At 65.6% G+C, this 57,038-nt stretch carries 50 protein-coding genes (2 of these 50 only partly in view); 19 read left to right on the top strand and 31 right to left on the bottom strand.

The window, feature by feature from the left end:
• The 10 genes from ACF8ME_RS02640 to ACF8ME_RS02685 form a co-directional block, all read right to left on the bottom strand.
• Positions 1–216, bottom strand: partial view of an amino acid ABC transporter ATP-binding protein gene (locus ACF8ME_RS02640; protein WP_275405950.1) — the 5' portion only. 573 nt of this gene lie to the left of the window's left edge; the window shows 216 of its 789 coding nt (coding positions 1–216); the start codon lies at positions 214–216; its stop codon lies off the left edge, out of view.
• On the bottom strand, positions 197–850 hold the full coding sequence (locus ACF8ME_RS02645; RefSeq protein ID WP_012207336.1) for an amino acid ABC transporter permease: 654 nt from the start codon (positions 848–850) through the stop codon (positions 197–199). The genes ACF8ME_RS02640 and ACF8ME_RS02645 overlap by 20 nt, the downstream gene beginning before the upstream one ends.
• A 131-nt stretch (positions 851–981) precedes the next feature.
• The gene (locus ACF8ME_RS02650) at positions 982–1,788 is read right to left on the bottom strand and encodes an amino acid ABC transporter substrate-binding protein (protein ID WP_016445573.1); all 807 of its coding nucleotides are present in this window, start codon (positions 1,786–1,788) and stop codon (positions 982–984) included.
• Between the two features lie 208 nt (positions 1,789–1,996).
• Positions 1,997–3,370, bottom strand: a complete 1,374-nt coding sequence (pelG, locus tag ACF8ME_RS02655; protein WP_392415112.1) for an exopolysaccharide Pel transporter PelG — start codon at positions 3,368–3,370, stop codon at positions 1,997–1,999.
• The gene (gene pelF / locus ACF8ME_RS02660) at positions 3,370–4,926 is read right to left on the bottom strand and encodes a GT4 family glycosyltransferase PelF (protein ID WP_392415114.1); all 1,557 of its coding nucleotides are present in this window, start codon (positions 4,924–4,926) and stop codon (positions 3,370–3,372) included. Before pelF ends, pelG begins: the two co-directional genes overlap by 1 nt.
• Positions 4,923–5,945 carry a hypothetical protein gene (locus ACF8ME_RS02665; protein ID WP_392415116.1) on the bottom strand — a complete coding sequence of 341 codons (1,023 nt, stop codon included), beginning with the start codon at positions 5,943–5,945 and terminating at the stop codon, positions 4,923–4,925. The genes pelF and ACF8ME_RS02665 overlap by 4 nt, the downstream gene beginning before the upstream one ends.
• Positions 5,938–7,317 (bottom strand): PelD GGDEF domain-containing protein, encoded by a 1,380-nt coding sequence (locus tag ACF8ME_RS02670; RefSeq protein ID WP_392415118.1) that lies wholly within the window; start codon positions 7,315–7,317, stop codon positions 5,938–5,940. The genes ACF8ME_RS02665 and ACF8ME_RS02670 overlap by 8 nt, the downstream gene beginning before the upstream one ends.
• 23 nt (positions 7,318–7,340) lie before the next feature.
• Positions 7,341–7,892, bottom strand: coding sequence for a transporter (locus tag ACF8ME_RS02675; protein WP_043822266.1), 552 nt, complete (start codon positions 7,890–7,892; stop codon positions 7,341–7,343).
• 25 nt (positions 7,893–7,917) lie between these two features.
• A complete protein-coding gene (locus tag ACF8ME_RS02680) occupies positions 7,918–11,757 on the bottom strand; it encodes a tetratricopeptide repeat protein (protein ID WP_392415120.1) in 3,840 nt (1,279 codons plus the stop codon).
• Positions 11,723–14,542, bottom strand: a complete 2,820-nt coding sequence (locus ACF8ME_RS02685) for a bifunctional glycoside hydrolase 114/ polysaccharide deacetylase family protein (protein WP_392415122.1) — start codon at positions 14,540–14,542, stop codon at positions 11,723–11,725. The genes ACF8ME_RS02680 and ACF8ME_RS02685 overlap by 35 nt, the downstream gene beginning before the upstream one ends.
• Positions 14,543–14,777: 235 nt before the next feature.
• On the opposite strand from ACF8ME_RS02685, the gene galE reads away from it, so the two are divergent.
• From galE to tatC, 10 genes are all read left to right on the top strand, one after another.
• Complete coding sequence (galE, locus tag ACF8ME_RS02690; protein WP_392415124.1) at positions 14,778–15,788, top strand: UDP-glucose 4-epimerase GalE; 1,011 nt, start codon at positions 14,778–14,780, stop codon at positions 15,786–15,788.
• 76 nt (positions 15,789–15,864) lie between these two features.
• Positions 15,865–16,665, top strand: coding sequence for an imidazole glycerol phosphate synthase subunit HisF (hisF, locus tag ACF8ME_RS02695; RefSeq protein ID WP_013800786.1), 801 nt, complete (start codon positions 15,865–15,867; stop codon positions 16,663–16,665).
• A 244-nt stretch (positions 16,666–16,909) separates the two neighbouring features.
• Positions 16,910–17,308: a phosphoribosyl-AMP cyclohydrolase gene (gene hisI / locus ACF8ME_RS02700; protein ID WP_174538852.1), complete on the top strand. Its 399-nt coding sequence runs from the start codon at positions 16,910–16,912 to the stop codon at positions 17,306–17,308.
• On the top strand, positions 17,305–17,718 hold the full coding sequence (locus ACF8ME_RS02705) for a phosphoribosyl-ATP diphosphatase (RefSeq protein WP_016445563.1): 414 nt from the start codon (positions 17,305–17,307) through the stop codon (positions 17,716–17,718). Before hisI ends, ACF8ME_RS02705 begins: the two co-directional genes overlap by 4 nt.
• A complete protein-coding gene (locus ACF8ME_RS02710) occupies positions 17,715–18,107 on the top strand; it encodes a membrane protein (protein WP_013800783.1) in 393 nt (130 codons plus the stop codon). The genes ACF8ME_RS02705 and ACF8ME_RS02710 overlap by 4 nt, the downstream gene beginning before the upstream one ends.
• 19 nt (positions 18,108–18,126) lie before the next feature.
• Positions 18,127–19,158, top strand: a complete 1,032-nt coding sequence (locus ACF8ME_RS02715) for a patatin-like phospholipase family protein (protein WP_392415126.1) — start codon at positions 18,127–18,129, stop codon at positions 19,156–19,158.
• Positions 19,159–19,200: 42 nt separating this feature from the next.
• Complete coding sequence (locus ACF8ME_RS02720) at positions 19,201–19,563, top strand: histidine triad nucleotide-binding protein (protein ID WP_016445561.1); 363 nt, start codon at positions 19,201–19,203, stop codon at positions 19,561–19,563.
• A gap of 155 nt (positions 19,564–19,718) precedes the next feature.
• Positions 19,719–19,958: a Sec-independent protein translocase subunit TatA gene (gene tatA, locus ACF8ME_RS02725; protein ID WP_016445560.1), complete on the top strand. Its 240-nt coding sequence runs from the start codon at positions 19,719–19,721 to the stop codon at positions 19,956–19,958.
• 21 nt (positions 19,959–19,979) lie between these two features.
• Complete coding sequence (gene tatB, locus ACF8ME_RS02730) at positions 19,980–20,477, top strand: Sec-independent protein translocase protein TatB (protein ID WP_392415128.1); 498 nt, start codon at positions 19,980–19,982, stop codon at positions 20,475–20,477.
• A gap of 150 nt (positions 20,478–20,627) precedes the next feature.
• Positions 20,628–21,452, top strand: a complete 825-nt coding sequence (gene tatC / locus ACF8ME_RS02735) for a twin-arginine translocase subunit TatC (protein WP_016445558.1) — start codon at positions 20,628–20,630, stop codon at positions 21,450–21,452.
• A 210-nt stretch (positions 21,453–21,662) separates the two neighbouring features.
• On the opposite strand, the gene ACF8ME_RS02740 is transcribed toward tatC, so the two are convergent.
• The 4 genes from ACF8ME_RS02740 to ACF8ME_RS02755 form a co-directional block, all read right to left on the bottom strand.
• A complete protein-coding gene (locus tag ACF8ME_RS02740; RefSeq protein WP_392415130.1) occupies positions 21,663–23,138 on the bottom strand; it encodes a glutamate synthase subunit beta in 1,476 nt (491 codons plus the stop codon).
• Positions 23,139–23,291: 153 nt separating this feature from the next.
• On the bottom strand, positions 23,292–28,022 hold the full coding sequence (locus tag ACF8ME_RS02745; RefSeq protein ID WP_061287363.1) for a glutamate synthase-related protein: 4,731 nt from the start codon (positions 28,020–28,022) through the stop codon (positions 23,292–23,294).
• A gap of 188 nt (positions 28,023–28,210) precedes the next feature.
• On the bottom strand, positions 28,211–28,921 hold the full coding sequence (locus tag ACF8ME_RS02750) for a transposase (RefSeq protein ID WP_016445555.1): 711 nt from the start codon (positions 28,919–28,921) through the stop codon (positions 28,211–28,213).
• A 90-nt stretch (positions 28,922–29,011) separates the two neighbouring features.
• On the bottom strand, positions 29,012–29,851 hold the full coding sequence (locus tag ACF8ME_RS02755) for an IclR family transcriptional regulator C-terminal domain-containing protein (RefSeq protein ID WP_046239363.1): 840 nt from the start codon (positions 29,849–29,851) through the stop codon (positions 29,012–29,014).
• 86 nt (positions 29,852–29,937) lie between these two features.
• Here ACF8ME_RS02755 and ACF8ME_RS02760 point away from each other — a divergent pair, with 86 nt between their 5' ends.
• The 5 genes from ACF8ME_RS02760 (at position 29,938) to ACF8ME_RS02780 (ending at position 34,529) form a co-directional block, all read left to right on the top strand.
• The gene (locus tag ACF8ME_RS02760; RefSeq protein WP_012207359.1) at positions 29,938–30,639 is read left to right on the top strand and encodes a 3-oxoacid CoA-transferase subunit A; all 702 of its coding nucleotides are present in this window, start codon (positions 29,938–29,940) and stop codon (positions 30,637–30,639) included.
• 26 nt (positions 30,640–30,665) lie between these two features.
• Positions 30,666–31,325 (top strand): 3-oxoacid CoA-transferase subunit B, encoded by a 660-nt coding sequence (locus ACF8ME_RS02765; RefSeq protein WP_026062883.1) that lies wholly within the window; start codon positions 30,666–30,668, stop codon positions 31,323–31,325.
• Between the two features lie 72 nt (positions 31,326–31,397).
• Positions 31,398–32,609, top strand: a complete 1,212-nt coding sequence (gene pcaF / locus ACF8ME_RS02770; RefSeq protein WP_392415133.1) for a 3-oxoadipyl-CoA thiolase — start codon at positions 31,398–31,400, stop codon at positions 32,607–32,609.
• 7 nt (positions 32,610–32,616) lie between these two features.
• A complete protein-coding gene (locus tag ACF8ME_RS02775) occupies positions 32,617–33,357 on the top strand; it encodes an SDR family NAD(P)-dependent oxidoreductase (protein WP_016450985.1) in 741 nt (246 codons plus the stop codon).
• A gap of 164 nt (positions 33,358–33,521) precedes the next feature.
• Positions 33,522–34,529 carry a tripartite tricarboxylate transporter substrate binding protein gene (locus tag ACF8ME_RS02780; RefSeq protein WP_017407531.1) on the top strand — a complete coding sequence of 336 codons (1,008 nt, stop codon included), beginning with the start codon at positions 33,522–33,524 and terminating at the stop codon, positions 34,527–34,529.
• Between the two features lie 189 nt (positions 34,530–34,718).
• Here the strand turns inward: ACF8ME_RS02780 and ACF8ME_RS02785 are convergent, their stop codons facing one another.
• From ACF8ME_RS02785 to ACF8ME_RS02795, 3 genes are all read right to left on the bottom strand, one after another.
• Positions 34,719–35,513: a hypothetical protein gene (locus ACF8ME_RS02785; RefSeq protein ID WP_212644831.1), complete on the bottom strand. Its 795-nt coding sequence runs from the start codon at positions 35,511–35,513 to the stop codon at positions 34,719–34,721.
• A 95-nt stretch (positions 35,514–35,608) separates the two neighbouring features.
• Positions 35,609–37,126 carry an alkaline phosphatase gene (locus ACF8ME_RS02790; RefSeq protein WP_047326519.1) on the bottom strand — a complete coding sequence of 506 codons (1,518 nt, stop codon included), beginning with the start codon at positions 37,124–37,126 and terminating at the stop codon, positions 35,609–35,611.
• Positions 37,127–37,317: 191 nt separating this feature from the next.
• Positions 37,318–38,733 carry an alkaline phosphatase gene (locus tag ACF8ME_RS02795; RefSeq protein WP_312840270.1) on the bottom strand — a complete coding sequence of 472 codons (1,416 nt, stop codon included), beginning with the start codon at positions 38,731–38,733 and terminating at the stop codon, positions 37,318–37,320.
• A 194-nt stretch (positions 38,734–38,927) separates the two neighbouring features.
• Here ACF8ME_RS02795 and ACF8ME_RS02800 point away from each other — a divergent pair, with 194 nt between their 5' ends.
• On the top strand, positions 38,928–40,025 hold the full coding sequence (locus ACF8ME_RS02800; protein WP_047326518.1) for an MBL fold metallo-hydrolase: 1,098 nt from the start codon (positions 38,928–38,930) through the stop codon (positions 40,023–40,025).
• Between the two features lie 19 nt (positions 40,026–40,044).
• Here ACF8ME_RS02800 and ACF8ME_RS02805 read toward each other — a convergent pair whose 3' ends face one another.
• The 11 genes from ACF8ME_RS02805 to ACF8ME_RS02855 all read right to left on the bottom strand — a co-directional run bounded on the left by ACF8ME_RS02805 (position 40,045) and on the right by ACF8ME_RS02855 (position 51,297).
• Entirely contained in the window at positions 40,045–40,926 is an 882-nt protein-coding gene (locus ACF8ME_RS02805) for a class I SAM-dependent methyltransferase (protein WP_392415137.1), read from the bottom strand.
• Entirely contained in the window at positions 40,923–41,543 is a 621-nt protein-coding gene (locus ACF8ME_RS02810) for a DUF1415 domain-containing protein (RefSeq protein WP_016445546.1), read from the bottom strand. Before ACF8ME_RS02810 ends, ACF8ME_RS02805 begins: the two co-directional genes overlap by 4 nt.
• 138 nt (positions 41,544–41,681) lie before the next feature.
• Positions 41,682–42,860, bottom strand: a complete 1,179-nt coding sequence (locus ACF8ME_RS02815; protein WP_392415138.1) for a deoxyguanosinetriphosphate triphosphohydrolase — start codon at positions 42,858–42,860, stop codon at positions 41,682–41,684.
• 64 nt (positions 42,861–42,924) lie between these two features.
• Entirely contained in the window at positions 42,925–44,043 is a 1,119-nt protein-coding gene (gene aroB / locus ACF8ME_RS02820; RefSeq protein ID WP_047473592.1) for a 3-dehydroquinate synthase, read from the bottom strand.
• Between the two features lie 129 nt (positions 44,044–44,172).
• Entirely contained in the window at positions 44,173–44,742 is a 570-nt protein-coding gene (locus tag ACF8ME_RS02825; protein ID WP_392415140.1) for a shikimate kinase, read from the bottom strand.
• On the bottom strand, positions 44,691–46,220 hold the full coding sequence (locus tag ACF8ME_RS02830; protein WP_392415142.1) for a hypothetical protein: 1,530 nt from the start codon (positions 46,218–46,220) through the stop codon (positions 44,691–44,693). The genes ACF8ME_RS02825 and ACF8ME_RS02830 overlap by 52 nt, the downstream gene beginning before the upstream one ends.
• Before the next feature lie 23 nt (positions 46,221–46,243).
• On the bottom strand, positions 46,244–48,391 hold the full coding sequence (gene pilQ, locus ACF8ME_RS02835) for a type IV pilus secretin PilQ (protein WP_392415144.1): 2,148 nt from the start codon (positions 48,389–48,391) through the stop codon (positions 46,244–46,246).
• Entirely contained in the window at positions 48,388–48,936 is a 549-nt protein-coding gene (locus tag ACF8ME_RS02840; protein ID WP_026062714.1) for a pilus assembly protein PilP, read from the bottom strand. Before ACF8ME_RS02840 ends, pilQ begins: the two co-directional genes overlap by 4 nt.
• Entirely contained in the window at positions 48,933–49,610 is a 678-nt protein-coding gene (locus tag ACF8ME_RS02845; RefSeq protein ID WP_017406659.1) for a type 4a pilus biogenesis protein PilO, read from the bottom strand. Before ACF8ME_RS02845 ends, ACF8ME_RS02840 begins: the two co-directional genes overlap by 4 nt.
• Entirely contained in the window at positions 49,610–50,221 is a 612-nt protein-coding gene (locus ACF8ME_RS02850; RefSeq protein WP_043789993.1) for a PilN domain-containing protein, read from the bottom strand. Before ACF8ME_RS02850 ends, ACF8ME_RS02845 begins: the two co-directional genes overlap by 1 nt.
• On the bottom strand, positions 50,218–51,297 hold the full coding sequence (locus ACF8ME_RS02855) for a pilus assembly protein PilM (RefSeq protein WP_047473589.1): 1,080 nt from the start codon (positions 51,295–51,297) through the stop codon (positions 50,218–50,220). The genes ACF8ME_RS02850 and ACF8ME_RS02855 overlap by 4 nt, the downstream gene beginning before the upstream one ends.
• A gap of 371 nt (positions 51,298–51,668) precedes the next feature.
• Between ACF8ME_RS02855 and ACF8ME_RS02860 the strand changes: the two genes are divergently transcribed.
• Positions 51,669–53,993 carry a penicillin-binding protein 1A gene (locus ACF8ME_RS02860; protein WP_017406662.1) on the top strand — a complete coding sequence of 775 codons (2,325 nt, stop codon included), beginning with the start codon at positions 51,669–51,671 and terminating at the stop codon, positions 53,991–53,993.
• A gap of 70 nt (positions 53,994–54,063) precedes the next feature.
• Here the strand turns inward: ACF8ME_RS02860 and cyaY are convergent, their stop codons facing one another.
• On the bottom strand, positions 54,064–54,402 hold the full coding sequence (cyaY, locus tag ACF8ME_RS02865) for an iron donor protein CyaY (RefSeq protein WP_016445535.1): 339 nt from the start codon (positions 54,400–54,402) through the stop codon (positions 54,064–54,066).
• 12 nt (positions 54,403–54,414) lie between these two features.
• Between cyaY and ACF8ME_RS02870 the strand changes: the two genes are divergently transcribed.
• Together ACF8ME_RS02870 and ACF8ME_RS02875 are read left to right on the top strand one after the other, a co-directional pair.
• A complete protein-coding gene (locus ACF8ME_RS02870) occupies positions 54,415–54,696 on the top strand; it encodes a lipoprotein (protein WP_082254145.1) in 282 nt (93 codons plus the stop codon).
• A 91-nt stretch (positions 54,697–54,787) separates the two neighbouring features.
• On the top strand, positions 54,788–55,615 hold the full coding sequence (locus ACF8ME_RS02875) for an MBL fold metallo-hydrolase (protein ID WP_012207382.1): 828 nt from the start codon (positions 54,788–54,790) through the stop codon (positions 55,613–55,615).
• Here the strand turns inward: ACF8ME_RS02875 and ACF8ME_RS02880 are convergent.
• Together ACF8ME_RS02880 and msrP are read right to left on the bottom strand one after the other, a co-directional pair.
• Entirely contained in the window at positions 55,612–56,232 is a 621-nt protein-coding gene (locus ACF8ME_RS02880; protein ID WP_026062808.1) for a sulfite oxidase heme-binding subunit YedZ, read from the bottom strand. The genes ACF8ME_RS02875 and ACF8ME_RS02880 overlap by 4 nt on opposite strands.
• Positions 56,233–56,245: 13 nt before the next feature.
• Positions 56,246–57,038: the 3' portion of a protein-methionine-sulfoxide reductase catalytic subunit MsrP gene (msrP, locus tag ACF8ME_RS02885; protein WP_016445533.1), read on the bottom strand. 188 nt of this gene lie beyond the right edge of the window; only the last 793 of its 981 coding nucleotides appear in the window; the start codon falls outside the window, past its right edge; the stop codon is at positions 56,246–56,248.

Consider the following 57,038-nt stretch of genomic DNA (forward strand, 5'->3'; position numbering starts at 1 on the left):
GACGGCGACACGGCCGCTGTCAATGGTTTCCAGGTGGTTGAGGCAGCGCAAAAAGGTGCTCTTGCCCGATCCCGAGGGACCGATGATGGCCACCACCTCGCCACGCGCCAGCTCCAGCGAAACGCCGCGCAGCACCGGCACGCCGCCAAAGCCCTTGCAGATGTTCTGCGCCGAGATCATGGTCTCGGGCGCGTTATCACGCGTCGTATTTGGCATGGCGTTTTTCTAGGTATTGGAAGATCCAGGTCAACACGAGAGTCATGACCAGATAGAAGCCTGCGGCCACCACGAAGGGCGTGATGGTGAAATCGCGCTGCACGATGCCGCGCGCCGCGCGCAGCAGATCGTTCAGGGCCAGCACGTAGATCAGCGAGGTGTCCTTGACCAGGGTGATGGTCTCGTTGCTCACGGGCGGGATGATGCGCGCCCACATCTGCGGCAGGATGATGCGGCGCATGGTCTGGCCGTAGCTCATGCCCAGCACCTTGGCGCCCTCGTACTGGCCGCGGTCCACGGACTGGATGCCCGCGCGGAAGATTTCGGCGAAGTAGGCGGCGTAGTTCAGCGCGAAGGCGACCACGGCGGCCGGGAAATCGGGCAGGCGCACGCCGATCACGGGCACGAAGGGCAGCGCGAAGTAGATGAACAGCATCTGCAGCATCAGCGGCGTGCCGCGCATCAGCCAGATGTAGCCGCCGACCAGCCGGCTCAGGGCGGGAAAGCGGGAGATGCGCATCAGCGCCAGCGACAGTCCCAGGGGAATGGACAGCGCCAGGGTGATGACGAAGAGCTTGAGGGTGACCAGGGCGCCGGCGGACAGCGGCCCCATGAGCGAGATTACATATTCCATCGAATGGCCTCAGTGCGGTGCGCGGCCCCGCCGGCATCGGCAGGATCCGGGCAGCCACGGGCGCGTGCGTCCCAGAACGCAAAAGACCGGCAATGCCAGGCTGGCCTTGCCGGTCGCATGGTGTGCCGGATTTACTTGATGATGTCCTTGCCGAACCACTTGGAGGCGATTTCGGCGGCCTTGCCGTCCTTCTTCATCTCGGCCAGCGCGGCTTCGAGCTTGCCCAGAACTTCGGTGTCCTCCTTGCGCAGGCCCACGCCGTAGTCCTCGGTGCCGAAGTTGTCCTCGAGCACCAGGTACTCGCCAGCCTTCTTGGCCACGTGGAAGCGCCCCACGACCTCGTCGACCACGACGGCGTCCAGGCGGCCGGCCGACAGGTCCATCAGCGCGGTGATGTTGTCGCCGAAGGTCTTCAGGTCCTTGAAGCTGGCGGCCACGGCGGCGTCCTTCTTGATGGCGTCCACGGCCGAGCTGCCATCCTGTGCACCCACGACCTTGCCGGCCAGGCCAGCCTTGTCCTTGATGTCGGAGTCGGCGCGCACGATGATGATCTGGTGGTTCTCCATGTAGGGCGCGGTGAAGGCGATGTTCTTCTTGCGCTCTTCGGTGATGGTCAGGCCGTTCCACAGCGCGTCGACGCGCTTGCCGACCAGCTCGGCCTCCTTGGCGCTCCAGTCGATGGGCTTGAAGTCCACCTCCACGTTCATGCGCTTGGCGGCTTCACGCGCCATGTCGATGTCGAAGCCGACGATCTCGTTCTTGTCGTCACGAAAGCCCATGGGCGGGAAGTTGTCGTCCAGGCCGATCACCAACTTGGTCATGGCTGCCGGCACGGGGGCGGCAACCGGCGCGGCGGCGGTCGATGCGGACTCGTTCTTGCCGCAGGCTGCCAGCAGTGCAGACAGGGCCACCATGGCCAAGAGGGTGCGTTTTTTCATGGCTTAAAGCTTTGGAGTGGAAAAAGCGAAAGGCGGCGGCCACTGCACGCAAGGTGCGCAATCGTTGTAATGAATGGTTCCTTGGCGGAACCTTTGTCTCGGTTGGGTGCCGGCGCCGAATCCCGTATTGTCGCGCAGACCGGCGCCCCCCGCCAACACGCTGGATCAAGACCGTGCAAATCGGCAAATGGCGAGAGATGCCTGCCGGTCACTGCAGCATGAAGGTCTTGTATTCGAGCCGGTTGAGCTCGCGCGAGAGCAGGTACAGCCCCACGCACAGCGTCACCAGCATGGCCAGGCAAAAGCCGTAGCCATAGAACGCGGCGCCCAGCGCCAGCGAGATGCCCGTGAAGGCGATGTTCAGCACCACCAGCAGCAGGCACAGCATGAAGACGATGCGCCGCTCGTCCAGATAGAAGAACACGTTGAGCACGGCCATCACGCCCACCTGCAGCCCGGCGCCGACCACCTGCACATGCAGCAGCGGCAGGTACAGCTGGGAGATGCCCAGCAACTGCAGGATGGCCGGTCCGGCCACCAGGGTGACGAGAACGGCCAGCGTCTGCACCTTGGCGATCTCGCCCAGGCCCGCCTGGATGGCGTAGACCATTTCATTGCGCATGGACTCGATGTACTCGAGCGATCCGCCGCCGCGCACGGCATCGAAGAACTTGTCGTAGTACTCGACGAAGTCGGTCTCGATGCGCACCAGAAAGACCGCCATGCCCGGGATGATGGACAGGTAGGACAGGAACACCGGCAGGTCGTAGATCAGCGAGGCCCTGAGCCCGCCGATGATCTGCTGCGAGGTCGGCGGGTAGTACCAGAACATGAACTTGTCGATCCAGATGCCCAGGTTGTAGAGCACGCCGATGGCGATCAGCGCCGGAAAGATCAGCGAGCGCTGCGTGAAGTCGAAGGCGATCCAGCGCTTTTGCAGCGGAAAGCTGCGCAGCACGATCAGCCACATGCCGGCCAGCAGCAGCACGTGGCCGATCACGAAGCTGGCCAGCAGCCCTTCCAGCCCCCAGTACCGCAGCGGCAGCGCCAGCAGCACGATGAGCAGGTAGGTGGCGCCGAACAGCCCGGCAATGGCCCGGTAGTGCTTGAGGCCCGACAGCAGCACGGTCATGACCCAGACCACGCACATCAGCGTGAAGCCGGCCAGCATCAGCACGCGGTACAGCAGGCCCTGGCCCGGCAGCACCACGAAAAGCGCCAGCGTGCCCAGCGCGCTGGCAGTGGCCACGACCACCAGCAGCAGGCCATGCAGGTTGGGCAGGATGCTCTCGTCCTTCTTGAGGAACAGCTGGTCCGAGACAAAGCGCGTGAATGCCAGCTGCGCCGCCCCGGTCAGGATCAGGCTGCTGGCCACCAGGTAGGTGACCGAGGTCTGGAACTGCGTGACCAGCAGCGGCGGCGCCACCACGCTGACGCTGAACACCCCCACCAGCAGGATGCCGATGATGGAGAACACCCACGGCCCCGAGCCGATGACGCCCGCATAGGCGTAGGCCTGGAGCACGCTGGTCAGCGTGTTCTTGCGCAGCAGGTGGCGCAGTTCGAATCCAATGCCGGCCATCAGTGTTTTTCCTCGGACTGTTGCAGCGCCCTGTCATAGACCTGCCTGTAGCGCTCGAACAGCAGCCGGTCGGAGTAGTAGCGCTCCACGCGCGCAATCCCGGCCGCGCTGGCGGCCTGCCATTGCCCGGGCGATGCCAGCAGTTCCAGGCAGGCATCGGCCAGTGCCTCGGGGTTGGCAATGCCGACCACGCGCCCGCACGAGCCCAGGGCCTGGTCCTCGGGCCCCAGCCCGTCGATGAGCTGGCGGCACGAGCCCACGTCGGTGCTGACCACGGGCACGCCGGCGGCCTGTGCTTCGAGAATCACCAGGGGCAGCGCCTCGCTGATGGACGACAGCACGACCACGCCCACCTTGGGCAGCAACTCCTCCACCTTCTGCATGCCCAGAAAGCGTACGTTGGCCTGCAGGCCCAGGCTGTCCACGAGGTTCTGGCATTCATCGGCATAGGCCGGGTCTTCGGCCGTGGGGCCGGCCACCCAGGCCTGGGCCTGGGGCATCCGGTTGACCACGCGGCGCATGGCGCGGATGAAGGTCTTGATGTCCTTGATGGGCACCACGCGGCCGATCAGGCACAGCACGGGCGGCGTCTCGGCCGGCCGCTGGGTGCGCAGCGGCGCAAAGCGCTCTATGCGGATGCCGTTGGGAATGCTGACCGTGCGCTCTGCCGCCGCGCCATCGGCCACCTGGCGCAGGCGGTTGTTCTCGTACAGCGCAATGATGGGGTCGGCCGCGCCATAGCAAAAGCGCCCCATCCAGTCGAAAAACCGGATCCACATCTGCCGGAAGAACGACACCTCCATGGGGTCGCGCTGGAAGATGTTGCGGTTGTCGCGGATCCAGGAGCTTTGCAGCAGGTCGATCTGGCGCTCTTTCGTGTAGATGCCATGCTCGGACAGCACCAGCGGCAGGCCGCGCGCATGGTGCAGCAGGCCGCCCAGAAATCCCGCATAGCCCGTGGAGACCGTATGCAGCACGCGCACCGGAATCAGCCCGTGGGCGATGCGCGCCATCAGCCACAGCGGCTGCAGCATGATGCGCACGGTCCAGAAGAAGTCCACGAACGACGGGTCGGTGCAGTGGCGCCGGTAGCTGTCGCGGATCAGGTCCCAGGCGTATTCGCTGTGCAGGAAATCCTCCAGCGGCAGGCTGCCGCCGGGCTGCAGCTCCAGCGCAATGGAGCGCATGGCCGCCAGCACCTTGGCCCGGCTTTCGGCACTGCCGTCATGCGCCTCCAGCGCGCCCAGGAATTCCCGGGCCTTGGCCAGGGCTTCGGGATGGCCGCGCGAAGGGGCGGGCTGGATATTGGAGTGCAGCGCGTCAAACAGGTAGTGCTGCTCGAAGTGCACCACGTTGGGCGGCAGTGCGTAGCGGAAATCGCCATAGTCCTCGCGCCGGCTGCCCAGGAAGACGATGGCAAAGCGGTGCTCGGGATAGGCCTGCAGGATCTGGTTGACCCAGCTGGACACACCACCGCTGACATAGGGGAAAGTGCCTTCCAGCAGCAGCGCGATGTCCGCATCGGCCGCCGTGGGGAACTGGCTCGCACGGCTCATGAGGCACTCCAGTAGCGGATGCTGGGCTTCAGGCGCGGCAGGGCTTGCTCGATGTCCAGCGAACGCATCAGGGCCTGCGCCTTGGCGAATTCGCGCCGATCGAACAGCAGCTCGGCCTGGTATGGCACGACGCGTGCCGGCTCCATGCCCAGCGCCAGCGAGCGCTCATAGCAGGCCAGCGACTCCACCGCCCTGCCCTGCATGTGCAGCAGCCGGCCACGGCGCAGCAGCAGCAAGGCGTTGTCGGGCCGCTGTGCGAGCACCAGGTCGCAGTAGTGCAGGGATTGCTTGATGGCGTGGTCGCGCACATCGCCCTGCGCCACGCCCTGGTAGACCAGCTCCGCGTAGAGGTCGGTCAGCGCCCGCGCCGCCTGCAGGCCACGCGGCCCGTAGGGCGCATCGCCCTCAGACTGGCGGGCATGCTCGAACAGCTGCAGCTCCTGGTGGATGGTCTTGCTGATCTCGCGCTCCTTGGCGTCCAGCATGCTGTAGGCCAGCAGGCGCAGGTCTTCGCTGGAATCGCCCAGCGCCGTGCGCAGCATGGGCGAGGCAATGCGCCCCGGCACGCTGCCCAGCGCCACCATCGCCCGCATGCGCGAGGCGACCGGCACATTGGGATTGGCCAGGAAGGACTGCAGGCCCGCCTGGCGGCGGCTGGTGCTGGCCTGCTGGTGCGGGTCGAAATCGGGCAGGGGCATCACCGGAAAACGCGGGCCGCCACGCGGGCCGCGCTGGGTGTGCAGCGCAATGGTGGCGACCACGGCGCCCAAAATGCCGGCCACCGGCACGGCATAGGCAAACAGCCCCAACAGCGCCACCAGGGCCAGGCGCTGGCGCACCGACTTGGCCGAGGTGGCCAGGAAGGGCGCCAGGCACAGCGCCAGCAGGCCGCTGGCCAGCCCGTGGGCCGTGAGATAGCCCAGCAGGGCCGCGTCCGACTGGCTGCGCAGCAGCCACAGGCTGCTCCAGGAAGCAATTTCCGCGGCCAGCGCGCCCAAGGCCAGCTTGAGGTTAAGCATGGCCCTGCCCCATCTGATGGAGCCGCTCCAGCACGCTGCTGGCCGAGCAGCGGTCCAGCAAGATGGTGCGCGGGAAGATGCCCGCATCGGCCAGCGAGGCCACGCTGCGCTGGGCCAGCCAGCCCTCGATGCGGTTCAGGTAGCCCTCGGCCGTGGCGTTGGTGCCCAGCGGCATGAAGATGGCCAGCAGTTGCCGGCCATCGCTTTCCTGCAGCCAGGAGCGGTCCAGCATGCGCTCCAGCCGCATGATCTGCTGGGCCATCTGGGCCTGCACAGCCGAGGGCGACAGCTCCAGCGCCACCACCACGCTGCTCAGGCGCGCGCTGCGGTTGACATGCTCCATGCGCTGCAGCTCGAACGCGAAATGCGGCGGGCAATCGGGATAGGCCTGCAGCAGCGGCGCCGCCAAGCTGTTGGCGGCCACGCTGTCCGTGTAGTAGCCCAGCAGCAGGTTGATGGTCTGCAGCGCCTCTTCCTGCAATGCGAAGAAAGGCATTTCCTCGACCAGCAGCAGGCCGTAGATCTCGCCCTCCAGGTCCAGCATGGGCGCCACGACGATGTACTGCGTCTGCTGGCCCTCCGCCATGCTTTGCGAGACATGGCACAGCACATGGCTGTCCAGCGCCTGGCGCACCAGCGGATCGTGGACATGGATGGGCCGCTCGCCCCCCAGCTGGGCAATGGGCGTGGGGTCCAGCACCTCATTGCGCACGGGCACCAGGCTGGCCACGCTGATCTGGCTGAAGCGCGACAGCAGGTTGAGCAGGCTTTGCGCATCGCCCTCGGCGCCACTGAGGCCGCTGAGCACGTTGATGGCATCGCGCATGGACACGGGGCGGCCTATGAGCTCCTGCTCCAGCCGGTCATGCGACAGGCGCAGCAGGTAATGCTGGCGGATCAACTGCTCGGTGCGCTGGTCCATGTAGTTCTGCGCCGTGCGCGCGCGGCGTATGCGTGCGCGCCAGAGGCTGGAGATCTCGCCCACGACCATGACCAGGATCAGGCCGCCCAGGAAATACTGTTCGGGAAACAGCGACAGATCCCGCTGGTTGACGCCCAGCCAGGCCAGCAGCAGCACGCCGGCCGCCGACAGACCGGCCACCGGCCCGTAGCGCAGGGCCACCACCACGGGCGCCAGCCAGGCCCAGGGGAACTCGGACTCCACCCACAGGGGGTTGTCCGGGTTGGCCCACATGCCGATCAAAACGGCCAGCACCGGCAGCAGCAGCGTCTCGCCCACCACCACCCAGGGCTTGGCGCTCGTCTGCACGAGCAGGCCCAGCGGCGAGCCTCTGAATTCCGCGGCAATGCCGGCGCGGCGCGGTGCAGCGGAATGCGGTGCCGCCTTGGGCGTGCTGGCTTGGTCTGGCATGAAGAGTCGTTCCCTGGATTCGCTTATCGGGCGTTGGCCAGGCCTGTGCCCAGCAGGTTGCGGATCAGCTTCTGGCCCACGGCGGCCAGGGCCTCGCGGCTCCAGCCGCTTTGCGCGCCCGCGCCGCTCCACACGGTGGCGCCGGTGCCCACGTCCACGATCTCCAAGGTCACGCCCACGGCCGGCTCGCCATCCACGCCCACCTTGTAGCGCCATTCGTCCACCGCGCCCGTCAGCGCATAGCGCACGCCTTCGCCGCGCGCCCAGGCCAGGGCGTCGTCGCGGCGCTTGGCTTCGCGGCCGTCGAACAGGGTTTCCTGCAGTGCATCGCCCGTGTAGCGCTTGACCTGGCCCACGCCACGCGCATTGATCAGCGCCGTGGCAATGGCGGCGGCGCGGTTGCCGGCCATGGGCGTTTCGGTGTGGTTCTCGAAGGGCAGCACCGCCCAGCTGGCGTTCGTCTCCAGCGCGGGCGCCGTGCCCCGGTCGATGGTCGAGCAGGCAGACAGCAGGCCGACAAGGGCAATACCCGTGAGCACGCGAAGGCGGGAGGCGAAAGTGGTGCGGTGTGTCATGGAGAGGCTCCTTGAAGTCTTCGGATCAGTAGTGGAGGCGGTAGGTCAGCAACAGCTCGCGGGTATTGCCCACGGTGTTGATGCCCGACTTGGACAGATTCAGGCCCAGCGCGAGGTGGTCCACGCCGAACAGGCTGGTGGCCAGGCCCATGCCCAGCTCGTAGCCCGCGCCGTTGACGCTGTGGTGCGTCAGGGCCAGGCTGGCGTATGGCCGCAGCGCACGCGTGTACTGCTGCTCGTAGCCCGTGTTGAACATCATCTGCAGGCCCGAGAAGCGGAAACTGCGCGGCAGCAGATAGTCGATGGTGGGATCGTTGAACGGCGGCAGGTAACCCAGGATGGCCGCATCCCGGCCCTGCAGCAGCGCCGGGTCGCTGCGGCTGTAGCGGTGCCAGGAGGTGAAGGCGCCGAACTGCAGGGTGGGCGCCTCGCTGCGGTAGGTGTGCAGGTATTGCAGCGTCGCATGGTTGCCGGAGCCCACGCGTGCGCCGCTTTGCACGCGGTAGCGCTCCGATGCCAGCTCCAGCGTGATCTGGTCCAGGCGCGAGAGCTGGTAGCTGCTGCCCAGCGACACGCGGTCCTTCATGCCGCCCATGCGCATGGCCAGCGTTTCCTGCGTGGCCAGGTGCCGGCCCAGTGATGCCTGCAGGCTCCAGCGGCTGTCCACGTTGTAGGTCTGCGTGAACTGCATGGGCGTGTAGCCCTCCAGGCTTTCGCGCCGGCCCAGCATGAATTCGCTGGAGGCCGACTGCGTCTTGCGCGTCAGGCGCAGGCCGATGCCCCGCTCCTGCGAGGGGCCGCGCACCAGGGTGTTTTTGTTGACCGTGCGGCGCACGTCCTCGGCATCCAGGTCCAGCGCCCAGCGGGGGTTCAGGCCCACATGCCAGCGCAGTCGGGAGACCTGCTCGTCGATGGCGTCCATGCGGCGGTTGCGCAGTTGCAGGCCGCCGTAGTCGCTGAAGGCCAGCAGCTGCTCGGTCAGCGCCAGGTGCAGGGGATCGTCGTCGGGTTGGTCGGCCATGTTCTCGAAGGCCGCCGTCTGCGCCAGCCGCACATCGCCGACCATGGCTGCCGCGTTGATGCGGTCATAGCGCGGCAGCGCCTCGTCATGGCGCTGCAGCAGCTGCCCGGCCTGGGCCACATCCTTTTCCGCCAGGGCCACCGTGATCTCGGCCCACAGCGGCGAGCTGGCGCTCTTGCTGCGGCTGCGTGCGTACTGCTGCCACAGGTAACCACGCTCGGCCTGGTACTCGCCGCGCTCCTGCAGCCAGGCAATGGCCAGCTCGGCCGCGGCGGCGGAATGCTCGCGGCGCCCGTCTTCCAGGTCCATGCGCAGCAGCTCGCGCATCAGGGCGAATTCGGCATCGCCCTGCGTATGAAAGAGCATGAGCCGGCTGCGGGCCTGGCGCTGAACCTCGTCCAGCCCCTCGGCCGTCAGCCATTTGCGGGCGGCCAGGGCCGCTGCGCCGTCCTGGGCGCGTGCCCGCACCTTCTCGCGCGTCCACAGCTGCTGCCTCAGGCTCCAGGCCCGATCGGCCTGCTGGTTCTGCTCCAGCGCGTCGGCGTACTGCATCATCCACAGGAAGTCGTCGGCATGCTCGGCGCGATGCGGCTTCAGATAGCGTTCCAGCGCAACGGCGGGGCGCGACAGCGTCATGTAGGCCGCCGCCAGGGCGCCGTGCATGTCGGCATCGCGCGCCCAGACAGGCTCGGCCGCCGCCAGCAGCAGCTTGAGGGCCGCCGCATTCTGCGTGTCGATCAGCAGCCACATCAGGCCCTGGCGCAGCGGCGTGGAGCCGGGGTCCAGCGCCAGGCCCTTCTCGAAGGCCTCCATGGCCTTTTTCGATTGCGCCGTGCGCTGGTAGTAGGCGCCCAGTATCTGGAAGAAGGTGGGCTGGCCCTGCAGGCGCTTGACCAGGGCCGGGTCGGCCAAGATGCGTTCGACCTGGCTGCCGATCTGGGTCCAGTCCTCCAGGTCCTCCAGCAGGTAAAAGGCCTGCGTCAGATGGCGCACGTCATGGAACTGCTCCCAGGCGTGCAGGGACATCCGGGCCGCCTCGCGCCGGTCGGCGCGCTGCAGCAGGCGTATCACCTCGTCGTAGTCGCTGATGCCGGCGTGCGGCGTCTGCAGCAGGCGGCGGTAGGCCTTCAGCGTCAGTGCTTCCTGGCGCTGGTCCTGGGCCAGGTCGCCCAGCAGGCGCCAGTACTCGCCCTCGTCCTGCATGCCGGCGGGAATGCGCGTCTGCGCATCCTCCAGCCAGCGCAGACCCAGCGCCGGCTCGCCCTGCAGCAGCGCGAGCACGGCGGCGGGCATGGCGTGGGCCGGCGTGCGCTGCTCGGGATCGGCAAGCACACGCTTCCAGGCCTGCAGCGCCAGTTGCGACCGGCCTGCGCGTTCGGCCAGCTGGGCCAGCAGGATCTGCGACTGCGGCGTGCTGCCGTGCTTTTGCAGATAGTCGATGGCCTCGCCGGGCTCGGCCTGGCGCTCGTAGGCCTGGACCAGAGCCTGCTGCAGCGCGGCATCCTGGGGACGGCGGCTCAGCTGGTGGCGCAGGCCGGCAATCAGGGCGCGGTCGTCGAACAGGCCCGGCGCCAGGCGCATCACCGTCCTCCAGGCATCCTCGCTCCCCGTGTTCTGCGCAATGACCAGCCAGTTGTCCAGGGCCTGCTGCTGCTGTCCCATCCATTCGGACACCTGGGCCAGGCGTTCGCGCCAGGCCATGTCCTGCGGCGCCTGGCGCACGGCGGCCGTGGCCACGCGCCAGGCATCTTCCAGGTTGCGGTTTTCGAGGAACACCTCGTAGCCCAGCAGGTAGGTCTTGTCGTCAAAGGGCAGGCCCGGCGGCGGCTTGCGCACGGGATCGGCCGTGCGCAGCATGCGCCAGCCCGGGGCGGTCCAGGCCACGGGCTGCAGCGCCCAGGCGCCGTCGTCGGCAACCGGGTCCGGACCGACACCCGAAGCCCCGGCCACCTGCGTCTGCCATTGCTGCAGCAGCGACAGCTGCAGCAGCCGCTTGGCATAGCGCTCAGCCTCGGCCCGGTTGCCGGCCGCGCGCGCCAGGCCGATGAGCCTTCGCAGCGTTTCCGGGTCGCTGCCCAACAGTTCTTCCTGCTGGCGCGCCAGCGCCAGCGCTTCGCTGGCACGGTTGCCGGACTGCAGCACCTGCAGGGCCTGCCAGAGGTAGGCGCGCGACTGCTGGACGTCTTCGGTCGTGGCGCTGGCCTGGCGCAGCAGCCGCGCCGATTCCTCGTACAGCGACATGCCCAGCGCCTGCCGCGCAGCGGACTCATAGACCTGCGCCTTGCGCGCGGGATCGGCCTGGCGCTCTGCCACGTCGTCGTAGATGCCCAGGGCCAGCGGTGCGTCCTTGAGTACCAGCGCCGAAGAGGCCAGGTACAGCGCCTGCTCCTGGGTCAGACCCGCCAGCGGGACCTCCTTGAGCGCCTGCATCACCTGGAGCGCCAGGGCATCGGCCTGCCCTCCGGCGCGATGGTCCTGCTTTTGCGCCTCCAGATAGTTCTGGTAGGCGGCCTGCCAGCGCTCCCAGGCCTGGACGGCGGCGCTGGGCAGCGCCTGCTTGGCTGCCTCTTCGCGCGCCAGCTTGATGGCTTTCAGGCGCTCCTCCTTGGCCTTGAGCAGGGCGCGCAGGTTTTCATTGCCCGGGTCGCTCTTGAGCAGGTTGCTCAGGTAGTTGTAGGACAGCTCGGAATCATCTCCGGTGACGGAGAGCCGGCGCTCCAGATCCTGCTTGGGAAACAGCATCCACAGGGCACCGCCGATCAGTACCGCCAGCAGCACGATCAGCCAGAAGGGAACCGTGACGGGGCGCTCAGAGCCCCCGGCATTGCGCTTGGAGTTCAACACTGTGATGGGTACTTCTGAAGGAACGGAGGTTGGAGCTGCCCGTATCGGCACCCGCCATGGCAATGAGGGGATTGGCGGCGTTCAGGGAACTCAGCGCACAGCCGGACGGCAGGTGCATGCGCAGCTCCAGCGGCACATGGCCCTGCAGGGTCAAGCGCACGCCGCCATCGGCCTGGGGCAGCCATTGCGTGAGCCGGGCATTGGCATCCACCAGATAGGGACGCGCCGCGGAGGCGGCCGCGCCTGCGGCATCCTGCTGCACCAGGTATCCGGCGCCGCCGGCCAGGTGAAGGTAGTTGCCGTCCGTGCCCTTGGCATAGCCGGCGATGCCGCGGCTGGCAGCCATGGACGGCAGGGCCATGCCGGGCGGCATGCGCAGCGTGCGCAACTGGCCCGGGCCCCGCAGGCGCCAGCCCTGCGCGTCGCGGCCGATGGCGAATTCGTAGAAATCCTGCACCTTGCGGATGTACTCGGAGCTGTAGACCGGGTTCAGCCGCTGCGCCAGCGCCCACTGGTAGACCTTGTGCAGGGCCTTGATGCTGGCCTGCTTGCTGGCGGAGTAGGAGTGGTAGTAGATGTCCACGGCCTTCATGCGCCGGGGCGCGTCGGTCATCTCGAAGGTTTCGATGACGCGCTCGAAGCCGTAGAACGGCCCGTGCCAGAGGTTGGTGTAGATGTTCTCGTTGGTGACGGGCGCATAGATCTGCAGATGGCCGCCCTTGCGCAGGCCCCAGCTGCGCACCTCCGTCAGCGAGGGATTGCTGCGCGTGATGGCCGTGTCGCCGCCATTCATGTTGAGCAGTCCCGCCGCGTCGGAGATGGCCAGGGCCTCGGCGCTGGGCGCCGTGTTGCCGGTCCACAGGAACACGTCCACCGGCTTGCCGGGCGGCGCCAGGCGCTTGCGGATGTAGTCGACCGAGCCATTGATCTCCCGGTTCATGTCCATCTGGTAGCCGGGGATGTGGAGGTTGAGGTTCACCTCCTTGCTGTCATCCCCGTCGGGCGCTGCCCCGGGCTCCCAGAAGAAGGGATGGGAATAGGAATGGCTGGCGATCTCGACATGGGGCATGGCGAAGATGCGCTTGGCAATGCCCTCCAGCTGGTCGGCCCACTGCGGATACAGGCCCTGCGGCGAGACTTCGGCCTCGATGACCGAGATGGTGTGCGGAATCCTGTAGCGCTCCAGGATCTCGCGGCGCAGCACTTCACCGGCGAACGGCGTGCCCGGCAGCTCGGCCTTGGAGGGAAAGCCGTCCCCGTCCACATGGGCCAGCAGCAGGCGGCGGCCGTTCTCGGTGGTGACGTCGGGCGCCGGAAAGTCCTGCAGGCGCAGCGCCTCGCGCAGCAGCGCGAAGGGGTCGATCACCCAGCGCGACTGGTCGGTACCCGGCATGCTCACCACCACATAGGGCATGAGCGCAAAGCCGCCCCAGGGCGTGATGGCGGCCGACACGAAGCGGCGCCCCCGCTTGTCGTCGAAGGACAGCAGCTCGCGGCTGCCCTTGGCCATCTGCGGCGTGAACTCCCAGCCTTCGTAGTCGTGCGCGGGCTCGGCCGGCGGTATCTCGAACCCCATGAGCGGCGCCTGCTCGGCACGCCGCAGCGGGAACACGGGTGCCGCTTCCGTGCTGCGCGTGCCCAGGGCGGCCGACATGGTGCGGTCCTGGGACAGGCCCAGCGTATTGAGCACCAGCAGCGGCATGCCCTGCTGCACCTGGTTGGCCAGCCACTGCCGCACGCTTTTGGCCCGCATCTCGGGCACCGCGCCGCCGAACCAGCTCACCACGCCGGCATAGCGGTCGCGCGACACGCCTTCGGGCAGGGGCTCGCGCACATCGGCGTAGTCGGCAACGTAGCCCATGTAGTTGATGGGCATTTCCAGGAAGCGGTGCGCCGATGCGCCGTTGATGGACGGATAGTCGGCACCGTTGTAGAGAATCAACACCCTGCGCGCCACCGCCTCCACCTGGCCTATGCCCAAGGTCTGCAGCCCGGCATCGGAAACCCACGGAATGATGCCCAGCTGCGCAATGCGGCGGGCCGTCTCGCGCGTGGCATCCCGGTCGTGCGGGGCCACGTAGTCGATGGACAGCACCGGCAGGCGGTCGCGCTCGCGGATGGTCTGCAGTTGCTGCAGCAGCCATTCGCGGTCTTTCTCGGGCACGTCCACATAGCGCTTGAGGCTGGCATCCCAGCCCCGCAACAGCGACTCGGCCGCCACCATCTGTACCTTGTCCCTCACGCGCGGCACGATCTCGAAGCCCCGGTTCAGGATCAGGCGGATGCCGGGGTAGCGCTGGTGCAGCGTCTCGATGACGCGCACCAGGCCGTCCTGCTGGGCCTTTTCGTCGAAATTCGCGGCCAGGCGGTAGGAGTCCAGCGTGTCCAGGAAGAAGCCGCGAAAGCCCTGCTTCCACAGCGGTGCGATCACCTCGTCGGCAAAGAAGGCGGGCCACTGCGCGGGCGTCTGGTCCAGGACGATGGACTGCCAGGCGCCGTTGCGCGCCATCTTCCAGGCCTCGGGAATCTTGCTGAAGTAGGCGCGCTCGGGCAGCACCTCGGCCACGGAGGCATATGCGTAGAGTTCGCTGCCCGGAGCCTGCTTGCGGAATTGAACGGGGTCGTAGCCGTGGCCCGACTCCACGACAGCTATGTCGTAGAGGCTCAGTTCACTGAGCGAGGCCTTGTTCCCGTAATAGACGGCAACCGCTGGCTCGGCGGCCTGCACCGCCCAGCCGCACAACAGCCCCCAGCAAAAAAGGCAGGTTCGCAGGAAAGCGTTCACGGCCTTCTCCTCGGGGTGTGGCCACGCACGGTCAATTCATAGTTTTTGTACATCAAATTTCTAGTCGATTTGATAAAAGCTATCGTCAGTCCGACGAAATGCGGGCGCGAGCATACCGGTTTTTGTCTGCAAACGTGTCTTCTCCCTACTTTTGTGCTCGTCGCCCTTGAAGCCTGGGGGAAGCTGGGTTATGGCGATACTAGGCAGGCAGAAAAATCACCAATGAAAGGTATTCATGATCCTGGTCACAGGCGGCGCCGGCTTCATCGGCTCGCATACCTGCGTGGAACTCGCCGCTGCGGGCGAGCCCTACCTGATCTACGACAACTTCAGCAACAGCAGCCCCGATGTGCTCGAACGCATGGAACGCATCACGGGCCGGCGCCCGCTGTGCGTCGAGGGCGACGTGCGCGACCGCACCGCGCTGGATCGGCTGTTTGCCGAGCACTCCATCCGCGAGGTGATCCACTTCGCCGCGCTCAAGGCCGTGGGCGAGTCCGTGGCCCAGCCGCTGCGCTACTACGAACACAACGTGGGCGGCACGGTGGCCCTGCTGCAGGCCATGCGGACGGCGGGCGTGCGCAGCCTGGTGTTCTCCTCCTCGGCCACGGTCTACGGCGATCCGGCCAGCCTGCCGATCCGCGAAGACTTTCCGCTGTCCGCCACCAACCCCTACGGCCGCAGCAAGCTGTGGATCGAGGAAATGCTGGCCGACCTGGACCGGGCCGAGCCCGGCCAGTGGAGCCTGGCACGGCTGCGCTACTTCAACCCCGTGGGCGCCCATGAAAGCGGCCTGATCGGCGAGGACCCGCGCGACATCCCCAACAACCTCATGCCCTATGTGTCGCAGGTCGCCATCGGCCAGCGCCAGCAGCTCAGTGTCTATGGCGATGACTATGCGACGCCGGACGGCACGGGCGTGCGCGACTACATCCACGTCACCGACCTGGCGCGCGGCCACCTGGCGGCGCTGCGCTATCTGCGCGAGCAGCAGGGCCTGCTGACCGTGAACCTGGGCACGGGGCGCCCTGTCTCGGTGCTGGAGATGGTCAAGGCCTTCGAGCGCGCCAGCGGCCGCCCCGTGCCCTACCAGATCGTGGCGCGCCGCCCCGGCGACGTGGCCCAGTGCTGGGCGGACCCCGCGGAGGCCGAGCGCCTGCTGGGCTGGAAGGCCATGCTGGACCTGGACCGCATGTGCGAGGACGCATGGCGCTGGCAAAGCCAGGCCGCAGGTCTCAAGCGCTGAACCCCGCAGCGCCTGCGGACGCCGAGGGCGTGGTATCTTTTCGCCCTTGTTTCACGCCCTAGCCACGAGTCTGCCCATGCTTGCCAAACGCATCATCCCCTGTCTTGACGTCACGGGAGGGCGCGTCGTCAAAGGCGTGAACTTCGTGGAGCTGCGCGATGCGGGCGACCCGGTGGAGATCGCCGCGCGCTACAACGCCCAGGGCGCGGACGAGCTTACCTTCCTGGACATCACGGCCACCAGCGATGGCCGAGACCTGATCCTGCCCATCATCGAATCGGTGGCCAGCCAGGTCTTCATTCCGCTGACCGTGGGCGGTGGCGTGCGCACCGTCGAGGACGTGCGCCGCCTGCTCAACGCGGGCGCCGACAAGACCAGCTTCAACTCGGCCGCCATCGCCAACCCCGATGTGATCAATGCGGCCTCCGACAAGTACGGCGCGCAGTGCATCGTCGTGGCCATCGACGCCAAGCGCCGCACCGCCGAAGACGAGCAGCGCATCGGCGCCGACGGCCGCGCCGCCGGCCCCGGCTGGGATGTCTACAGCCACGGCGGACGCAAGAACACCGGCCTGGACGCCGTGCAGTGGGCCGCCGAGATGGCGCGCCGCGGCGCGGGCGAGATCCTGCTGACCAGCATGGACCGCGACGGCACCAAGTCCGGGTTCGACCTGAAGCTCACGCGCGCCGTCAGCGACGCCGTGCCCGTGCCCGTGATCGCCTCCGGCGGCGTGGGCTCGCTGGACGACCTGGCCGATGGCGTGACCCTGGGCGGCGCCGACGCCGTGCTGGCCGCCAGCATCTTCCACTATGGCGAATTCACCGTGGGCCAGGCCAAGCAGCGCATGGCCGAGCGCGGCGTGCCCGTGCGCCTCTGATACGGCGCGTCGGCGGACTCCTTCATTTCAGTTTTCCATGGCGCTCGCGCCGCCCACAACCCATGAAACCGGCGCGGCCCAAGGGACCAGGGACAGCGAGCAAGGGCCGCCCCGCAGCAAGGCTGTCGTCTCCCTCCCGCGCAGCGAGAGAGGGGGAAGGCGCGAAGCGACTCAGGGGGTGTATTTTCAATCCAGGCAATTCCTGACAATGCTGTCACAGGGATTCCAACCCAGGATATTCACAATGCAGGCAATGAACTGGCTAGATCAAGTCAAATGGGATGCGCAGGGCCTGGTGCCCGTGATCGCGCAGGAAAAGGACACGGGCGACGTGCTGATGTTCGCCTGGATGAACCGCGAGGCCCTGGCCAAGACGGCCGAGCTGGGCCGCGCCGTCTATTTCAGCCGCTCGCGCAACAAGCTGTGGTTCAAGGGCGAGGAATCGGGCCACGTGCAGACCGTGCACGAGGTGCGCATCGACTGCGACAACGACGTGGTCCTGCTCAAGATCACCCAGACCGGCCACGAGCCCGGCATTGCCTGCCACACGGGGCGCCACAGCTGCTTCTACAGCGTGCTGCGCGATGGCCAGTGGCAGGCCGTCGATCCGGTCTTGAAAGACCCCGAATCGATCTACAAATGAATTCCACGAACATGAACGACACCGCAAGCACTTCCTCGCAGGACGCCCTGGCGCGCCTGGCCGCCGTCATCGAAAGCCGCAAGCCCGCCAACGGCGGCGACCCCGACAAGAGCTACGTCGCCCGCCTGCTGCACAAGGGCCCGGATGCCTTTTTGAAGAAGATCGGCGAAGAGGCCACCGAAGTGGTCATGGCCGCCAAGGACGCAGACCATGGCGGGGACGCCGGCAAAATCCTCTACGAAGTGGCCGATCTGTGGTTCCATAGCATGATCGCCCTGGCCCACTATGGCCTGACGCCCGCCCAGGTCGTTGCCGAGCTGGAGCGCCGCGAAGGCACCAGCGGCATCGAGGAAAAGGCGCTGCGCAAGGCCCAGGAACGTGATGTGAACGAGAAAGGACCGCTGCCATGAATGACGATTACATCGAAGTCCGTGCCCTGGACCAGTCCCGCATCGAAGGCCTCAAGGCCTGGGGCTGGGTCAGCTACCTGCTGCACCTGGTGGTGGCCGTGGCCGCCGTCGTGCCCGGCGCCCAGCCCAGCATCGCGCTGCTGGTGATCGCCCTGATCATCGACCTGGTCAAGCGCGGCGACGCCGAAGGCAGCTGGATGGCCAACCATTTCTCGTGGCGCATCCGCAGCGTGATCTGGGCCGGCATCCTGTACCTGGTCACGGCACCGCTGTGGCTGCTGTTCTTCGTGCCCGGCTGGATCGCCTGGACGGTGATCTCCATCTGGTTCCTGTACCGCATCGTGCGCGGCATGGTCGCCATGAACCGCAACCAGGCCGTGGACCGCTGAAGCCGCCGGCCCGCCCGCCATGTCCTCCACCCCGACCTGCAAGATCAACCTCGCCCTGCAGGGCGGGGGCTCGCACGGCGCCCTGACCTGGGGCGTGCTCGATGCGCTGCTGGAAGACGGCAGCCTTGTCTTCGACGGCATCAGCGGCACCAGCGCCGGGGCCATGAATGCAGTGGCCCTGGCCCAGGGCTTTGCCAAGGCTGCACGCCAGGAAAGCGATCCGGTGGCCGCCCAGGCGCTGGGGGCCGAGCTGGCCCGCGCCTCGCTGACCGAACTGTGGGAAGGCGTGGGCACCATGGGCAGCCTGATGTGGGGCGCGCCATTGCCGGGCAGCCCCTTCATGGGCGTGCTCAACCAGTTCTTCTCGCCCTACCAGACCAACCCGCTGGACATCAACCCGCTGCGCAAGCTGCTCGAACGGGTCGTGGATTTCGAGGCGCTGACGCGTCCGCCCGTGGAGGGCGTGGTGCCCAAGGTCTTTGTCTGCGCCACCAATGTGCGCACGGGCCGGGGAAGCATCTTCTCGGGCAGAAGGCTCAGTGCCGACGCGGTCATGGCTTCGGCCTGCCTGCCCCAGCTGTTCAAGGCCGTGGAAATCGATGGCGAGCCTTACTGGGACGGCGGTTTCTCGGGCAATCCCGCCCTGTATCCCCTGATCTACGGCACGGCGTCCAGCGACATCCTGCTGGTGCAGATCAATCCCATCGAGCACACCGACCTGCCCAACACGGCGGCCGACATCATGGACCGCATGAACGAGGTCACCTTCAACGCCGGCCTGCTGTCCGAGCTGCGCGCCATCGAGTTCGTCAAGCGCCTGCTGGAGCAGGGCAAGCTGGACCCGGCACGCTACAAAAAGGTGCTGCTGCACCGCGTGGACGGCGGCGCGGTACTCAAGGGCTACGGCGCCTCGACCAAGACGCGCTCCGACATGCGTTTCGTGCGCGAGCTGTTCGAGCTGGGGCGCGAGCAGGGGCAGCACTGGCTCCAGCAGCACCGCAGCGACATCGGCGTGCGCCAGACACTGCACATCAACGACAATTCACCCTGATTTTTCGATCCACCGCCAGCTTCCCAGGACTCCCGTAGCGCCATGCACGACCACGACCCGAACTGCCTGTTTTGCCGCATCATCAAAGGCGAGATCCCTTCCCGCAAGGTCTATGAGGACGATGAAGTCTTCGCCTTCCATGACATCCATCCCGGCGCGCCCATCCACTTTCTGATGGTGCCCAAGAAGCACATCCCCTCCATGGCCCAGGTCCAGGCCGACGACGCTGCGCTGCTGGGCCGCATGATGGTGCTGGCGCCCCGCCTGGCCGCCGAGCAAGGCTGCAATCCGTATCCCGATGGCGGTTTCCGTCTGGTGGTCAACACCGGCACCGAGGGCGGACAGGAAGTCCACCATCTGCACATCCATGTCATGGGCGGCCCCCGCCCCTGGCTGAAGGGCTGAAGCCTTTGCTGGACGCAGGCTTGCGCGCAAGATGGCCCGCCTCTTGCTTGCGACTTCTGCGTACATGCGCCGGCCGAACGGCTTTTGTGGGGCCTTGCGAACTGCCGCCATGGCCCGGCGTCTAAAATGATCTGCAATTCTTAGGAGAGATTCTCATGGGCTCGTTTTCCATCTGGCATTGGCTGATCGTCCTGGCCATCGTGGTTCTGGTGTTCGGAACCAAGAAGCTGAAGAACATCGGTTCCGACCTTGGCGGTGCAGTCAAGGGCTTCAAGGACGGTGTGAAGGACGGCTCGACCTCCACCGACACCCCCGCAGCTGCCCCTGGCCAGGTTGCAGGCCAGACAGCCACCGACAAGGCCACCATCGACGTCGAAGCCAAGCAAAAGAGCTGATGCTCCGCACGCCAAGCCTCCATGTTTGATATCGGTCTGTCCAAGATGGCGCTGATCGGCGCCGTGGCTCTCGTGGTCATCGGCCCCGAGAAGCTGCCGCGCGTGGCGCGCACCGTCGGTACCCTGCTGGGCAAGGCCCAGCGCTACGTCTCCGATGTGAAGGCCGAGGTCAACCGTTCGATGGAACTCGACGAGTTGCGCAAGATGAAGGACACGGTGGAAGGCGCGGCGCGTGACGTCGAGCAGTCCATCCACACTTCGGCCGCCAATTTCGAGAAGGACTGGAACGAGTCCACGGCATCGCTCAACGGCACGTCTTCCTCGTACGACTCCTCTTCCTACAGCTCGGACAGCGATACGTACAGCGCCGTGGCGCCGGCCTACCGCCACCCGGGCAAGAACTGGCGCCTCAAGCGTGCTGCCGTGCCCCAGTGGTACAAGGCCCGGGCCGGCGTGCGCACCAAGGCGCAGTCGGGCGCGGCGCGCGTGGCGCGCTTTCGTCCCCAGAAGTCCCGCTGAAGATGCTGGCGCGCAGCGGGCCACGAGGCAACCGGCCCAGCCTCTGCCACCCGGGCACCCGCCATCGCCCCACCCTGCCCGATCCGTCGGGCTTTCTGCTTTTCATACCAGGTCCGTGGACGCCCTTGCGGCCCGCCGCGGTTTCGCACCATGTCCGACATTCCACCTAAAGACGACGAGCTGGCAGGCACCGAGCAGCCTTTCGTCCAGCACCTGATGGAGCTGCGCGACCGCCTGCTCTACTGCATCTACGGCATCGGTCTGGCGATCGCCGTGCTGGCCGTATGGCCCGGCCCCAACGGGCTGATCGACTTCATCGCCCACCCGATCAAGGCCCACATGCCGCCCGATGCCAAGCTCATCGCAGTCGGCGTGTTCACCCCCTTCTTCGTGCCGCTCAAGGTACTGATGATGGTGGGCATCTTGGCCGTGCTGCCCTGGATCATGTACCAGATGTGGGCCTTCGTGGCGCCCGGCCTGTACAGCCATGAAAAGCGCTTTGCGCTGCCGCTGATCATCTTCGGCAGCCTGCTGGCCTATATCGGCATCGCCTTCGTGCAGTTCTTCGTGCTCGACAAGATGTTCGCCTTCATCCAGGGCTTCACCCCGGACAGCGTGGCGGCCACGCCGGACATTGCATCGTATGTGGAGGCCATCCTGTCGCTGTACCTGGCCTTTGGCCTGGCCTTCCAGGTGCCCATCGTGGTCATGCTGCTGGTGCGCTTCGGCCTGGTGGACATCGCCAAGCTCAAGTCCTTCCGCGGCTATTTCATCGTGGTGGCCTTCATCATCGCCGCCGTGGTCACGCCGCCCGACGTGATCTCCCAGCTGGCCCTGGCCGTGCCCATGTGCATTCTTTACGAGATCGGCATCCTGGGCGCCGGCTGGTTCAGCCGCGTCTCCAAGGCGCCGGAAGAAGAAGCCGAGCCCGGCACCGCAGTGGACAAGCCGGCAGAGGATAAACCCTCCCCCTGAGTCGCTTCGCGCCCTCCCCCAGAGGGGGACGACACCCTCGGTGCGGGGCGGCGCGGCCGGCCCAGGCCCTTCCTCGGTGTCCCTCGCTTTAGGGCGCGCCAGTTTCAAGGGCCTACGCTGAAACACGAGGAGTCTGTAATAAAAAGCCCTTGGTTCATCACCAAGGGCTTTTTCTTTGTCCATGGCCAAGCCCCTTCCGGGGTTGGCATCTCACCGAGGCAGGTCGGACGTGCCCATGAGGAACTCGTCAATGGAGCGAGCGGCCTGGCGGCCTTCGCGGATGGCCCAGACCACCAGGGACTGGCCGCGGCGCACGTCGCCGGCGGCGAAGAGCTTGGGCACGCTGGTGGCGTAGCCGCCCGTGAAGTCGGTGGTGGCCTTGGCGTTGCCGCGTGCGTCCTTGTCCACGCCAAAGGCATCGAGCACGGCCTGCACGGGGCTGACGAAGCCCATGGCCAGCAGCACCAGGTCGGCCTTGAGCACCTGCTCGCTGCCGGGCACCTCGACCATCTTGCCATCCTTCATTTCGATGCGCACGGTCTTGACGGCCGTGACCTGGCCCTTCTCGCCGATGAACTCCTTGGTGGCGATGGCGAACTCGCGCTCGCAGCCTTCCTCGTGGCTGGAGCTGGTGCGCAGCTTGATCGGCCAGTAGGGCCAGACCAGGGGCTTGTTCTCCTGCTCGGGCGGCATGGGCATCAGCTCGAACTGGGTCACGCTGACGGCGCCATGGCGGTTGCTGGTGCCCACGCAGTCGGAGCCGGTGTCGCCGCCGCCGATGACGATGACATGCTTGCCATCGGCCCGCAGCTGGCCCTTGAGCTTGTCGCCGGCGTTGACCTTGTTTTGCTGCGGCAGGAACTCCATGGCGAAATGGATGCCCTTGAGTTCGCGGCCGGGCACGGGCAGGTCGCGCGACTGCTCGGCACCGCCGGTCAGCAGCACGGCGTCGAACTCGGCCATGAGCTGCTCGGGGCTGACGGTTTCCTTGGCCCAGTTGGTGACCTTGGAGTCTTCGCCCAGGCCGTCCTTGCCCGCCACCAGCACGCCGGTACGGATCTTGACGCCTTCGGCCACGAGCTGCTCGACGCGGCGGTCGATGTGCGACTTCTCCATCTTGAAGTCGGGAATGCCGTAGCGCAGCAGGCCGCCCACGCGGTCGTTCTTCTCGAACAGCGTCACATCGTGGCCGGCGCGGGCCAGCTGCTGCGAGGCCGCCAGGCCTGCGGGGCCGGCGCCGACCACGGCCACCTTCTTGCCGGTCTTGCGGCTGCTGGGCAGCGGCTTGACCCAGCCTTCGGCCCAGGCACGGTCGATGATGGCATGCTCGATGGACTTGATGCCCACGGCGTCGTCGTTGATGTTCAGGGTGCAGGCGGCCTCGCAGGGGGCGGGGCAGATGCGGCCGGTGAACTCGGGGAAGTTGTTGGTGCTGTGCAGCACGGCGCTGGCGCTCTTCCAGCCGCCGTGGAAGACCAGGTCGTTGAAGTCCGGAATGATGTTGTTGACCGGGCAGCCGTTGTTGCAGAACGGCGTGCCGCAGTCCATGCAGCGCGCGCCCTGGATCTTGGCCTGGCTGTCATCGAGGCCGATGACGAATTCCTTGTAGTGCTTCACGCGCTCGACGACGGGCGCGTAGCCCTCCTCGAGGCGCTCATATTCCATGAAGCCGGTGGTCTTTCCCATGATTCGTTGTCCTGATGTGTGGGGTGCAGGGATGGATGCGGGCCGCTGCCCGCATCCTTCGCTTCCTTTGTCGACCTGCGCAAGAAGGAATCTGGCGGGCGGCCTGCCAAAAGGCACGGCGCCGGGTCTCATCCTGTTTGCGCAAGTCCTGCTTTATTTGGCGGCCACCGCCTCCTTGGCGTGTTCCTCGACCTCGGGCGTGGCGGGCTCTTCCATCACCTGGCGCTCGTACATCTCGGACAGGGCACGCTTGTACTCGCTGGGGAAGACCTTGACGAACTTGGAGCGGGCTGCCGCCCAGTTGTCCAGCAGATCGCGGGCGCGCTTGGAGCCCGTCCAGCGGCTGTGCGCCTCGATCAGCGCGCGCAGCTGGCGCTCGTCGGTTTCGCGGCGGTGCCAGACGGCGGGCGAGACCTGGGCCAGGTGCTCGTCGTGGGGCAACACCTGGTCCAGCGAGACGGACGCCTTGTTGCAGCGCTCGGCGAAGCGGCCATCCTCGTCGTAGACATAGGCCACGCCGCCGCTCATGCCGGCGGCGAAGTTGCGGCCGGTCTTGCCCAGCACCACCACGGTGCCGCCGGTCATGTATTCGCAGCCGTGGTCGCCCACGCCTTCGACCACGGCGGTGGCGCCAGACAGGCGGACCGCGAAACGCTCGCCGGCCACGCCGCCGAAGAAGGCCTCGCCGCTGGTGGCACCGAACATCACGGTGTTGCCCACGATGGTGTTGCTGGTGGTATCGCCACGGAACTCATGGCTGGCGTGCACCACCACGCGGCCGCCGGACAGGCCCTTGCCCGTGTAGTCGTTGGCGTCGCCGCGCAGGTTCAGCGTGATGCCGTTGCACAGGAAGGCGCCGAAGGACTGGCCGCCGGTTCCCTCGAAGTGGATGCGGATGGTGTCATCGGGCAGGCCTTCGGGATGCACGCGCGTCACGGCACCGGAGAGCATGGCGCCCACGGAGCGGTTGACGTTGCGCGCCACTTCCATGATGCGCACGCGCTCGCCGTTCTCGATGGCGGGCTTGCAGCGCTCGATGAGCTTCACGTCCAGCGCCTTGTCCAGCAGGTGATCCTGCTTTTCGACATGGAAGCGCGCCACGTCTGCGGGCACTTCGGGCTGGGCGAACAGGCGCGAGAAGTCCAGGCCCTGGGCCTTCCAGTGCTGCAGGCCCTTGCGGGTGTCCAGCAGGTCGGAGCGGCCGATCAGGTCGTCGAACTTCGCCACGCCGAGCTGGGCCATGATCTGGCGCACTTCCTCGGCGATGAAGAAGAAGTAGTTCACCACATGCTCGGGCTTGCCCGAAAACTTGGCGCGCAGCACCGGGTCCTGCGTGGCCACGCCCACGGGGCAGGTGTTCAGGTGGCACTTGCGCATCATGATGCAGCCCTCGACGACCAGGGGCGCCGTGGCGAAGCCGAACTCGTCGGCGCCCAGCAGCGCGCCGATGACGACGTCGCGGCCGGTCTTCATCTGGCCGTCGGCCTGCACGCGGATGCGGCCGCGCAGGCGGTTGAGCACCAGGGTCTGCTGGGTCTCGGCCAGGCCGATTTCCCAGGGCGAGCCCGCATGCTTGATGGACGACCAAGGCGATGCGCCCGTGCCGCCGTCATGGCCCGCGATGACCACGTGGTCGCTCTTGCACTTGGCCACGCCGGCCGCGATGGTGCCCACGCCCACTTCGGACACGAGCTTGACCGAGATGTCGGCGTGCGGCGCCACGTTCTTCAGGTCGTGGATCAGCTGGGCCAGATCCTCGATGGAGTAGATGTCGTGGTGGGGCGGGGGCGAGATCAGGCCGACGCCGGGCACGGAGTGGCGCAGCTTGCCGATGTAGTCGGACACCTTGCCGCCGGGCAGCTGGCCGCCTTCGCCGGGCTTGGCGCCCTGGGCCATCTTGATCTGCACCTGGTCCGAGGACGACAGGTACTCGGCCGTGACGCCGAAGCGGCCCGATGCCACTTGCTTGATCCTGGAGCGCAGCGAGTCGCCGTCCTGCAGCTCGATGTCGGCCTCGACCTTGTCGGCGCCGATGATGGAGCCAAGGGTCTCGCCCTTCCTGATCGGGATGCCCTTGAGCTCATTGCGGTAGCGCTGGGGATCTTCCCCGCCTTCGCCGGTGTTGCTCTTGCCGCCGATGCGGTTCATGGCCACGGCCAGCGTGGCATGGGCCTCGGTGCTGATGGAGCCCAGCGACATGGCGCCCGTGGCAAAGCGCTTGACGATCTCCTTGGCCGACTCGACCTGGTCCAGCGGGATGGCCTTGGACGGGTCGAACTTGAACTCGAACAGGCCGCGCAGCGTCATGTGGCGCTTGCTCTGGTCGTTGATCAGCTGGGCGTATTCCTTGTACGTGCTCCAGTTGTTGGAGCGCGTGGAATGCTGCAGCTTGGCGATGGCGTCGGGCGACCACATGTGCTCTTCGCCACGGGCGCGCCAGGCGTATTCGCCACCGGCGTCCAGCATGGTCTCCAGCACGGGATCGTCACCGAAGGCCGCGCGGTGGTTGCGGATGGTTTCCTCGGCGATCTCGAACACGCCGATGCCCTCGACACGGCTGGCCGTGCCGGTGAAGTACTTGTCCACGGTGTCGCTGTTCAGGCCGATCACCTCGAACAGCTGGGCGCCGCAATAGGACATGTAGGTGGACACGCCCATCTTGGACATGATCTTGGACAGGCCCTTGCCGATGGCCTTGACGTAGTTGTAGATGGCCTTGTCGGCCGACAGGTCGCCGCCCAGCTCCTTGTGCATGTCGGCCAGGGTTTCCATGGCCAGGTAGGGGTGCACGGCCTCGGCGCCGTAGCCTGCCAGCACGGCGAAGTGGTGCACTTCGCGCGCCGTGCCCGTCTCCACGACCAGGCCGGCCGTGGTGCGCAGGCCCTCGCGCACCAGGTGCTGGTGGATGGCCGACAGCGCCAGCAGCGCGGGGATGGCCACCTGGGTGGCGCTCACATGGCGGTCGCTGATGATCAGGATGTTGGCGCCGCCCTTGATGGCGTCCACGGCCTGCGCGCACAGCGATGCCAGCTTGGCTTCCACGCCCTGCTTGCCCCAGGACAGCGGGTAGGTGATGTCGATCGTTGCGCTCTTGAATTTGCCCTGCGTGTGGCGTTCGATGTCGCGCAGCTTGGCCATGTCGGCGAAGTCCAGCACGGGCTGGTGCACTTCCAGGCGCATGGGCGGGTTGACCTGGTTGATGTCCAGCAGGTTGGGCTTGGGTCCGATGAAGGACACCAGCGACATCACGATGGCTTCGCGGATGGGGTCGATCGGCGGGTTGGTCACCTGCGCGAACATCTGGCGGAAGTAGTTGTACAGCGGCTTGTTCTTGTCCGACAGCACGGCCAGCGGGCTGTCGTTGCCCATGGAGCCGATGCCTTCCTCGCCGTTCTTGGCCATGGGGGCCAGCAGGAACTTGATGTCTTCCTGCGTGAAGCCGAAGGCCTGCTGGCGCTCGAGCAGCGGCAGGCTGGCGGCCTCGGGGCCGGCATGGGTGTCACCGCCCACGCTGCCCAGCTTGATGCGCAGGTTCTCGATCCACTGCTTGTAGGGCTTGGTGTTGACGATGTTGGCCTTGAGCTCGTCGTCCTCGATCAGGCGGCCCTGCTCCAGGTCGATCAGCAGCATCTTGCCGGGCTGCAGGCGCCACTTGCGCACGATAGCGCTGTCGGGCACGGGCAGCACGCCGGCTTCGGACGCCAGGATGACCAGGTCGTCATCGGTGATCACGTAGCGCGAGGGGCGCAGGCCGTTGCGGTCCAGCGTGGCGCCGATCTGGCGGCCGTCGGTGAACACGATGGAGGCCGGGCCGTCCCAGGGCTCCATCATGGCGGCGTGGTATTCATAGAAGGCGCGGCGGCGCTCGTCCATGGACTCGTGCTGTTCCCAGGGCTCGGGAATCATCATCATCACGGCCTGGCTGATGGGGTAGCCGGCCATGGTCAGCAGTTCCAGGCAGTTGTCGAACGTTGCCGTGTCGGACTGGCCAGCGAAGCTGATGGGATAGAGCTTCTTGAGGTCCTCGGCCAGCACGGGCGAGGCCATCACGCCCTCGCGCGCCAGCATCCAGTTGTAGTTGCCGCGCACGGTGTTGATTTCACCGTTGTGGGCCACGTAGCGGTAGGGGTGGGCCAGCGGCCACTCGGGGAAGGTGTTGGTCGAAAAGCGCTGGTGCACCAGGCCGATGGCCGAGACGCAGCGCTCGTCGGACAGGTCGTTGTAGTACACGCCCACCTGGTCGGCCAGCAGCAGGCCCTTGTAGACCACGGTGCGGCTGCTCATGCTGGGAACGTAGTATTCCTTGCTGTGCTTGAGCTTGAGGTTCTGGATGGCGGCGCTGGCCGTCTTGCGGATCACGTACAGCTTGCGCTCCAGCGCGTCCTGCACGATCACGTCGGCGCCGCGGCCGATGAAGACCTGGCGCAGGATGGGTTCCTTTTCCTGGACCGTGGGCGACATGGGCATGTCGCGGTTCACGGGCACATCGCGCCAGCCCAGCAGGACCTGGCCTTCGGCCTTGATGGCGCGTTCCATCTCCTGCTCGCAGGCCAGGCGCGAGGCGTGTTCCTTGGGCAGGAAGATCATGCCCACGCCGTACTCGCCCGCGGGCGGCAGGGCCACGCCCTGCTTTGCCATCTCTTCGCGGTAGAGCTGGTCGGGAATCTGGATCAGAATGCCCGCGCCATCGCCCATGAGCTTGTCGGCACCCACGGCACCGCGATGGTCGATGTTTTCGAGGATCTTGAGCGCGCCGGTGACGATGTCATGGCGCTTGACGCCCTTGATATGCGCAACAAAGCCGAGGCCGCAGGCGTCGTGCTCGTTGCTCTTGGAGTACAGACCGTGGTCTTGGAGATGCTTGATCTCGGCAGCCGTCGTCATGGCGGAATCCTCAAATTTTTCGCAGGGAACGCAAGATTAAGGCAAGGCATCACCTCATGCAATAAATTTATATAAGGGTCAGATCCTAATTAATTCCAGAACAAAAAAATCGGAAATTAATGAGGGACATATTTATTTCACAGAGGCCTGCGATGAGGAATCAAGCACTTGCAGGCCATCAGTGGGTACTAACGCACTGTTGTGGTGCGCTCATTGGTCCGTCCTGGCGGACGGCCGGCGCGCTGGCGGGTCACGCGGCGCTCGGTGCGCTGTTGTAAATCGGCAATGAATTGCTCATCGCCCAGCGCCCAGCCCCGCAGCGCCGACTGGCTGATGCGTTCGCCGTCGTCGCTGCTGACGCCCTCTTCCACGGCCGACACATACGCCGCGTCGCGCGCAAACGGGGTGTTGCCCAGTTCCCAGAACACGGCATGCGGCTGGATCAGCGCGTCGCTGCGCAGGCCGGCGTTGTGCGCGTAGCTGGACCAGGGCCAGTCGGCTGGCCGCTGGACCAGGCCGGCGCGCACGGGGCTGTCGTCCATGAAGACCATGGTGGGCAGCAGCCAGCTGGGCTGCAGCACCGTGCCGCGATAGCGACCTTCCCACAGAGTGCCGCTGCGGCCGTGGCGGTCGTTGAAGTAGCGCACATAGCGCCGGCCCACGGCCTGCATGAACCTGGGCAGGCCATCGTCGGTGCGCGGCGTGGCCAGCAGGTGGAACTGGCTGGGCAGGAGCACGTAGGCATGCACGGCCAGCTCGCAGCTGCGCGCCATCTCGCGCAGCAGCCCCAGCATGGTCTCCCGGTCCTGGGCATCGATGAAGATGTCCGCGCCGTTGTTGCCGAGCTGGATGATGTGGTGCGGCAGATCCGCAATGGTGAGTCTGGGCAGGCGGGCCATGGTGCTGGGTGCAGGCAAGCGGGTGCAGGGCGTGGAGCGGCAATTATGGAGCGCCCCGCCCCGCACTGCCGCACTGCGCCACACTCCGTTTTACAGGGAAAGACGCGACGAGGCCCTCAGCAGCTGGCTCACCAGCTGCGTGGCGGCCAGCAGCCGGGGCAGCAGTTGCACGCGCATCATCTCGGCGCTGTTGCGGTTGGCCTGGCCGCTGATGTTGAGCGCGGCCACGGTGCGCCCTGCCGCGTTCTTCACGGGCGCCGCGATGGAGATCAGGCCTTCGGCCAGTTCCTGGTCCACCAGGGCCCAGCCCTGGGCGCGCACCTCCAGAATGCGCTGGCGCAGGCGCTCGTCGTCCTGCTCGGTCAGCGCCGTGAACTGGCGGCGCTCGCGCGCATCCAGCAGGGCCTGCAGGGATTCATCGCTCTCGCCGGCCAGCAGCACGCGCCCCATCGAGGTCCAGCAGGCCGGCAGGCGCGAGCCCACGCTGAGGTTGGTGCTCATGATCTTGTGGGTATGCACGCGCAGCACATAGACGATGTCGCCACCATCGAGCACGGCGGCCGAGCAGGACTCCTTGACCTCGTCGACCAGGTTTTCCATCACGGGCTCGGCCAGGTTCCAGACCGGGGTGGAGCTGAGGTAGGCAAAGCCCAGTTCCATGATGCGCGGCGTGAGCTGGAACAGCTTGCCGTCGCTCTTCACATAGCCCAGCGTCTGCAGCGTCAGCAGGATGCGCCGGGCCCCGGCGCGCGTGAGCCCCGTGCGCGCCGCCACCTCGCTGAGCGTCTGCGCGGGCGCCTCGGCGCTGAACGAGCGGATCACGCCCAGGCCGCGCGCAAAGGACTGCACATAGCTGTCGCCGGGGCGCGGCGTACCGCCCTCTTCTTCAACCCCACCTGTGGAAATTACGGAAGCGGCTTTTTTTTCCATGGCCCTATAATTCTTTCTGCGAACTTTTGTTCTACATACGAACATTTTAGCGCAGCGCCAGCGGCCTGCATACCGGAGACAAGCAAGTGATCAACAAAATCACCGACACCATCGCCGAGGCGTTGTCGGGCGTCCAGGACGGCTCCACCGTGCTGATCGGGGGCTTTGGCACCTCGGGCAATCCCACCGAACTCATCGACGGCCTGATCGCCCAGGGCGCACGCGAGCTGACCGTGGTCAACAACAACGCGGGCAACGGCGACCAGGGCCTGGCCGCGCTGCTCAAGAGCGGCCAGGTGCGCAAGATCATCTGCAGCTTCCCCCGCCAGGTGGACAGCTGGGTGTTCGACGACCTGTACCGCAGCGGCAAGATCGAGCTGGAACTCGTGCCCCAGGGCAACCTGGCCGAGCGCCTGCGCGCCGCCGGCGCCGGCATCGGCGGCTTCTTCTGCCCCACGGCCTATGGCACGGAGCTGGCCAACGGCAAGGAAACGCGCGAGATCAACGGCAAGCACTATGTGCTGGAGCATCCCATCCACGGCGACGTGGCGCTGGTCAAGGCCGAGAAGGGCGACCGCTGGGGCAACCTCACCTACCGCATGTCGGCCCGCAACTTCGGGCCCGTGATGGCCACGGCGGCCAAGCACACGATCGCCACCGTGCACGAGATCGTGGAGCTGGGCGCGCTGGACCCCGAGGCCGTGGTCACGCCCGGCATCTACGTGAGCCAGATCGTGAAGATCGACCGCGTGGCCACCCAGGCCGGCGGCTTCAAGAAAACCGCATGAGCGCCCCAACCGCCGAAAGCAAGAGCATGAGCAGCTACCAGAAACGCAGCAAGCAAGAGCTGGCCCGGCGCGTGGCCGAAGACATCTTCGACGGCGCCTACGTCAACCTGGGCATCGGCATGCCCACCCAGGTGGCCAACCACATCCCGGCCGGCCGCGAGGTCATCCTGCAAAGCGAGAACGGCATCCTGGGCATGGGCCCGGCGCCCGCCGAAGGCCAGGAGGACTATGACCTGACCAATGCCGGCAAGCAGCCCGTCACCCTGCTGCCGGGCGGCTGCTACTTCCACCATGCCGACAGCTTCGCCATGATGCGCGGCGGCCACCTGGACATTTGCGTGCTGGGCGCCTTCCAGGTCTCGGCCACGGGCGACCTGGCCAACTGGAGCACGGGCGAGGCCGGAGCCATTCCCGCCGTGGGCGGCGCCATGGACCTGGCCGTGGGTGCACGCCAGACCTGGGTGATGATGGACCTGCTGACCAAGACCGGCGAATGCAAGGTCGTCGAGGCCTGCAGCTACCCGCTCACGGGCCTGTCCTGCGTCAAGCGCATCTACACCGACCTGTGCACGCTGGAATGTACGCCCGAGGGCCTGCGCCTGATAGACACCGTGCCCGGCCTCTCGCACGCCGAGCTGCAGTCCATCGTGGGCCTGCCCATCAAGGACGCGACGGCCACGGCCTGATCCCTCAGCTCCCCCCAGTGGGTGCGCTGCGGCGCACCCCGGCACCTCTTCATTCTTTTTCCAGGAGACACCATGAGCCAGTCCAACCAGGCCTTCATCTGCGACGCCATCCGCACCCCCTTCGGCCGCTACGGCGGCGCCCTGTCCCCGGTGCGTGCCGATGACCTCGGCGCCGTGCCGATCAAGGCGCTGATGGAGCGCAACCCCGGCGTGGACTGGACGGCCGTGGCCGACGTGCTCTACGGCTGCGCCAACCAGGCCGGCGAAGACAACCGCAACGTGGCGCGCATGTCCGCCCTGCTGGCCGGCCTGCCCATCGATGTGCCGGGCGCCACCATCAACCGCCTGTGCGGTTCGGGCCTGGACGCCGTGGGCACGGCCGCGCGCGCCATCAAGGCGGGCGAGGCCCGCCTGATGATCGCGGGCGGCGTGGAAAGCATGAGCCGTGCGCCCTTCGTCATGCCCAAGGCAGAAAGCGCCTTCAGCCGCAGCAACGCCGTGTACGACACCACCATCGGCTGGCGCTTCGTCAACAAGCTGATGAAGCAGCAGTACGGCGTGGACTCCATGCCCGAGACGGCCGAGAACGTGGCCGACGACTTCAAGATCGAGCGCGAAGCCCAGGACCGCATGGCCCTGGCCAGCCAGCAAAAGGCCGCCGCCGCCATCGCGGCCGGCTACCTGGCCAAGGAAATCGTGTCCGTGTCCATTGCCCAGAAAAAGGGCGACGCCATCGTGGTGAGCCAGGACGAGCATCCGCGCACCACCACCATCGAGGCGCTGGCCAAGCTCAAGGGCGTGGTGCGCCCGGATGGCACGGTGACGGCCGGCAATGCCAGCGGCGTGAACGACGGCGCCTGCGCCCTGCTGCTGGCCAACGAGGAAGCCGCCAGGCAATACAACCTGGTGCCGCGCGCCCGCGTGGTCGGCATGGCCGTGGCCGGCGTGGCGCCGCGCATCATGGGCTTCGGCCCCGCGCCTGCCGTGCGCAAGGTGCTGGCCCTGACCGGCCTGACGCTGGAGCAGATGGACGTGATCGAGCTGAACGAAGCCTTCGCCGCGCAGGGCCTGGCCGTGCTGCGCGATCTGGGCATTGCCGACGACGACCGCCGCGTCAACCAATGGGGCGGCGCCATTGCGCTGGGCCATCCGCTGGGTGCCTCGGGCGCGCGCCTGGCCACCACCGCCGTGAACCAGCTGCACACGCTGGGCGGCCGCTACGCGCTGTGCACCATGTGCATCGGCGTGGGCCAGGGCATTGCCGTGATCCTGGAAAAGGTCTGAGACTGCGATGAGCACCGTGGACAACAAGACACCCGTCACCGTGGTCAGCGGCGCCAGCAACGGCATCGGCCGCGCCATCGCCGAGGCCCTGCTGGCCCAGGGCCGCGCCGTGGTCAATCTCGACTACGTGCTGCCCGACTGGAGCCATCCGCTGCTGGTGAGCTACCAAGCCGACCTGACCAGCGAGCAGGCCACCGCCGAGGCGGCGGCCCGCATTGCCGCCGCGCACAACGTGGTGGCCCTGGTCAACAACGCGGGCGCCACGCGCCCCGGCACCATCGACAACGCCAGCACCCAGCATCTCGACGACGTGGTGGGACTGCACCTGCGCGCGCCCATGCTGCTGGTGCAGGCCTTCCTGCCCACGCTGCGTGCCTGCGGCGAGGGCCGCATCGTGAACATGTCCTCGCGCGCCGCGCTGGGCAAGCCCGACCGCATCGTCTACTCGGCGACCAAGGCCGGCCTGATCGGCCTGACGCGCACCCTGGCGATGGAGCTGGGCCGCGACCGCATCACGGTCAATGCCCTGGGCCCCGGCCCCATCGCCACCGAGCTGTTCACCAAGAGCAACCCCGAAGGCGCGCCGCAGACCCAGCGCATCCTCAACAGCATTGCCGTGGGCCGCATGGGCACACCGGAAGACGTGGCGCGCGCCGCGCTGTTCTTCCTGTCGCCCGACAACGGCTTCGTCACCGGCCAGGTGCTCTACATCTGCGGCGGCACCACGCTGGGCGTGGCGCCCGTCTGACCGACCCGTTTAGCCGAACGCCTTCCCAGGCACAACCCCCTTCAAGAAGAACCACTGGAAGCGCCCGCCTACACAGGCGTGCGCCACACAGGGCATTGCCCTGGCCCAGCCCGGCGTTGCCGGGTCCGGCCATCCACCTTATTGCCGAATCAGGAGACCTCTCGATGTTTGATCAAACCACCCGTTTCACCCGCCGCCGTGGCCTGCAGGCGCTGGCAGCCGCATCCCTGACCGCGCTCGGCGCCCTGTCCGGCACCGCCGCCCTGGCCCAGGACGGCTTCCCCAGCAAGCCCATCACCATCCTCGTGCCCTTCGCCGCTGGCGGCACCACCGACATCCTGGCGCGCATCGTCGCCCAGGCGCTGCAGCAGGAGCTGGGCCAGACCGTGATCGTGGACAACAAGCCCGGCGCGGGCGGCAACATCGGCGCCGTGGCCGCCGCACGTGCGCCGGCCGACGGCTACACGCTGTTCATGGGCACCGTGGGCACGCATGCCATCAATGCCGCGCTCTACGCCAAGCCCGGCTTCGACCCCATCAAGGACTTCTCGCCCCTGACGCGCGTGGCCAACGTGCCCAACCTGCTGGTAGCCCACCCCAGCCAGCCGTTCAAGACCGTCAAGGAAATGATCGCCTATGCGCGTGCCAACCCCGGCAAGCTGAACTACGGCTCCTCGGGCAGCGGCAGCTCCATCCACCTGTCGGGCGAGCTGTTCCGCTCCATGACGGGCCTGGACATGGTGCACGTGCCCTACAAGGGCAGCGCCCCGGCCATCACCGACCTGCTGGGCAACCAGATCGCCATCATGTTCGACAACATGCCCTCGGCCATCCAGCATGTGCGCTCGGGCAAGCTGCGTCCCATCGCCGTGACCACGGCCAAGCGCTCGCCGGAACTGCCCGATGTGCCCACCGTGGCCGAAGCCGGCGTGCCAGGCTACGAGGCCACCTCCTGGTTCGGCCTGTGGACCCAGGCCAAGACGCCCGCCGCCGTGCAGCAGCGCCTGTACACGGCCATTGCCAAGGTGCTCAAGGATCCGGCCGTGGTCAAGAAGATCAACGACCAGGGCGGTGACGTCGTGATCGACACGCCGGCCGAATTCCTCGCCTACATCAAGGCCGAATCGACGAAGTGGAGCAAGGTCGTAAAAGACTCTGGAGCACAGGTGTAACTGGCCTCCCCCTGAGCCGCTGCGCGGCTTCCCCCTGAAGGGGGACGGCGCCATCGCCGCGAGGCGGCTCTTGCTCGGCGCCCCTGGTGTCAGGCTGCGCCGGTTTCCAGCGCCATGCGTTTGAGCATTGAAATGGGGAATAAAAAAGAGCTGCCTCCGGGCAGCTCTTTGCATTGGGGTGTCAGGTGCTCAATCCAGCAGATCGGAGTAGTCACCCTTGTCGTAGCCTTCGATGGCCTTCCAGGGCTGGGCCAGCGGTGCGGGCAGCTTGGTGGCGGTGACGACGATGCGCTCGGTGCCGTGGGAGTCGCTGCGCTCCACGCGGCGGGCGAACTGGTTGGCCACGTCCCAATCGATGACAGTGGTCTGCTCGCCTGCCTTGCCGCGGTAGCGCTGCACGCCGTTGTGCGGCTTGCCCACGCGCTCCATGCCCTGCAGCGCGGTGGGAGGCACGATCCAGTAGACGTTGTCGAAGGAGCCGCCGTAGCCCACGTTGCCGTGGTGGGCCAGGTCCACGCTGATGACACGGCGCAGCTTGGCCAGGATGACTTCCACGCCCACCTTGCCGTCATCGGCGCGGCGTATGGACAGGGGTGCGGCGCGGGCTTCGTCATGGGCGTGGCCGGCGTGCGGGCCGTGGGCGTGGTCATGGCCGTGCTCCTGGCTCTGGCGCAGGGCGGCGGGCATTTCGCGCTCTATCCACAGCTGGGCCTTGCGGCGGTAGACGCGGTTGGTATAGACGCTGCTGCGCTGCACGCCGTCGCTGCCCACGCTCATGGCTTCATAGGTGATGCGCAGGTCGGCTTCAGGCGTGGCCTGCACGGCGGCCGTGGTGCGCGCCACGGAATCCGCAGGGACTGCGGCCGTGGGTGCGGGTGCCGGCTTGGGCGGCTCGGCGGCCCATGCTGCGGAGACGGAGCAGGCCAGCAGCACGGCCGCGTAGATGGGGCGCGCCGCGCGCGGCGCCGGAAGGGAGAGCGTCATGGAATCCAGCCAATGCGAAAAAACCGGGGCCGGGCACACGCATGCGCCACGGCTCCGGCCAGGGGTTGGCAAGCAGCCAACGAAGGAAGAAACAATTACAGGCCAGCGGCTTCGCGGACCTTGGAGAACACCTTGGTGTTGTCCATCGTGCCCTTGAAGATCTTGGCTCCCGCGCCGCCGGCGAACAGCATCACGTCGCCGCCGCCATGGGTCTCGGAGCCCGGCGTGCCCAGGTTCAGGCCCACCTCCTGCAGGTAGTTGTCGTCCGTGGTGTCCACGCCGCTGAGGTCCTGGCGCTCCGCGCCGCGCGTGGGCGCGATCCAGGGCTTGTTGCCATCTTCGGCATTGACCTGGCTGGAGGCCGTGGCGTTGGGACGTCCGCCATTGCCGAAGGCCAGCGTGGTGTAGGGCTTGCCGTCCTGGGCCTTGGCCATCTGGCCGCTCTGGTAGTCCTGCACCTTGCCCAGGATGGGGTTGCCGATCCTGGAGTAGCCGTTGAACACCATGTTGTGGTCGTGATCGGCGGTGACGACGATCAGCGTGTTCTTCAGGCCCGGATCCTTCTTTTCCATGTAGGCCATGGCGGTCTCGATGGCGCGGTCGAAGGCCAGCGTATCTTCCAGCGCGCGCTTGGCATTGGTGCCGTGCAGTGCGTGGTCGATGCGGCCGCCTTCCACCATCAGGAAGAAGCCCTTGTCATTGCGGCTGAGCACGTCCAGCGCCTTGCCGGTCATGTCGGACAGGCTGGGCTCGTCCAGCCTTTGCTTGACGCGGTCCAGCTCGTAGGCCATTTCGCTTTGCGTGAACAGGCCCAGCAGCTTGGGCGCCTTGGTCGCGTCCAGGGCCGCCAGCTCGCTGCCCTTGGCAACATAGGCGTAGCCCTTGGCCTTCATCATGTCCACGAGGTTGGCCGTGTCCGTGCGCTTGCTGCTGGGGTTGACCGACTTGGGCAGGTAGTTGCGCTGGCCGCCACCCATGAGCACGTCGATGCCGTCGCCCAGCCTGGCGTTGTAGTTGGCATGGCCGGGCACGGACTGCTCGGCAATGCTGTTGTAGCCATTGCGGTTGCAGATATGGGCATAGGTGGCCGCAGGCGTGGCATGGCCCACGCGCGTGGTGGAGATGGCGCCCACGGCGCGACCCTTGGCCTTGGACAGCTCCAGCAGGGTCTGCGCGGGCTGGCCGTTGCCGGCCGGGCAGGTGGTGTCCTCGCCGTTGATGTACTGCTGGCCGTTGGCCGCGTAGGCCATGGTCTCGGCCGACATGGAGATGACTTCGTTGTTCATCTTCACGCCGGTCATGTAGGCCGCCATCGAGGGCGCGCTGTCCGTGGTCTGGCCATCGCGCGAGAAGGTCTTGATGCGGCTGGCGTAGGGCAGGGACTGCATGGTCAGCGTGGCGCGTTCGCTACTGGCCAGGGAGCCGGCCTTTTCGGCCAGCTGCTTTTCACCCTTGTAGATGCGCGCGGCGGTCACGGTGACCGGGCCCATGCCGTCGCCGAGGAAGAAGATGACGTTCTTGGCCTCGCCAGCCGCATGGGCTGCAGGCGCCAGCAGCGCCAGCGCGCCGGCCGCCGCCAGGGCGAGGGAGGTCTTTTGGAGGATCGGATGCATGTGGAATTCCTTGAATACTTTGAATGCCTTGATTGCGGTACAAGACCCTGGTCGTACAGCGTGCTAGGACCGCATGAAACCGGCGTGGCCCAGGCGGCGGACGCCGAGCAAGGGCCGCCCCGCAGCGAGGGCGTCGTCCCCCTCCCGCGAAGCGAGAGAGGGGGAAGCGACGCAGTCGCTCAGGGGGTGTTTCATTGCAAGCCGATGCTCTTCTTGATCAGGTTGAACACGGCCGTGTTGTCGATCACGCCCGAGAACGTATCGGCACCCATGCCTTGAGCCCCCAGGAACACGTCGCCGCCGCCGTGGGTTTCGGAGGCCAGGGGCACCACGGCCTCCTGCAGGTAGTCGGGGCTCTCCAGCGAAGCCGCGTCGATGGGGCCGCGCGTGGCCAGGCGCTTGGGACCGTTGCCGAAGCCCAGGATGGTGTAGGGATTGCCATCCACATCGGTGGAGGCCTTGCCGTCCACGTAGTTCTTGACCAGGCCCAGCACGCCGGGCTTGCCGGCCTCGGTCTTGCCGGTGCGCGCGGCATAGCCGTTCAGGTGCAGCGTGTGGTCATGGTCGGCTGTGACGACGATCAGCGTGTTCTTCAGGCCCGGATCGAGCTTGGCCATCTTGTCCAGCGCGGTCTGGATGGCGTTGTCGAAGGCCACGGTATCCTGCAGCGCGCGGCGCGCGTTGGTGGCGTGCAGTGCATGGTCGATGCGGCCGCCTTCCACCATCAGGAAGAAGCCCTTCTTCTTGGCCGACAGCGCGTCGATGGCCTTGCCCGTCATCTCGGCCAGGCTCGGTTCCTTGGTCGCATCGCGGTCCAGGTCATAGGCCATGTGGTCCTTGGTGAACAGGCCGGCGATCTTGCTGCCGTCCACGGGCAGCTTGTCGAACTCGCTCTTGTTGGCGGCGTAGCTGTACTTTTGCGTCTTGAACTCGGCGATCAGGTTGCGGCTGTCGTTGCGGCGGCCGCCGTCGGCCTTGGGCGTGAAGTAGTACGAGCCACCGCCCAGGATCACGTCCACGCCGTCGCCGAGCTTGCTGTTGTAGCCGGATCCGCCGGGCACCAGGGCCGCGGCGATGGTGTTTTCCGCATCGCGGTGGCAGACGTGCGAATAGGTGGCTGCCGGCGTGGCATGCGTGATGCGCGCGGTGGAGACCACGCCCGTGCCGTAGCCGGCGGACTTCATCTGCTCGAGCAGCGTGGGAACGGCCTGGCCGTTGCCGCTGGGGCAGGTGCTGTCGTAGTTGGTGTGATAGGCCTTGCCGCTGGCATCCGTGGCCTTGGTGTCGGGCGTCATGGAGATGACTTCGTTGTTCATCTTCACGCCGGTCATGTAGGCGGCCATCGAGGGTGCGCTGTCCGTCACCTGGGCGTCGTTCGAGAAGGTGTGGACGAAGGCCGTCTCGGGCAGCTTGTCCATGGTCAGCTCACCGTCTTCGCCCACGCTGTAGATGCGCGCGGCGGTCATGGTGGTGATGCCCATGCCGTCACCCAGGAAGAACAGCACGTTCTTGGTCGGGGTGGCAGCGGACGATCCATCGCTGCCGCCACAGGCGCTCAACAGCAGCGACGCACCGGCCAGCGCGCTGCACAACATCTTCAGTTTCATGCGGATATCCCTCTGTAGGCAGGGGACCCCGCGGCAAGGCCGCGCCCTCCCCCTGTTGATTGATTTGTGCACTGTAGGAACAGCCCGTGACGAGCCAGTGACAGTCAGCCCAGGCCGGCAGGCGTATCGTTGCAGGCAAGGCGCTGAGGGCCGGATAGCATTGCGGCCAAACCAGCGACGGAACAAGGAACCCCATGAACCAGACAGCCCAAGACCCGAACGCCTCGCAGGCCCCGGAAGCGCCGCCCAGGCCGGTGCTCGACTACCCGTTCGAGGCGCCGCCGCAGCGCGGGCAGACGCTGGAGGTGGCGCCCGGCGTGCTCTGGCTGCGCATGCCCCTGCCCTATGCGCTGGACCACATCAATCTCTGGGCCATCGATGACGGCCAGGGCTGGGCCATCGTCGATACGGGTGCGCGCACCGACGAAGGCGTGGCCACCTGGCGCGCGCTGTTCTCCCAATCCACCGATGGCCGCTCGCTGACGCGCGTCTTCGTCACCCACATGCACCCCGACCATGTGGGCCTGGCCGGATGGCTGACGCGCAAGTTCCATGTGCCCCTGTACATGACGCGCCTGGAGTACCTCAACTGCCGCGTCGTTGTCTCGGACTGCAGCCGCGAGGCCCCGCCCGACGCCATCGCCTTCTACCGCCGCGCAGGCTGGAGCGACAGCGCACTGGAGTCCTACCGCGCCCGCTTCGGCAACTTCGGCAAGCACATCCATGCCCTGCCCGACAGCTACCGCCGCCTGCACGATGGAGAGGAACTGCGCATAGGAAAACACCTGTGGCGCGTGGTGGTCGGCAGCGGCCACTCGCCCGAGCATGCCAGCCTGTACTGCCCCGATCTCAAGCTGCTGATCTCGGGCGACCAGGTGCTGCCGCGCATCTCGTCCAACGTCTCGGTCCACCCCATGGAACCCGACGCCAACCCCATGGCCGACTGGATGGAGTCTCTGGAAAAGGTCAGGCGCGAAGTGCCCGACGATGTGCTCGTCCTGCCCGCGCACGGCGATTGCTTTCGCGGCCTGCATGCGCGCATCGATTCGCTGGTGGCAGGCCAGGAGCGTGCCAGCGACCGGCTGCTGGCCGCCCTGGCCGAGCCGCGTCGCGCTGTCGATGTCTTCGGCGCCCTGTTCTCACGCCCGATCAGCGAATCCAGCCCCGCCCTGCTGGGCATGGCCACGGGCGAAAGCCTGGCCTGCCTGAATCATTTGATGCATGCGGGGCAGGTGAAGCGCAGCATCGATGCCGATGGCATCGCCTGGTACCGCGCCGTGGCGGGGGCCTGAGACTGCAGCGGCAGCCGGCTCAGGCTGCCTGCAGCAGCGGATAGCGCTGTGCCATCGCATCCTGCAGGCCGAACTCCGCCAGGATGGCGCGCATGCGCTCGACCGCACTGCGCTTTTTCTGCCCCGTGTAGCGCGCAATGATCAGCTCGTTCTTCATGCTGTGCTCCCAGCCCACCAGCTCTGTCACGGTGACCTGGTAGCCGCAGGCCTCCAGGTACAGGCAGCGCAGCACGTTGGTGAGCTGGCTGCCCATTTCGCGGGTGTGTATGGGATGGCGCCACAGTTCGGCCAGCGGCGTGCGCGTCAGGCTCAGCGCCTTGGTCTGGCGCAGGCAGGCTGCGACCTCGGCCTGGCAGCAGGGCACCAGCACCATGGCCTTGGCCTTCTTCTCCAGGCCGAAGGCGATGGCGTCGTCGGTGGCGGTGTCGCAGGCGTGCAGGGCCGTGACCACGTCGAATTGCGCAGGCATGAAGTCGGCATGCGTGGACTCGGCCACCGACATGTTCAGAAAGCCCATGCGCTCAAAGCCCAGCTCGGCAGCCAGATTCTGCGAAGCCTCCACCAGCGGCGCGCGCGTTTCTATGCCGTAGATATGGCCGCGCCCCAGCGGCTTGAAATACAGGTCGTAGAGGATGAATCCCAGGTAGGACTTGCCGGCGCCGTGGTCGGCCAGGGTGACCGCATGGCCGTCGGCCGACAGTTCTTCGAGGATGGGCGCGATGAACTGGTAGAGGTGGTAGACCTGCTTGAGCTTGCGGCGCGAATCCTGGTTGATCTTGCCTTCGCGCGTGAGGATGTGCAGTGCCTTGAGCAGTTCAATGGACTGGCCGGGCTTGAGGCCCAGCTGCGCGGTCACATCCTGCTCGGGCTTTGCGGCAGGCTTGCCCTGGCGCGCCTTCATTCGGCAGCGCCCGGCTTGGCTGCGTGCGCCATAGGGCAGCGCGCGCCCACACCCAGGTCCAGCCAGCCTTCGATGCCGATCTTCTCCAGCGTCTCCATGTTGCGCTCGTAGATGGATTCGGCTTCGGGGAACACCTCGACCGCCTTGTCTATGCTGTCCTCGCGCAGCAGGTGCAGCGTGGGATAGGGAGAGCGGTTGGTGCAGTTGGTGACGTCGTCGGCTTCGGTGCCCTCGAACTGGAACTGCGGGTGGAACGAGGCCACCTGCAGGATGCCGCCCAGGTCCAGCTCCTCGACCATGGCGTCGGCCACTTCGAGAAAGTCGTTGAAGTCCAGGAAGTCCTGCAATGCGTGCGGCAGGATCAGCAGCGTGGTGTCGCGCTTGTCCGGGGAGGCCTCGGCCAGGGCTTCCAGCTCGCGGTGCAGGTCTGCCGCCACGCCTTCGGCGTCGGTGGCCTGGCTGACCGTGTAGTGGATCTGGCCCTTGATGTGCACGCCCTTGGCGAAGGGGCACAGGTTCAGGCCGATCACGGCCTTTTCGAGCCAGTGCACCGTATCCTCGATCACGGTGACAGGCGGAAACTCGGCCGCGCGAATCTCGTGGTTGGTATCGGTCATGGCTGTGCCCTTCAAAAATGCGAACGGGGGCACTGCGCCCCCAGACATTGCGAAACCGTCCAGGAACCCTTCCCTGCCCTGTCACGCAGGGTCCGCATTCTAGCCGCGCCGCCCCGGCGACGCCGTTGCTCGGATTTCTCAGCCCAGCAGGCGCAGGCCTGTCAGCAGCTCATGCTCGCGGGCCGCGTAGCGGTCCGTCATCCCGGCGATGAAGTCGGCCACCACCCGCGCACGCGCCGATACGTCCTCGGCCAGCATGGCCCGCTGCACGAAGCGCGGCTTCATGCGGTCGGGCTCGACCATGTAGGCCGCAAACAGCTCGGCCACCACCTGCTGCGCGCCTTCCATGGTCTTCACCACCTGCTCATGGCGGTAGAGATTGCGGAACAGGAACTGCTTGAGCTGCTGCGACTGCTGCCTCATGGTATCGCTGAAGCCCACCAGAGGGCCAGGCTGGGCGCGCACCTCGTCCACCGAACAGGGCCGCGCCTGCGCAATGCGCTGCTGCGTGGCGGCGATCACGTCATAGACCTGATCGCTGAGCATGCGGCGGATGCTTTCGTACAGCAGGCGCCGCTCGGCCAGGGGCATGCCCAGTTGAGGATGCTCGGCCAGTGTTGCGTCGTGATAGCGCGCGAACAGGGGAACAGCCTCGCACAGCTGGGGCATGGTGATCAGGCCGGAGCGCACGCCATCGTCCACGTCATGGGCGTTGTAGGCAATGGCATCGGCCAAGTTGCACAGTTGGGCCTCCAGCGAAGGCTGCCGGCCCAGCAGAAAACGCTGCGCTACCCCGCCGGGCTCGCGCGCCTCCAGGTGCTCGGCATTGGTGCGCGAGCAATGCTTGAGAACGCCCTCGCGCGTCTCGAAGCTCAGGTTCAGGCCGTCAAAGGCTGGATAGCGCTCTTCCAGCCGGTCCACCACGCGCAGGCTTTGCAGGTTGTGCTCGAAGCCGCCATGCGGCTGCATGCAGGCATTGAGCGTATCCTGGCCCGCATGGCCGAAGGGGGTGTGGCCCAGGTCGTGGGCCAGGCAGATGGCTTCGACCAGATCCTCGTCGAGCTGCAGGGACCGGGCCACCGAGCGGCCCAGCTGGGCCACTTCCAGCGAGTGCGTCAGGCGGGTGCGGAACAGGTCGCCCTCATGGTTGACGAAGACCTGGGTCTTGTAGACCAGGCGCCGGAAGGCCGAGGAATGGACGATGCGGTCCCGGTCGCGCTGGAAGTCGCTGCGCGTGGGCGCAGGCGCCTCCGGGAAACGCCGCCCCCGGCTGAACGCCGGGTTGCAGGCATAGGGGGCCAGGGCCTGTTTCTGCATTCGATCGCCTCATCATGCTGACAAGGGCACTCTAGCAGTTCCGGCTTGCCCACAGCGCCGCGCGTCAGGCGCAGCAGGCGTCTATGACTTCGCGCACCAAGGCATCGGGCGCCGAGCGCATGACGGCCTTTCCCGGCCCGTCAATGAGAACGAAGCGGATCTCGCCCGCCTCGGACTTCTTGTCCACGCGCATCAGTTCCAGATAGCGGCCAGCGTTGTCACGCTCATCCAGCACGGCGCCGCGCACCGGCAGGCCCGCACGTTCGATCAGCACGCGCAGCCTTTGCACAAAGGCGGCATCCACCAGGCCAAGGCGCTGCGACAGCTCGGCCGCCATGACCATGCCGGCGCCCACGCCTTCGCCGTGCAGCCAGTTGCCGTAGCCCATGCCGGCTTCGATCGCATGCCCGAAGGTGTGGCCGAAATTGAGAATGGCGCGCAATCCGGCCTCTTTCTCGTCCTGCCCCACCACCCAGGCCTTGATCTCCACGCTGCGCTTGATCGCGTGCGCCAGTGCAGTGCGGTCGCGGGCAAGCAAGGCATCCATGTTCTCCTCCAGCCAGGCCAGGAAGTCCATGTCGGCGATGGGCCCGTACTTGATGACCTCGGCCAGGCCGGCGCTCAGCTCGCGCACGGGCAGCGTGTCCAGCGAGGCCAGATCGCAAACCACCAGCTGCGGCTGGTAGAAGGCGCCGATCATGTTCTTGCCCAGCGGATGGTTGATGGCGGTCTTGCCGCCCACCGACGAGTCCACCTGCGACAACAGCGTGGTGGGCACTTGCACGAAGGGCACGCCGCGCATGTAGCTGGCGGCAGCAAAGCCCGTCATGTCGCCGATGACGCCGCCGCCCAGCGCGAACAGCACGGTCTTGCGGTCGCAACCACCGGACAGCAGGTCATCGAAGATCAGATTCAGCGTCTGCCAGTCCTTGTGGGCCTCGCCATCGGGCAGCACCACGGTCCGCACGCTGCGGTAGCGCTGCTCCAGCACGCGGCGCAGTGCGGGCTCATAGAGCGGTGCGACCACATCGTTGCTGACGATGACGGCCTGTGCCGCAGAAGGCAGCGCGGCATAGGTGGCTGCCTGGTCCAGCAGGCCGGTGCCGATGGCAATCGGATAGGAGCGCTCACCCAGGTCAATGGTCACGACCTGGGCAGCAGGCGAGGAGGAGGCGTGGGGCAAGATGATGTCGCTCCAGGGGAGAAAGAATGAAAAGGTTTCCGCGACACGGCAGCGCGCCCGGCAACCGCCGATCTTAAAGAAAAAGGCCTCGGCAAGTGCCGAGGCCTTTGGTGTTCCAGCAGGCAGCGTTCAGGCCAGCTCCGCCTGCATGCGTATGCGCTGGGCGGCCTGCGCCACAGACAGGCCGGATGTCTGGATCACGAAGTGCGCCGTCTCCAGATACAGGGGCTCGCGCTGCAGCAGCAACTCGCGCAGGCGCAACGCCGGATCCTCCACCTGCAGCAAGGGCCGCGTCACATCGTTGCGCAGCCGCGCGGCGATATCCTCTGGCGTGCAATCCAGGTAGAAGACCTGGGTGCGCTCATGAAGATGGCGGCGGTTTTGCTCGCGCAGCACCACGCCGCCGCCCGTGGACAACAGCAGGCTGGATGTGGAGGCTGACAGCTCATCAATGACCTGCGACTCCATGTCGCGAAAAGCCTGCTCGCCCTCACGCTCGAAAAACTCCCGGATGCTGCAGCCCAGACGCTGCTCGATCACATGGTCCGAATCCACAAAACGCATCGACCACAGGCGCGCCAACTGGCGCCCTATGGTCGATTTGCCGGAGCCGGGCAGGCCGATCAGAGCGATCGGCCTGTGCCCCGTTAAGGGGCTGTCGGAGTAGTGGGGGCTGTCGGAGTGGTGGCAGTCGCGCATGCCGGATAGTCCACGGGCAGGGTCAAGGTGCTCACATTATTATTGGATTTGAAGGTGAACTGCACCTGAGTCGAGCCTGCAGGAGCACCAGGCTTCGAAGTCACCTGGAAAGCAACTCCGCTGCGGCCGGAGACACGATCAAGCACCGGGGATCCGTTGAACACGGACACCGTCACATTGGTGTCCAGGGATTTGGCCTCGATGGTCGTCCCGGCCGGCGCAGGGAAGCCCCTAGGAGTTCCTAGTTCACCCGTCCAGATGGCATTACAAGTGGCATCCAACTTGCTCACCGTCAATTTATTGACCAACGCACCGCTTTGGTACAGGCTCAGCCAACCCACCGAAGTAGCCTTCAGGAACAGGCTGTCGCTGATGACTTGGCCCGTGCCCAGCACAGTCGAAATGGCCACGTTGATCAGTTGACCGTCGGCAGGACGCGGATTCTGCACCTGGTAGTCCACCGTGCACAGTCCGTTGACTGTCTGGCAGCCACCACGATTGGAGGAACCAACGCGGCCGAAGTCCACTGTTGCGACCACAGGTACACCATCGGATACCGGATTACCGTTACTGTCCACGATGCCAATACGCAGTGTGGATGTATCACCGGAAAGATCCAGGTCCAGGTTGAACTTGGAGGCAGAAAGATCGAAGCCGCGCTGCGTGGAAATACCGGTGGTCACGGTCAAAAGATCTGACTGCGACGTCACGTTCCGACCATTCACCGTTGCCCTCACGACAACGGAAGTGGGTGCGCTTTTGGACGATACCGACGTGGTCACAATGCCATCATTGTTCGAGCGAGCCTGGGCAATATTGACCTGGACACCTCCTGTGGCTTCCACGAAATCCACAACTACGTCTTTGATCGGGCTGCCGCTGGAATCCACCACCTTGAAACGAAGGATGGCGGTCTCAGAGCGCCCATTGCCACCCGATCCTTTGATAACAATGGATTTGTCAGACGGGACCACGTCCAGAAAATTGATGGCCTGGACCAGGGCCTGAGGATCACCTGTGGGAGGTGCGCTCGTAATGGCCAGATTCTGACCGCCAGAAACTTCCTTGGTTGCAATTGTGGCAGAGGCTTTGACGCGGGTCGCACCAATCGAGGTTGCGGTGGCCGCTGAAATTTCCACTTCAGCCACACCCTTGCTGTCCGTCAGGGCAGTCCTGGATTCAGGACTGAATTTCAGCAGACTCCCACCATCTTCCGAAAACGTAACAATTTCATTGGCAACTGCAGCACCTTTGGCATCCAGCAGGGTCGCACGCGCCCTGGCGGTGCTCTCGGACGCGGTGATCGAAATGACACCCTGCGCGCTGGAGGACGCGCCAGTGATCACCTGAATCGTCATGGTTCCTGCCGGAGTCTCGGTTCCTCCTCCCGTGCCACCACCGGTGCCCGGATTTCCCCCTCCGCCGCCACATGCGACCAGCGTAAAGGCCGTCAAAGCGGCCAGCCACAACTTTTTCATCAGAAATCTCCCTAAATTTTCACTCAGCGTTTTGCAGAGCCATCAGAAATCATTTTTGGTGTAATGAATACCAGCATTTCTCTCTTGGAAGAGGCCCTGGAGCGGCTCTTGAAAAGATTACCCAGAACAGGCACATCACCCAACAAAGGAATCTTGTTTTCCTGATTGGTTTCTTCCAACTCAAAAATACCGCCAATCACCACAGTGCCACCGTTTTGTACCAGGATCTGCGTCTTGATATGCTTTGTGTCAATGGCCACCCCCTGGGTCGTGGTTTCTCCGCGAGAATCCTTGTTGATATCCAGATCCAGGATGATATCGCCTTCAGGAGTTATTTGCGGCGTGACTTCCAGCTTCAACACTGCCTTCTTGAAGGCTATGGTGGTCGCTCCGTTGGGTGCGGTGACTGAGTACGGGTACTCCGTACCCTGCTCGATCAGTGCCTTGGTCTGGTCGGCGGTCATGAGACGAGGGCTTGAAATGATCTTGCCTTGACCATCGGCTTCCATTGCCGAAAGCTCCAGTGTAAGGAAGCGATTGGCTGCAGCATTGAAGATGGACATGGCAAAGGTGCCAGATCCTGAAACTCCTGACACGGATGCAGGAAGATTCACGAAGCTGCCCGAAGTATTGACCGTACCACCCGCACCTGCAGAGGCATTTGCGTTGTCGAACCCCGTACCGAAGACAACACGATTGTCACCGCCGATGCTGTAGCCGCCATCACCACCACGCTGGGCACGCAAGTCCCCACCGCCGAGGCGCACACCCAGCGCACGACCGAACGTGTCACGGGCTTCCACAATACGCGCTTCAATGAGCACTTGCCGCACTGGCACATCCAGCGTGGCCAGCAATGCCTTCATCGCCTCAAGCTTGGCGGGAGTGTCCGTCACAAAGAGCTGGTTGGTTCGAGGCTCGGAGATTGCGGACCCGCGCTCGGACAGAAATCTCGTCGCAGTTCCGCCAGCCCCGGCAGAGCTGGTGTTCGTCGTGATTTGCAACAGGATATCGGCCGCCTTCGCATAGTTCAGCTGAAAGCCCTGGGTGCGCAGCGGCTCCAGTTTCTGGATTTCCATCGCGGCTTCATAGTCACGCTTGGTGCGCGCATCGATCTCATCCTTGGGCGCAATCCAGAGCACCGAGCCCGACTTGCGCATGCCCAGGCCCTTGGCATCCATGATGATCTGCAGCGCCTGGTCCCAGGGAACATCCTTCAGACGCAGGGTCAACGCCCCGGAAACCGTATCCGAGGTCACGATGTTGAAGTTCGTGAAGTCGGCAATCACCTGCAGCAGGGACCGCACTTCGATGTTCTGGAAATTCAGGGACAGCTTTTCACCGCTGTAGCCGGGACCCTGCGTGAGCTTGCTCACATCCACCTTTTTCTGGCGGACCTCGATCACAAACTGGCTGTCGCTTTGGTAGGCGCTGTGCTCCCAGTCGCCGACGGGAGCGATACGCATGCGCACGGATTCCCCCTGCTGCACCGAAGAGATTGTCTGCACCGGGGTTCCGAAATCCGCAACATCCAGCTTGCGGCGCAAGCCTTCAGGCAGGGAAGAACGCAGAAAATCGACGACCAGTTCCTTGCCTTCGCGGCGCAGATCCACGCCAACCTGGCTATTGCTCAATCCCACGACGATGCGGCCCGAGCCATCGCTGCCACGACGGAAATCAACATCCCTAATGGGTTGGACATCGCTACCGACGGCTGTCTTGGCTTCAAACACACCCTGCTGTGCAGAAGGCTTCACCGCAGCAGATGCAGCCACAGGATCCAGCAGGATCAGCAACGCCTTGCCTTGGCGTTCAGTGCGGTAGGAAGTCGCCGATTTCAAATTCAGCACCAGCCGGGAACGGCCAGAGGCTTCCACGATATTGATGGAACGCAGGTTGCCCTGGTTGAGTTCGACCATCGATTTGCCCGTGGCATTGGTTGCGCCAGGAAAATCCAGTGCGATCCGCGCAGGCGACTGGATCGCAAATCCGGTCGGGTCCGCAGCCAGCGCTTCGGAAAGCTCGATGCGCACCACCTCAGTGCCCCCCTGGATGGAACCGGAGACCGACTCTATCGCGGACTGCGCCCATGCAAAGGAGCCCAGCAACCAACCGCCCAAGGCGATTCCCCAGCGAGCTTTGTGAGACATGCTGCGATGTGTGCCCATCATTTCCTTCCCTCCTGCAACTCCAGTGTGCTATTTCTTTCTATCCAGTCGCCGCTGCCATCCTGGACGATTTCGCGCAACTGGATGGAAGTCTCCGTGATCCGGGTGATCTTTCCGTAGTTCTGGCCCAGGTAATTTCCTGCACGGACCTGATACAGCAATGTTCCGACTCTGATCAAGGCCGTGGGCACACCCTTCTTGTCCAGGCTGCCCACCATGGTCATTGCATCCAGGGGCTCTGCTTCCAGCGGCTCCTTGCGGCGGTTGAGCTCTGCAGCCATCAAGCTGGTATTCGCGTTGGACTGCACGGACTCTCTGCGCAACACCTGCATCAGCTTCAAAGGGTTGAAGGGATCCATCCCCTCCGAACCCAGGTAGGCCTGAGGCGTGAATAACTTCGGCTCTTCCAATGGTTTGACGCGAGGCTTTGCATTGGCACGCTCCTGCGCCATCCAGGTCTGCAATTCCTCATGCTCGGATGAAGTGCATGCCACCAGCGACAGACAGGCGGCCAGCACAAGCCAGCCGCGAAAACGCATTTGCCTCATTTCTTGCCCTTCCCGGCGGCCGCACGTTGCGCCTGCACTTCCTCGGCATCCAGGTAGCGGAAGGTTCGCGCCGTCGCCTCCATGCTCAAGACCTCGCTGCCCTCCTTGCCCACAGGGACAATCGACAAGTTGTTCAAGGTCACGATGCGCGACAGGTAGGCCACGTCGGAAGCGAATGAACCGATGTCATGAAATCGCCCTGTGACCTTCAAAGCAATGGGCAGCTCGGCGTAGTACTCCTTGACCACCATTGCCCCGGGGCGGAACGTTTCAAACTGCAGGCTGCGCCCCAGTCCGGCCTGGTTGATGTCCGAGAGCAGCGCAGCCATTTCCGCCTTGCTGGGCAACTGCTTTTCCAGCTGTGTCACATATTGCTGCACCTGTTCACGCTGCTTCTTCAGGCCATCCAGGCTGACCGCCTTGGACAGCTTCTGGCTGAAGTCCTGCCGCAGCGTGACTTCGGTGTTGCGCTCTTGCTCCAGCATGTCCTCATAGTCCTTGATCAGTACGTACCAGAGCAAGGCGGCAACGCCCAACGCAATGGCAACGCACAACAGAAAACGCGGCAGCAAGGGCCACCGCGAAGGATCATTGGGATCAAGACCACGGAATTGGCGCTGGATGTTCTCCTGCAGTGCGGAGAAGTCGATGTCGTTCTTTTTCTTCTTGGCCATCACTGGGACTTTCCTGGGTTGGCCGCCGTCGGAAGGCCTTTCTCCGCAACGCTGGCGCGCGTGAGCTGGAAGCGCAGATTGAACGCTGCAGCACGGCGCTGGTCCTTGGGCGTGACGTTGACCGTCTTGGCCACGATCTCCACCAGTTCCGGCTTGGAGATCCAGGGCGTTCCCTCGGACAGATTGCGCAGCATCTCGGACACCCGCTCATTGGACTGCGCCGTGCCCTGCATGGTCACGGCCAGACCTTCCTGCTTGATGCTGGTGATGTAGACGCCATCGGGCAGTTGGGACACCAGCTCGTTGAGCATGTGCACCGGCAGATTGCGATCGGACTGCAGGTCTTCCACGGCCTTCTGACGTGCACGCAGGGCAGTGATCTCATCCTCCAGCCCGGCGATTTCCTTGATCTGGGACTCCAGCACCGTGATCTCGGCGCGCAGCATGCTGTTCTTCGCCTGCTGGGCTTCGATCATCATCTGGTACCACCAGTAGACAGCACCAATGATCAAAAGCCCTATCAGGGCCGAAAGGACCATCGTGGCCTGGAATGCTTCCTTGCGTCGCTTGCGTGTGGCTTCTCTGTGAGGAAGCAGATTGATCAGGATCACGACACAAACCTCCGCATGGCCAGACCGCAGGCGGTCAGGTAGGCGGGGGCCTCGCGCGACATGCGCTTGAGGCGCACGCCGCTGCCGACTTCCATGCCATCGAAGGGGTTGGCAAGGCTGCAGGCAAATCCGGTCTGCTGCGTGATGGCCTCGGACAGGCCGGAAAGCGGTGCCGAGCCGCCAGCCAGCAGGATGTGGTCTATGCGGTTGTGGGGCGTGCTGGTGAAAAAGAACTGCAGTGCGCGCGACACTTCCTGCGTCATGCTCTGCACGAAGGGCTTGAGCACGGCGGAAGCGTAGTCCTCCGGCAGTTCGCCGTTGCGCTTCTTGGACTCGGCCTCTTCGAGGGAAAAACCATATTGGCGCGCGATCAGCTGCGTCAGCTGGGCGCCGCCAAAGGCCTGGTCACGGTCGTACAGCACCTCGTCGTCACGCAGGATCTGCATGCTGGTCGTCATGGCGCCTACCTCGAACAGCGCCACCAAAGCGTTGTTGCCCTGATTGGGCAGGCGCTCGATCAACCGTCCGGCGGCCATGCGGGAGGCATGGGGCTCGATGTCGATGACCATCGGCTTGAGGCCGGCCGCCTCGGCCAGGCCCTGGCGGTCCTGCACCTTCTCGCGGCGGGAGGCGGCAATGAGCACATCCACGTCGCCAGGCGAATTCAATGACGGGCCTATGACACAGAAGTCCAGACTCACTTCGTCGAGCGAAAAAGGAATGTACTGATTGGCCTCGGATTCGACCTGGACCTCCAGTTCCTGCTCGCTCATGCCGTCGGGCAGCGAAATCTTCTTGGTGATCACGGCCGAAGCCGGCAATGCCATGGCCACGTTCTTGGTCCGCGTGCCGCTTTTTTTGACCAGCCGCCGTACAGCCTCTGCCACTTCGTCGAACTTTTCGATGTTGCCATCCGTGATCCATCCCCGCTCCAGCGGCTCGATGGCACAGCGCTCCAGCAACAGTTCGCCCGACCTGGCACGAGACAACTCAACGAGCTTGGCGCTCGAAGAACTGATGTCGATGCCTAGCAAAGGTGCGGGCTGGCGACTGAATAAGGATCCCATAGCAATCAACTTGCCCTCCCTCTTCTTGTGTATGTAAAGAACGCAACAAACCTTCACATATAGGTTGAATGCTATCAGCAAGACTGCGCGCAACTCACCATGCCTGCCGGAGCATGGTTGACGGTAGTGGCCAAAAACAGACATTGTTGCGGGCCATCAAATGCGACAGGAATGCACCCCTGCTTGCATGTCGGCCTGTACGCCTGGCTTAGGATGCGAGGCTTGCGGCCATGCTGGCAACCGTGTGCAGCCGCCTCCTACCGACCCCCTGGGGAACGCATTTTTATAATGCGGCACTCCTCAGCACTCCCTGCGACATGCCGTCCTCAGACTCCCGAGAACCCCAGGCTGGAAAGCCTCGCTCCGCTCCGTCCAAGCCCATGCATTGGTTTCCCAAGGCCTTGCTATGGCTGGCGGGCATCGCCGTCGCCGGCGCGCTGGCCCTGATGCTGACCGTGGCCGTGGCCCTGGCCATGGCCTACCCCAACCTGCCCGACGTGTCCGAGCTGGCCGACTACCGGCCCAAGCTGCCGCTGCGCGTGTACTCCAGCGAAGGCGCCCTGCTAGGCGAGTTCGGCGAGGAGCGGCGCACGCTGACGCCCATCCAGGACATCCCCAAAGTGATGACCGACGCGGTGCTGGCCATTGAAGACACCCGCTTTTTCGAGCACGGTGGCGTCGACTACAAGGGCATGGCCCGCGCCGCGCTGGCCAATCTGGGCCGCGTGAAAAGCCAGGGCGCATCGACCATCACCATGCAGGTGGCACGCAATGTCTATCTGTCTTCCGAGAAAACTTTTACACGCAAAATTTACGAAGTCTTACTGACTTTCAAGCTAGAGCATCTGCTGAGCAAAAACCAGATTCTCGAGATCTACATGAACCAGATTTATCTGGGAAATCGGGCCTATGGCTTTGCCGCCGCCTGTGAAGCCTATTTCGGCAAACCGCTCAAGGACATCACCGTCGCCGAAGCGGCCATGCTGGCCGGCCTGCCCAAGGCGCCCTCGGCCTACAACCCGATCAGCAACCCCAAGCGCGCCCGCTCGCGCCAGCTCTACATCATCGAGCGCATGGAGGAAAACGGCTTCATCACGGCGGCCCAGGCCACTGAAGCCAAGGCCGAGCCGCTGAAGATCCGCACAGGCTCCTTCAACACCCGGGTGCATGCCGAGTACGTGGCCGAAATGGCGCGCCAGCTGATCTTTGCCCAGTACGGCAACGAGGCCTACACGCGCGGCCTGAACGTCTACACCACCATCAATGCCGGCGAACAGGAAGCCGCCTACGCCGCGCTGCGCCGCGGCATCATGGACTACGAGCGCCGCCAGAAGTACCGCGGCCCCGAGAAGTTCGTGGCCCTGCCCGCCGACGCCGAGGACCGTGAAGACGCCATTGACGACACCCTGGCCAACCACCCCGACAACGGAGACGTGCTCGCCGCCGTGGTGCTGGATGCCAACCCGCGCAAGATCCTGGCGGCCCGTGCCGACGGCGAGCAGATCGAGATCACGGGCGAAGGCCTCAAGCCTGCCGAATCGGGACTGAACCCCAAGGCACCGCCCAACATCAAGATCCGTCCCGGCGCCGTGATCCGGGTGGTCAAGACGCCCAAGAACACCTGGGAAATCACGCAGCTGCCCGAGGTGGAAGGCGCCTTCGTGGCCCTGGTTCCCCAGACGGGCGCCTTGCGCGCCCTGATCGGCGGCTTCGACTTCCAGAAGAACAAGTTCAATCATGTGACCCAGGCCTGGCGCCAGCCCGGCTCGGCCTTCAAGCCCTTCATCTACTCCGCGGCGCTGGAAAAGGGCTTCTCGCCCTCCACCATGATCAATGACGCGCCGCTGTTCTTCAGTGCGGGCGTGACGGGGGGGCAGCCCTGGGAGCCCAAGAACTACGACAGCCGCTACGACGGGCCGATGACCATGCGCACGGGCCTGAACAAGTCCAAGAACATGATCTCCATCCGGCTGCTGCAGGCCGTGGGCCCCAAGCAGGGCCAGGAGTGGGTCACGCGCTTCGGCTTTGACGCCGCCAAGCACCCGGCCTACCTGACCATGGCTTTGGGCGCAGGTGCCGTCACGCCGCTGCAGCTGGCGGCCGGCTACTCCGTGTTCGCCAACGGCGGCCACCGCGTCAATCCCTGGCTGATTTCCCGCGTCACCGATCACAAGGGCCGCATCCTGTCCGAATTCACACCGCCCCCGGTGCAGGAACTGCCCCAGGCCATCGACGCGCGCAACGCCTTCATCATGGACAGCCTGCTGCAGGACGTGGCGCGCGTGGGCACGGCAGCGCGCGCGCAGTCCACGCTCAAGCGCCCCGACCTGTATGGCAAGACCGGCACGACCAACGATTCGGTGGATGCCTGGTTTGCGGGCTTCCAGCCCACGCTGGCCGCCGTATCCTGGATCGGCTACGACACGCCGCGCAACCTGGGCAGCCGCGAGACCGGCGGCGGCCTGAGCCTGCCGATCTGGATCAGCTTCATGCAGCACGCGCTCAAGGGCGTTCCCGTGGCCGAGATGCCCGTGCCGCCCGGCGTCGTGAACATGGGCGGCGAGTGGTACTACGAGGAAAACGCGCGCAACGGCGGCGTCAGCAGCCTGGGCATGGACAGTGCATCCACGGGCAGCGCCGCAGGCGCCACGCCCCCGCCCGCCACCGAGGAACGCAACCGCATCCTCGACCTGTTCCGCAACTGAGGCGGTCGACCACGCAAGAAAGCCCGGCCATGCCGGGCTTTTCTTTTGGAGCCAGCCGAAAGCCGGGGTCTCAGCGTGCCGAGAACTGCAGCACCAGGCCCGATTGCTCGGTGGCGTAGCGGCTCAGGTTGGCGAAGAACTCGCCCGCGCCCTTGGTATCGAGCCAGGCGCCCTGCGACGCGTCGTAGCGGTAGTGGAAGCCGCCGGCCTTGGCGGCCAGCCAGATCTCGTGCAGCGGCTTTTGCTGGTTGATCACGATCTGGCTGCGGTTGGCAAAGACCAGGGTCACCATGCCTCCCACGCGCTGGGCATCGAGGTCGGCATCGGTTTCATCGTTGATGCGATCGCAGTCTTGCTCCACCGCCAGCAGCAGTCGTTCGGCAAGGTCCAGAAATTCTTGGTCGGTCATTACAATTCGCTTATGTTGAAAGCCTCGCAAATTCTAGTCAGGTGCATTGCCCTTGGGGCCTGTGCGGCGTCCCTTGCGGCCTGTGGGCAGAAGGGGCCTCTGTTCCTGCCCAGCTCGCCAGCCGCCAGCCACCGCGCCACGCTGCCGCAGACCCTGGGCATCTCCAGCCCGGCCGAGCGGGCAACGCCCGCACCGGCGCCCACCACCTTGCCGACCGGCCCCTCCAATGCAGCCGTCGAGGAAAGCTCCACGCCCACGGGCGCCTCGGACTCCCGCAGGCCACAGGCCGACTGACGCGGCAGCCGCACTGCGGCTTGATGCACGTCAACCCCGCTGCATGGCATGGCGCTTAGAGTGACCGCATCTTGTCCCTCGACAACCCGCCATGCCCGTAGAGCTTTACCGAGACAAAAACCACGCCTGCCTGATGTTCACCGACCTCATCGAGGAAGATGGACAGGCCATCCAGGCCAACCAGTTCCTCATCGTCGATGACGACACGGGCGCCATCATCGATCCGGGCGGCAATCTCGCGTTCAACGAGCTGTTCATGGGCATGTCTCGGCATTTCGCGCCGCACAAGCTTTCCTATCTGATTGCCTCCCACGCCGATCCCGACATCATTGCCTCGCTGGATCGCTGGATGACCAGCACCAAGGCCCAGTTGGTGATCTCGCGCATCTGGGAGCGCTTTGCGCCCCACTTCACCAAGGTCGGCAAGACCGAGAACCGCGTGATCGGCGTGCCGGACGCCGGTGGCCGGCTGCCGCTGGGCCGCCATGAACTGCACCTGCTGCCCGCCCACTTCCTGCATGCCGAAGGCAACTTCCACTTCTACGACCCGGTCAGCCGCATCCTCTTCACGGGCGACCTCGGCGTGTCCCTGATGAATGGCATCGAGGCGCAGGTGCCCGTGACCGACCTCGTGCCGCACATCGCGCGCATGGAAGGCTTTCACCGCCGATACATGGTCTCCAACAAGATCCTGCGGCTGTGGGTGCAGATGGCGCGCCAGCTGCCCATCGACATGATCGTGCCCCAGCACGGCGCGCCCATCATGGGCGCCAAGGCGATTGCCGACCTGTTCAACTGGCTCGAAGGCCTGCAGTGCGGCATTGATCTGTTCGACCAGCGCAACTACCAGTTGCCCATGGCGGACATCGACCCTGTCACCCGCCAGTTGCGCCCTGCCCTGCGCGCCGTCGCCGGCTAGCTTCTGGCGCGCCGGCGGCGCAGTGCATGGGCCACACGCCAGCCCAGCAGCAGCGCAAGAATGGCGGCGTATACGCCGACCTCGGCGAAGTTGTTCTTGCCCGCGCGCATCCAGAAGAAATGCAGCAGGGCCAGCGGCGCCACCGCATAAATGCAGCGGTGCAGCCATTGCCAGCGCTTTGCGCCCATGGCCCGGAGCACACGGTGCGGCGATGTGGCGGCAAGCGCGGTCAGCAAGAGCAGGGCCGCAAAGCCCACGAGGATGAACGGGCGTTTGGGGATGTCGAGCACGATCTCGCCCCAGTCCAGCCCCATGTCGAACCACGCATAGCACAGCAGATGCAGCACGGCGTAGAAGAACACATACAGGCCCAGCATGCGCCGAAAGCGCGCCAGCGCCGTCAGCCCCAGCGCCTGGCGCAGCGGTGTCACGGCCAGCACCACGCAAAGAAAGCGCAGCGTCCAGTCGCCCGTGGAGCGCAGCAGGGCCTCGGCCGGATTGGCGCCAAGAGTGTTCAGGATGGCTCCGGCCAGCAGCCACGCAAACGGCAGCAGGCACACAAGAAACACCAGCGGCTTGGCCGCCCGGTGCAGCAAAAGGCGCTGTAACACCGTCATTGCATGGGCCGCATCAATAGAACTTCTTCAGATCCATGCCCGTGTAGAGCTGGCCGACCTGGGCTTCGTAGCCGTTGAACAGCAGCGTCTTGCGCTTCTTGGCGAACAGGCCATCCTCGCCAATGCGCCGCTCCGTGGCCTGGCTCCAGCGCGGGTGCGGCACGTCCGGGTTCACATTGGAATAAAAGCCGTACTCGTTGCGCGCCGCCTTGTTCCAGGCCGTGCCCGGCTCCTTGTCGGTCAGGCGGATGGCGACGATGCTCTTGGCGCTCTTGAAGCCGTATTTCCACGGCACGACCAGCCGCACGGGCGCGCCATTCTGGTTGGGCAGCACTTCGCCATACATGCCGAAGGCCAGCAGGGTCAGCGGGTGCATGGCCTCATCCAGGCGAAGCCCTTCCGTGTACGGCCAGTCGAGCACGCCGCTGCGCAGGCCCGGCATCTGCGCCTTGTCGGCCAGGGTGACAAATTCCACGTATTTCGCGCTGCCCAGCGGCTGCACCTTGCGCAGCAGTTCGGCCAGGGAATAGCCGACCCAGGGAATCACCATGGACCAGCCTTCCACGCAGCGCAGCCGGTAGATGCGCTCTTCCAGCGGTGCGAGCTTGAGCAGCGCATCCAGGTCCAGTGTCTGCGGCTGCTGGACCAGGCCTTCGATCTTCACTGTCCACGGCCGCGTCTTGAGCGTGTGGGCGTTCTTGGCAGGATCGTCCTTGTCCAGGCCGAATTCGTAGAAGTTGTTGTACTGCGACGCATCGGCATAGGCGGTGACGCGCTCCATGGAGTTCGCGCCCGGCACCTGCGAA

This window comes from Delftia sp. WSY_7 (genome assembly GCF_043104845.1).
Lineage (GTDB): Bacteria > Pseudomonadota > Gammaproteobacteria > Burkholderiales > Burkholderiaceae_C > Comamonas > Comamonas tsuruhatensis.

Coding starts and splice junctions, on each gene's coding strand:
- pcaF (WP_392415133.1), top strand. CDS start 31,398: ATGAGCCAGTCCAACCAGGCCTTCATCTGCGACGCCATCCGCACCCCC.
- ACF8ME_RS02830 (WP_392415142.1), bottom strand. CDS start 46,220: ATGAAAAAGTTGTGGCTGGCCGCTTTGACGGCCTTTACGCTGGTCGCA.
- ACF8ME_RS02840 (WP_026062714.1), bottom strand. CDS start 48,936: ATGAGGCAAATGCGTTTTCGCGGCTGGCTTGTGCTGGCCGCCTGTCTG.
- cyaY (WP_016445535.1), bottom strand. CDS start 54,402: ATGACCGACCAAGAATTTCTGGACCTTGCCGAACGACTGCTGCTGGCG.
- ACF8ME_RS02795 (WP_312840270.1), bottom strand. CDS start 38,733: ATGAAACTGAAGATGTTGTGCAGCGCGCTGGCCGGTGCGTCGCTGCTG.
- tatA (WP_016445560.1), top strand. CDS start 19,719: ATGGGCTCGTTTTCCATCTGGCATTGGCTGATCGTCCTGGCCATCGTG.
- ACF8ME_RS02805 (WP_392415137.1), bottom strand. CDS start 40,926: ATGAAGGCGCGCCAGGGCAAGCCTGCCGCAAAGCCCGAGCAGGATGTG.
- ACF8ME_RS02645 (WP_012207336.1), bottom strand. CDS start 850: ATGGAATATGTAATCTCGCTCATGGGGCCGCTGTCCGCCGGCGCCCTG.
- ACF8ME_RS02675 (WP_043822266.1), bottom strand. CDS start 7,892: ATGACACACCGCACCACTTTCGCCTCCCGCCTTCGCGTGCTCACGGGT.
- ACF8ME_RS02810 (WP_016445546.1), bottom strand. CDS start 41,543: ATGACCGATACCAACCACGAGATTCGCGCGGCCGAGTTTCCGCCTGTC.
- tatC (WP_016445558.1), top strand. CDS start 20,628: ATGTCCGACATTCCACCTAAAGACGACGAGCTGGCAGGCACCGAGCAG.
- ACF8ME_RS02715 (WP_392415126.1), top strand. CDS start 18,127: ATGTCCTCCACCCCGACCTGCAAGATCAACCTCGCCCTGCAGGGCGGG.
- ACF8ME_RS02845 (WP_017406659.1), bottom strand. CDS start 49,610: ATGGCCAAGAAGAAAAAGAACGACATCGACTTCTCCGCACTGCAGGAG.
- ACF8ME_RS02720 (WP_016445561.1), top strand. CDS start 19,201: ATGCACGACCACGACCCGAACTGCCTGTTTTGCCGCATCATCAAAGGC.
- ACF8ME_RS02650 (WP_016445573.1), bottom strand. CDS start 1,788: ATGAAAAAACGCACCCTCTTGGCCATGGTGGCCCTGTCTGCACTGCTG.
- ACF8ME_RS02705 (WP_016445563.1), top strand. CDS start 17,305: ATGAATTCCACGAACATGAACGACACCGCAAGCACTTCCTCGCAGGAC.
- hisI (WP_174538852.1), top strand. CDS start 16,910: ATGCAGGCAATGAACTGGCTAGATCAAGTCAAATGGGATGCGCAGGGC.
- ACF8ME_RS02740 (WP_392415130.1), bottom strand. CDS start 23,138: ATGGGAAAGACCACCGGCTTCATGGAATATGAGCGCCTCGAGGAGGGC.
- ACF8ME_RS02860 (WP_017406662.1), top strand. CDS start 51,669: ATGCATTGGTTTCCCAAGGCCTTGCTATGGCTGGCGGGCATCGCCGTC.
- ACF8ME_RS02755 (WP_046239363.1), bottom strand. CDS start 29,851: ATGGAAAAAAAAGCCGCTTCCGTAATTTCCACAGGTGGGGTTGAAGAA.
- pelG (WP_392415112.1), bottom strand. CDS start 3,370: ATGGCCGGCATTGGATTCGAACTGCGCCACCTGCTGCGCAAGAACACG.
- ACF8ME_RS02665 (WP_392415116.1), bottom strand. CDS start 5,945: ATGCTTAACCTCAAGCTGGCCTTGGGCGCGCTGGCCGCGGAAATTGCT.
- ACF8ME_RS02870 (WP_082254145.1), top strand. CDS start 54,415: ATGTTGAAAGCCTCGCAAATTCTAGTCAGGTGCATTGCCCTTGGGGCC.
- ACF8ME_RS02710 (WP_013800783.1), top strand. CDS start 17,715: ATGAATGACGATTACATCGAAGTCCGTGCCCTGGACCAGTCCCGCATC.
- ACF8ME_RS02800 (WP_047326518.1), top strand. CDS start 38,928: ATGAACCAGACAGCCCAAGACCCGAACGCCTCGCAGGCCCCGGAAGCG.
- ACF8ME_RS02880 (WP_026062808.1), bottom strand. CDS start 56,232: ATGACGGTGTTACAGCGCCTTTTGCTGCACCGGGCGGCCAAGCCGCTG.
- ACF8ME_RS02825 (WP_392415140.1), bottom strand. CDS start 44,742: ATGCGCGACTGCCACCACTCCGACAGCCCCCACTACTCCGACAGCCCC.
- hisF (WP_013800786.1), top strand. CDS start 15,865: ATGCTTGCCAAACGCATCATCCCCTGTCTTGACGTCACGGGAGGGCGC.
- galE (WP_392415124.1), top strand. CDS start 14,778: ATGATCCTGGTCACAGGCGGCGCCGGCTTCATCGGCTCGCATACCTGC.
- ACF8ME_RS02670 (WP_392415118.1), bottom strand. CDS start 7,317: ATGCCAGACCAAGCCAGCACGCCCAAGGCGGCACCGCATTCCGCTGCA.
- ACF8ME_RS02780 (WP_017407531.1), top strand. CDS start 33,522: ATGTTTGATCAAACCACCCGTTTCACCCGCCGCCGTGGCCTGCAGGCG.
- pelF (WP_392415114.1), bottom strand. CDS start 4,926: ATGAGCCGTGCGAGCCAGTTCCCCACGGCGGCCGATGCGGACATCGCG.
- ACF8ME_RS02750 (WP_016445555.1), bottom strand. CDS start 28,921: ATGGCCCGCCTGCCCAGACTCACCATTGCGGATCTGCCGCACCACATC.
- ACF8ME_RS02785 (WP_212644831.1), bottom strand. CDS start 35,513: ATGACGCTCTCCCTTCCGGCGCCGCGCGCGGCGCGCCCCATCTACGCG.
- tatB (WP_392415128.1), top strand. CDS start 19,980: ATGTTTGATATCGGTCTGTCCAAGATGGCGCTGATCGGCGCCGTGGCT.
- ACF8ME_RS02765 (WP_026062883.1), top strand. CDS start 30,666: ATGAGCAGCTACCAGAAACGCAGCAAGCAAGAGCTGGCCCGGCGCGTG.
- ACF8ME_RS02815 (WP_392415138.1), bottom strand. CDS start 42,860: ATGCAGAAACAGGCCCTGGCCCCCTATGCCTGCAACCCGGCGTTCAGC.
- ACF8ME_RS02745 (WP_061287363.1), bottom strand. CDS start 28,022: ATGACGACGGCTGCCGAGATCAAGCATCTCCAAGACCACGGTCTGTAC.
- ACF8ME_RS02875 (WP_012207382.1), top strand. CDS start 54,788: ATGCCCGTAGAGCTTTACCGAGACAAAAACCACGCCTGCCTGATGTTC.
- ACF8ME_RS02790 (WP_047326519.1), bottom strand. CDS start 37,126: ATGCATCCGATCCTCCAAAAGACCTCCCTCGCCCTGGCGGCGGCCGGC.
- ACF8ME_RS02775 (WP_016450985.1), top strand. CDS start 32,617: ATGAGCACCGTGGACAACAAGACACCCGTCACCGTGGTCAGCGGCGCC.
- pilQ (WP_392415144.1), bottom strand. CDS start 48,391: ATGATGGGCACACATCGCAGCATGTCTCACAAAGCTCGCTGGGGAATC.